We start from the raw sequence: 50,097 nt of genomic DNA, 5'->3' as shown, positions 1-50,097 counted from the left end.
TAACTTCAATAAAGGCATCGGTTCCGTCATCGCCTAATTTCTCTCTTAACGGTCTTGGTATTGTTATTACTGTCATATTTTCAGGATACCATAAAAATAAAATATTTGCAATACGTCCGGAACATCTAATATTGTGTTATTGCAGCCATTTCACCATCGCTGTATGCTACGCTTTTAATGGCGGCAGTGGTATTTCCCTGTTTTCTATCCACATCATTTTTACCAGCAACAACAAAACAAATTACAGCTGAGATTTTATATAAAACTCAAACGTCTTATACCAATATGTATAATTCAGTTTGTAAAGGTTGTCATTGCGAGCTCAGCTTGGAATCATTAAGTCCGGACTTTATATGGAGACTTTTACCAAAAAAAGACACTATTATAGCCTGGGAAAAATCCTCCATTTTTTATTCCTGTTTTTTGGGCGGCTCTAGTTTTGTATCTGTTGAGGACTCCTGCTTTGGCTCTGCCGCCTGCTCAGGTTTTACCGTTGGCTCAGGCTGTGGAGTCGGCTCAGGTTTTGCTGTTGCAGCAGGTGTTGGAGTTGGAGTTGGAGTTGGAGTTGGAGCAGGTGCCTGAGTTGGAGTCTGCTCAGATGCCGCATCTTTTGGCTGCTCAGGTTGTGAGTCAGGAGTGCATGAAATTTTTCCATCTTTTGAATAGCAAGCTCCCCACATGCCATAAACCATACACCGCCCGTAACACCCTCTAATCTCTCTGTTGCAGATATTTGCAAGCGTGGCATAATCATAACAAAACTGGCATGTGGAAAAAAGGCCTTCACACAGAGGTACAATGACAGAGCCTCTAACATCAAGCGGCTTTTGGTAACCAAAACATGAGACCCTGGTAAGTGTGCAGACATTTGAGCTTACCTCAGTTGAAAACAACTGAGACACTATGCACAATATAAACAGCCACAAAACATATCTTTTCATTTTCCCTCTCAGAGTTACCAGTGCTATACAATTTCTATCTGTTTTTAAGTATCTTACATATAGCATCGGCAACACCGGAGGTTCCTACTGATGTAGGGTCATCCGGTGAGGGCTTCATGTCATATGTCACGTCTTTGCCTTCCCTGATTAATGCTGCAATGGCATTGTCAAGTCTGCTTGCGGCGCTGCGTTGCCCAAGATGGTTTAACATCATAATTGCCGATAACATCATAGCCATAGGATTTACCTTATTTAATCCCTTGTACTTAGGGGTACTTCCATGTGTGGCTTCAAACACCGCCATCTCTGCTCCTATGTTTGCTCCCGGGGCAAGACCGAGACCTCCTATTAAACCCGCCGCCAAATCCGATACCACATCACCATACAGATTCGGCAACACCAACACATCGTACTGTTCAGGCTTCTGCACAAGCTGCATACACATGTTATCTATGATTCTGTCTTCAAACTCAATGTCAGGGTACGACTCCGCTACTTTTTTTGATACCTCAAGAAATAAACCGTCTGAAAATTTCATGATATTTGCCTTGTGCACCGATGTTATCTTCTTTCTGCCGTTAGCACGGGCATAGTCAAAAGCAAAACGCACTATCCTCTCCGTACCGAAAACTGAAATCGGTTTTATACTTATCCCGGAATCATCTCTTATTGTCTTACCGGTTTTGGACTTTATAAAATCAATAAGTGACAAAGCACCTTCACTGTCTTTTTGGAACTCTATTCCTGCATAGAGATCCTCGGTGTTTTCCCGCACAACCACAATATCCACGCCTGGAAACCTTGTTCGAGCCCCTTCATAAGTCTTACATGGCCTCAGGCAGGCATAGAGGTCAAGTTCCTGCCGCAGGGTGACATTGACACTTCTGAAACCCGTTCCCACAGGTGTCGTTACAGGCCCCTTTATTGCTACCTTGTTTTTCTTTATGCTTTCAATAACTCTTGCAGGCAGGGGATTACCCTCTGTCTCAAAAACATCAATTCCTGCATTCTGTATATCCCAGTTGATCTTAACCCCTGTGGCCTCAACGACCCTTACAACCGCCTCAGTTATCTCAGGGCCGGTACCGTCACCGGGAATCAACGTCACGTTGTGTGTCATAAGTTTACCCTCAAAATATCTCTTACCTCTTCAGGGTTGCTGGCTATAAATTTCAACTCGTCATCGGTCAGTGGTTTTTGAGTATGCAGGTTGGCATATTGAACAAGCTCAAGTATGTCACGTGCCTCATCATCGTTGCTGAAGTAAACGCCGAGGTTATCATAAACATGACGAAACCCCTTTATGCCGCCATAAGCGCCGGTGGTAATCACCCTGCCGGTTGCAAGCAAATCCGAGTGGCCGCGCCCAACATCCTCCGGGTCGTATAATTCATAGTTTCTTCTGTCTTTTAACGCTCCATCTGCATGAATCCCGGACTCATGAGCAAACACATTTGCTCCGACACCGGGCTGGTTTATAGGAAGCGGAAGACCAAACGCATAGGAACCATATTTGGCTATCTTCCATGAATGTTTCAGATTCACATTGTCCTCAAGATAGACCTTGTCCTTGAAGTGGTTTGAATACTTAAGGGCAAGCAAAATAGAAACCAGATCGGCATTTCCAGAGCGTTCACCGTAACCGTTTATCGTGGTGTTTATGTAGGTATCCAGGCCGCACTCCACGGCTGCCCTTGCCCCGGCTATTGATATTGCCTCAGCCATACCCAAATCGTTATGACAGTGCATCTCTATTGGAAAATTTGTTTTCTCGGATAGTTCCTTTATTTTTTCATATATTGAAATAGGTCCCTCCGTCCCCAGTGTGTCACAGTACCTGAAGCGGTCCGCCCCTGCCTCTTTGCCGGCTAATATGAACTCCTCCAGTTTATCCAAATCCGTGCGTGAAGCATCCTCTGCGTTTACTCCAAGAGTTTCCACCCCAAGGTCACGGGCGGCCTTAGCTGCCTTTACCATTTGATCCACTACATCCTTAAAGGTTTTTTTGCCCATGAACTTGCCCCTTATTAATATATCTGAGGTAGAGGCTGAGATGTTTAAATGTTTCATATCCGGACAGTTCTTAAACGTTAACTCAACGTCCTCAACAACAGCCCTGCACCATCCCTCCAGATGAATCTGCTTTATAACACCCTTCTTAAACAGGCTGAGATTGGCATTAATATAGCCTATTTCATGCTTAAGTGTGGGGAAGCCCACCTCGCTCTGATAAATCCCCATTTCATCCAGATAGAGATTCAACATGGTTTTGGAGAGCTTTGGCAGCAGTATCCTCGATGTCTGCACGCCGTCACGGTTTGTTACGTCTATTATGTGGACAGTACTGTTTGGTTTATTATTTTCCATTTTTTAGCCCTCTAAAGTTAAATTTTGCCCTTATCATAACATTTAATAAATACAATATCAAGCTGAATTTTTTGCTATAGTGTATCCCCAATATGGAACAATCAGTTAAAGTATAATTAGTTGAAGTCCTTGGAGGGAAACAGATGAAAAACAGACAGAAGTTTGGCAAGGAGTACAAAGCAAAAGCAGCAATAAAAACACAATAATGACTTATAGTTCAGAAAGTTGAGGGAATTCAAAAGAAAGTTGCCAAATGCAACGCCGGCCTGTCTTACCCCCTGAAAATAAGACAGACCGGTATTGCTATATGGCTATATGGTGGGATGGGAGCAGCCGGTTTATGTCACAATTGCTGAAACATGGAGGTAGTTTCAACATTGATTCCATTACAAAGGTACATAGGCGCTTTTTTAGGGTAGGTTTTTTTTTAAGAGCTGCTCCCATTTTCCTTATTTTCTCCTTTGCATTTATCGTAGTGATACTATGATTTATGATAATTGAGTTAACGGTTGTAAAACAAGATAAATCTTATTCAAAAGAAAGGATATCTTGTGAATTGTATTTCACATATAGCGTGGTGTTTCAAATGATACCAGATATTTTTCGAGGATGAGAAGACTCTGATACACTTTTAACCCTGTGTCGGTAAGGTAATATGCTTTTGTTGAATCCTGGGAAATTATATCGGCATCTTTGAGGATTCTAAGATGGAAGACCAGTTTAGTATGGTCGTCTATCGAAAGTTCTCTGTTAAGTTCCATAAAACGGATGGTTTTTTTACGGGACAGAATTTTTATAGTGTTACGTCTAATGGGGTTACACAAAGACATCAGAATTTTGTCCATTTCGAGTTCCCCCATTTCTTTTTCAAAGGTGGATTCCTCAATTACACGGCGGATAACTGTCAGGAAAAAGTCAATATTAAAAGGTTTTGTAATGTAATCAATAGCGCCTCCCTTTATGGCGTCAACCGCATTTTCTATAGTGGCAAAGCCGGTTATAACTATTACTTTCAAGAAGGGTTTGTTCCTTTTTAATTCAGAAAGAACATCTTGTCCCTTCATTTTTGGCATTACCATATCAAGAAGTACTATATCATAGTCGTTGAAATTAACTAAATTAATGGCCTCCTGCCCGTTTGAGGCAACGGAGACACCATAGCCTGCCCCTGAGAGTATCTCGGCAATCTGCTCTCTTAATTCAGAATTATCGTCAACAACGAGTACAGTGTTCACAAAATATACCTCTGCATTTAATTAAAACCTCCACCCCTCCTACAATATGTTAAAAACGCCCGCTACACATATGCTAAATGAAAAATGTGACTTTAGTCAAGTGTGCATAAACATTTTACAATAGTTACCTTCTTTTAACATTAGAACAAGTGGGAGAAAATATTTGGCACAATAATTGCATTAATATTGGTATGGTAAGCAAAGTTGACATAAGTTCAGAAGGTGGACAGATAGCGGTAACCCAAAAAACTAAAACACTTGCCAGCCCCAGACAAGACTTTAAAACTGTATTACACGGAATCGTAAACCATGGCAAAAAAAAGGCTAACAGCAGTAGTGCAGCGCAGCAGACCCTTAAGGATTCCTTTATTAAAGCCCTGGACATTTCGTTAGCGCAAGATGACGGCAAGGACAGGAATATTTTTCCGGCAATTGGGAATTTGCTTCCCGCAGCCGGTTCAGAGGGGGATACTTCAAAAACAGCATCCACATCACTATATAATGCTATGTCTGCCTATGCCTACCATGATTCAATGTCAGCGTCAAGTAATGTGACAAACCGACGGGATTTTGAACAATCGTACAAGAACCTTAATGAAACAACCTCTGTTGGGACGCCTGAACTTAACAACAACACTGATAACCTTGATGAGGCAAATACAATAGCTCCAAATCCGAGAGTTGACAGATATGACGACATAGTGCAGAGTGCAGCCAACAAGTACGGAATAGACTCTGCGCTGATTAAAGCAGTGATACGTGCTGAAAGCGGGGGCAATGCTAAGGCGGTATCCAGTGCCGGTGCAAGAGGGTTAATGCAGCTTATGCCTGCAACAGCCAGAGAGCTGGGAGTAAAGAACTCGTTTGACCCTAAGGACAATATCGAGGGCGGCACCAAATACCTCCGGCAACTATTGGACAGATATAACGGTAATGTCAATCAGGCTATAGCCGCATATAACTGGGGTATGGGAAATCTCGAAAGACGACCGTCAAAAATGCCTGCTGAGACAAAAAACTATATCACAAAAGTGCAATCTTACTATAAGAATTATTCAGGTAACTTCGATAACACTGAGATTGCTTAAAACAGTAATACCAAGTAGCAGTCAAAAGAGTAACGAGGCGTTTACTTTTGAATTAGAATTGGAACTATCACTTTTAATAAGAGTTTGAGAGATGTCCCGGGGGCCTATTTTTATCAACTCACCGGACAGTGCATCGCTTATCAGTTTGTTGTAGCGTACCACAGAGTCGTTAAGGGTGCTGTCTTCTGTGTAAACCAACAGTATCTTTGTCCTGATCTTAAGGGTTTTTAGCCGCTGTGCCGCTTTCAGGGTTCGTGATTGATACACTGTGTCGCTAATTCCGCTTTTTTGGGGATAACCATCCGTTATAATATAAAGTTCCGGATTTTCACCCTTGTTTTTCCCTGAGAAATAATGATAAACAAATTCAAGAAGCTCTGCAGTATGGGTCATCCCGCCGGCTTTAATACCCAGTATATCCAGAGGATCCGTTTCTTGAATGTTTTCGTTAAAAGCGACAAATTTTACTTTGCTTTCTCTGTAGTGCGTTGACTTATAGTAATGAAAGGACAGAGAGGCCATTGCGGCGTATTCAAGTTTACCGTACTGCTCCATAGATGTGCTGCTGTCAATGGCGATAAGTATGTTTGCTCTTTCCCCGGCTTGTCTGCGGCAGCTCATGAGGTCGTCTTTTTCTATGAGTGTTAACGCCCCTGTCACAACTCTCCTTATAACCCCTTTGACAATTGTTGAAGGCATGTGTATATCTGAGAGCAGAGACGTTTTACCGGCAAGAAAATCCTTCTTGCGTTTCTCTGCTGCGTCCTCTTTTGATGCCTTGTGGCCGCTTTTTTTGATGGTATCAAAATAGTAACTTTTCCCTGCAAAATTTATCAGGTCACGCTTTTTTACCCGTACCTTGCCGTTTGACAAAAACGTAAATCTGCCGTAAATTTCTTTAAGAAAAGCCTCAGCCTCTGTGTCATCCATACTCTTGATATTGCCAAGGTCTATGGCAGCCTGGGTATCTGTGTGGACCAGATAAAAAGGGTCCTGAAAGTCATTGTTGTCAAAAGGGAAAACCGGAGGGTTGAATGGTACCTCAAGGTTTTTTACGGCAGGATGAAGTTTCTCCATAGCTGCAAGGACAAATTTGTCTTCCATATCGTTTTCATTGTCAAGCAAAAGAGCTAATATGGATGGGGGCACGATGGAGACAGGCTTTTCATATTGGGAAGGTGTATCACACCAGTGTTTAATCTTTGTCAGCACAGGCGTCTATGAATATTTCATACGTGTTGACTTAAGATTTTAAGGACATGTCCTTATGTAGGCATCCAGGTACGATATGGCAACGCTGCGGCTTCTTTCACCCTCCGGTAACATCTCTATAAGCGGTGCAAGAACCTCATGGTCAACATTTTGCACGGCTGAATCAAAGTCATCAAACAAGTCAAAATAAGCGGCGACATTTTCAATTACCGGAAGTCTGCTTTGTAAGAAATCCCTGATTGACGGGAAATCTTTGGCAAGCATTTCCATGCAGTCGGAAAATGTTTCATCACTTGCCTGTCCAGACACCTCTGTGTAGAGGCCCTCTTTAACATCGCAGTAGCTGACAATATTTCTTCCCTCAAGTGTGGCGCTGGCTGCGGCTATCTGAGAGGCTCTTATCGATGAACGCGGCCCCAGGTAAACCGTTGCATCACTGAGCAGCCGTATTGTGTCAACAAGAAAATCGAGGAACAACTCCGGAAATTCAGTATTTAAACCCTTTCCCTCAAGCTCTTTCTTTACAACTCTGATTTCATCGTCATGGCCGACCCTGTCCACCCTTAAACCAACCAGACGATTGTTTATGGCGGTGTGGATTTGATACTCGTTTATATTGTTTGTTGTTGCTACAAAGAGAAAATCTACGGGGAAAGTCATTCTGCTGTTAGTAGGGGTGAATTGTTTTTCCTGAAGTCCCTGAATCAGTGCATACTGAGCTTCTTTGTTAAGCAGACCTAGTTCGTCCACAAACAAGATACCGCCCGAGCTCTGTGCAATCTTACCAGGCTCAAGGACACGGGGATCAAAGGGATCACCGATTTCTGCATATCTAACAAGATGATACATACCAAGAATTCGTTCCGGTTCGACATCCTCATTGCCCTGTATCCGTGCAAAACCGCTTCCCTCGGTTAAATATACCCGCTCTGCCATAACGTTATCCAAACCGCTGAATTCCTCTATGTACTTATGTCTGCAAACCGGGCAGACGTTATCATATGCGGTTACATCCCTGCCGGTCAGGTAATTATGCAGATATAAGGAATTTTCCCTTACCGGACATCCCACGTTGGTGAAAACCTGATTCTGCAGGTAGTAGTCTCTGAGGATTGTAAAAATGGCGTTACTGAGATGTGTTTTACCAACGCCGAAGTCTCCTTTAAGAAGCACACCGTTTCCGGTCATCAGAATCTCAACCAGTCTTCTTTTGACGTGGTCAAGGCCGAATATGGAGGGGAACACGTCTTTGCCGGCATCCAGATCCTTTTTCAATTGTGTCATAAAACGGACACTTAGGCTTTTGTTGCAAATATGCCCGACATCAAGACGGTTTAGAGGTATTACATCATTCTGTTTTTCTTTAATCATTATTATATAAGTGCCTTTGCTGGTTTCCGTCTCTTATCATCAACACTTATAATATCTTAATACTGTGTATTTAGTCAAGTGACCTGTACTCCCCATCTTGGTATAAGCTTTTTCAAATGATAAAGTATAGTCATAAACACTTACCGATGTTTAATTCCGGATACTTTTCCGATAAAAACGGACACAGGTGCTTATAAAGAATCTCTGATACCTGTTGAGCTCCTGTATTTGTGAAGTGCAGCCAGTCGTAGTAGTAACGTGAGTCTTTGTGTAGTTCTTTTGAAAGGTCTATGATAAATACATTTCTTTCTGAAGCGGTTTTTCTTGTGACGTCGTTATACATTTCCATAATATTCCACCAAAGCTCACCGTTATAATTGCCTGCAAATTTAAGTTTGCCTAGGTCTTTGCCGGTTGAATTGTCAATTGCATTTCCATAGAGAACCGGCTGGGTTATTAAAACCGGTACGATTGAGCTATTGACGGTTATGTCAATGAGCCTGTGAAGTCTCTGCTCATATGCACTAAGGGCTGCGGCATTCTCAGCCTTAGCCTGCCTGACCTCTTTAGCCATATCCGGCAGTGATAATGTGTTTTCAGTACGGACATCAAAAGGCTCCGTGTATAGGTGTGCCTTTGCCGCCTGCCGGAATCTGTTAATATTTTGTAAAAAGTACACCGTTTCCGTCTTTGATGCAAGATAGTTTACAAAGGTTTTAAAATTATATGTGCTGTCATGCTTTTGCATTATCGCCCGCTCGTTTGGATGTGTTTCAGACTTTTGGATTTCGTTTGCCCCGACAAGAAAGAGAACTACTTTGGGATGAATTTTTGAAATATAACTTTGAATCAATATGTAGTGTCCATAAGATGAATGCCCGGATATTCCTGCGTTATTTATCCATAGAGGATGGAAGTTTTTCTTTAATTTATTTGCTAAAAGGTCTGTCCATGTCTTGCCGTCGGATAGGAAGAGACACTCTGTTGTGCTGCCCCCGGCTGAGATGATACTCAGGTAGCCGTCCAGCCCCACAGGCGGGTCGGCACCCCTGAAACCAATGGAGTTTCTCCATACTTTTATCAGCTTGTCAATGTTTGGAATATCCTTATTTTCTATATGTATTGTCTCATTTGCTGCTAAAGTGATGTTATCCCCTCTTACAGTGAAATGGACAGGATTATAAACACGAAGAAATACCTCAAATACTATCGCTGCAACGACACAACCAACTAATACTGCAGCAACATTTTTCCAACCGGGGAATTCCATCTTTACCATCTGCTTACTCAACCGCCGGCAATAGCTCTTTTATCAGCAAATCAGCCACAAACCTGTGTCCCACCTCATTCCAGTGTAAGTCATCCTTAATGAAATATTTTTTTATTGTTTCCTCAGCCCCTGCCCCTGTGAAAAAGTACGGATACAGGTTGATTAGTTTTACATTTTTTAACTCTGAAAACTCCTTCCACTGCTGCATATAAGCAGAATTATAATCATTGTTGATTATGTCTATGGGATGAGGGTAAATTACCAGAGTAATCTTTATCTTATTGTCCAGGCATAGTTTGATAACTCTCCAGGTGTTGGCCTTTGCCAATTCCAGTCCGACAATATCCATGTTTATTGGATTTGAATTGCCGGTTTTTTGCACAGCAGTGGTAGCATTATCAGCTGTTTGTTTGCAGTATATTTTATTCTGTATCTGTCCGTATTTTTTTAACAGATAGTTAATTACCATGATGTCACTTTTCAGAAAAAAAACTATTTTTTGCAATGCTGCCGGTTTTGACGGCCTGAAGCCTAAATACCTAAGCTCATCCTTAATATCAGATATGTCGGCAAAAAGTATAACCTCATCGAATTTAAGCCCCTGAATTTCCATTAAATATTTTAGCTTATAATAATATAACACAGGGCTGTAACTCTGAACTCCGGAATTAAAAACCTCTGTATCAGACTTTGAAAAGTAATTATCCAGCAAACCTGCAAATGTTTTTTCATAGATAACTCCCACTCCCTCGGTAAAGGAATCACCGGCAAGCAATATACGATGACGGGCTTTAGTGTTTTTCAGGTCTGTATCCTTCCGTCGCCTGTCTTTAAAACCTAATGAGTTTGTTCTTAGTTGATATGTAGTCTCTCCCCAGCGGACTTTTCCATTAAAGTTTTTTCGTAAATCGTGATGGTACTCAAATGACTCAACAATATATGGCAACGGCACAAAAATTCTTAAATAAGCCTCAAAAGCTAAAAGACATGCACTTAGTAAAATTAATACAGTAAAAACTATGGTTTTATATGGATTATGTTCAAAGATATTTTTATTATAATTAGTGCTGCTTTTCACTGTATTGCCGTCTTTAATCTTATGCTACCGGCATTATGCGATTAATTCTTCAACCCTGAGTGCTATTTCTGTTGCCTGTAACAATTGCCATAACTCAATAGGCCAATTGACCTGCTTTCCAGTTAAGGCCCCTGCAAAAGCAGCCAACTCCTCCTTGTGTCCCTTTTCAGCTGTTTTTGTTTTTAGAGTCATGCCGGATGCCCCATAAATCTGTGTGGTTTTGTAGTCATTGAGTTGTGCCGTCTTACCGTCAAAAAACACCTCCATATGCTCCTTAGGGTAGTCCTTACTGCCCATTGATGTATATGTCAGAGTACAGAGTGAGCCGTCTTCAAAGGTTATTGAGGCTGTGAAATTATCGTTTCTCTTATAGTATCCGGTATCGGGCGTAATGGATGCAGCCCCGACTGTTTTGACCTTTGAGTTGGTAAGAAATGTGAAAATGTCGTATATGTGGCAGGCCTCGCCAAGGTTTCTGCCCCCTCCCTCCGGTGTTTGTATCCAATTATCCGCCGCTATGTAGCCCCCGTTTATCCGGTAGTTTATAAATAGCGGACCGGTTCGTTTCTCCGTCTCCTTGCATATCTTTTGTATGTGAGGGGAAAATCTTCTGTTAAAACCGGCAAAAAGCATGGGAGTGCTTGCAGTGTGAGAATTTTCTTGATAAAAGCCGGCAAAAAGAGCGAGCTCTTCACGCGTAAGAGCAAGGGGTTTTTCAACAAACACGTGTTTACCGGCCTTAAGGGCATCATAAGCCATCCGTGCATGAAGATTGTGTGTTGTTGAAATCAGGAGCGCCTCCACAGAGCTATCCTTCAGAAGTTCGTTGAAGTCAGTTGTCGAGTAATCAGCCTTGAACTGCTTTGCAGCATTTAGGGCTACATGGCCGGTTCGATTCATAATTGCCCTAATATGATATAAATTATTCAGCTCCCTCAGATTCGGTAAATGCACGGCACGGGCAAAATTCCCACACCCGGCCAGCGCTATGTTTATCCGGCCACCTTTTGCCGGTTTACTCTCAGGATTGAATACTTTGCGGTTAACCGCCTCCCCGCCGCTTTGTGGATATGATAGAAGGACAATAAGCGGCTTACTCTCAGACAACTCATCATATGCCTTCTTTGCATCTTCAACTGAGTATATCCCCGAGATAAGGGAATCCAGCCTTACAAGCCCATCGGCAACAAGGCGCAGAAATTCAGACATGTTTCTGTTTTCCGTCCACCTTACATACCCAATTGGATAATCAAGCCCTTTTTCCTCATAAACTCCGTCATAACGGCCCGGGCCGTAGGAGGTCGAGACGAAAAAATCCAGCTCCTTTTCGTAAAAATCCCCTCTATTGAGATTAAGCCCCACGTCTCCGACAAGCACGACACGTCCCTTTTTCCGGCACATCTTAAATGCCGCCGATACTATGCCGTCAGAGGGCGATGAGGCGGTTATTATCACACCATCAACACCGGCACCCTCAGTGAGGCGTTTAACCGTATCAACACCGCCGTCCTGCTCCGCCTCTAAAGCACTATGCATACCAAGGGCTGTGGCAAGTGCCACCCTTTCAGGGTTAACGTCCGCTCCGATGACTTTGCAGCCGTTTGCTTTTAAAATCTGAGCCGTCAACTGCCCAAGTATGCCCAGCCCTATAACACAAAACACCTCCCCTATAGCAGGCACAGCTCTGCGAACCCCCTGAAGTGCTATCGCCCCAATTGTAACCACTGAAGCCTTTGACATATCCACACACTCAGGGATTTTAACCGCCAGATTTTTAGGCACCACTACCATCTCACTGTGCAAGGCATACTTGTTTCCACCACAAGCAACCCTGTCTCCCACCCTGAACTTTTCAACCCCCTCCCCTGTCTCAAAAACATAGCCTGAGAGAGAGTACCCTGCAGGGTTTCCACTGTTGAGCTTGCCGGTTATCAGGGAGTATGTATTTTGTAGCCCCCTTTGAGCTACCATATCCACTGCTTGTTTTATTCTCTTAGGCTCTCTTAACGCTCTTTCCCACAAAGGAGTAGCCGCATGTTGAATGCCGCTGAGTTCCGTGCCTGATGAGATTGCGGAAAAGGCTGTTTTTACAACAATACATCCCGGGGCCGCCATAGGTGGGGCAACATCTTCAACTAACACATCCCCGCCCCTTATCAGTACCTGTTTCACAGCGTACTTCCACACTCAGGCACTAGAGGGCATACATTAACCGGCATTGTAAAACTTCCGTATAACGTCAATGACATATTCAGCCTGCTCATCAGTCATATCCCCGTGTATGGGCAGACTTAAAATCTCATCCTTTAGCGCAAATGAAACAGGAAAGTCCTCTGCCCTGTGATGAAGGTATTCATAAGCCTTTAGAAATGGAAGCGGTGTTGGGTAGTGTATGCCGGTTGAGATTCCATTTTTTGAAAGATGGCTTATAAGCTGTGCTCTTTCACCTTTAACCCGTATTACGTAAAGATGATAGACGTGTATGGCTTCAGGCATTACAGGCGGGGTTATTACACAGTCCTTTAGCCCGGCATCATAAATGGCGGCAATACGGCGTCTCCGTTGTGTCCATGTATCTAAATATCTGAGTTTAACATTCAATATGGCGGCCTGAAGGCCGTCAAGCCGGCTGTTTATACCCTCAAAGTCATGGCTGTACTTTTCCACTCTTCCGTGATTGGCAAACATTTTCATCTTAACGGCAAGTGCTCCGTCATTTGTGGTGATAGCACCGGCATCCCCATAGGCACCAAGGTTCTTGCCCGGGAAAAAACTAAAACATGCGGCGTGTCCAATTGTGCCGGCATTTTTACCTTTATAAACAGAACCGTGCGCCTGTGCTGCATCTTCTACTACAAAGAGGTTGTGTAATTGTGCTATCTCCATGATTTTTTCCATATCGGCGGGCTGACCGTACAAATGAACCGGTATTATGGCTTTCGTTTTCTTAGAAACGGCTTTTTTGAGTTTATCGGTATCTATGTTATAACTTTTTGGGTCACAGTCAACAAAGACAACTTTTGCGCCTGTTGCGGTTACAGCTTCAGATGTGGCGATAAAACTGTTTGCCGCCGTTATGACCTCATCACCTGAAGTGGCACCAAGGCATTTTAAGGCGATAAAGAGAGCATCTGTGCCGTTTCCGACCCCTGCAGCGTGTTTCGTACCAATATAGCCGGCAAAACTCTCCTCAAAACTCTTTACGTGTTTGCCGCCGATAAAGGCACTGTCCATTATCACACTCTCTATCACCCCATCTATCTCTCCCTTAATTGAAAGATACTGAGCCCTCAAATCCGTAAACGGTACTTTTCTCAACTGCTCACCACCTTTTATTCTGTTGTTTTCAATGTTGTCCTTTATGAAAAAAGCGTGTCATATTTTTTACTATAGATTAAACACTTTTTTAAAATCAAATGACATAATCTCCAAGTTCATTTTAACAGCGATGTGCATCACTCCTTAGGTTCAAAAGTCATTATATCCACGGTATCCGGCAAAGCCGGTATAAAATACTTATATTGGCCTGTAACCACGTAATTATCAAACACATTTTTATTTGATATAAACCACGGATCGAGATATTTCTTATTGATTCCATTACTCGTATTTATAGTCAACACAAGTAAATCAAAATATTTACTTGCAATTTTATCATTAATCTCTTCTATAAATTTTTCATTTAACTCAGTAAAGTTCTTTGGAAATAATATTTTCGCAAAAACATTTTTAGGAGTCAAATCATTCATGTAGTTATTATGGCTGGTATCATAAACAGTCTTGCCGTGATTTAGTGCCATAATGGAAAATGGCCTTGACACCAAAACGTTAATGCTTTTTGCGATGAGCTTTTCTATTTCTTCAGGACTTATGCCGACTCTGATAGTGAATTTACCGGAGGGGTCTGTTCTGAAGAAAATATCAGGAGGCACAATTTTCATAAAAAGAACATTTGAATAAGCAGTGTATATGTTAATAGCTAAAAATGCAATCAGCACGTATTTTGATTTTAAAAATCCATCTCCTGGTTTTAAGATACTTATAAGGAAAAACGGCATAAAAAGCTCAAAATGGTATGACAGTAGAGAGCCCAGTTTCAATACCAACACACAAAGCAAAATAAAAACAGAATATGAGAATATACTTACTTCTTTGTTAAAAAATGGTTTATTAATATCAGAAATATTTATGTCAGACCTTTTTAAATTATTAAAAAAACTGTTTCTCACTTTTAAATATAGATAATTACGCATCTCTATTATCAACGATAAACACAAACATATCGCCAAACCAGCATTCCAGATAAAAAATCTTAAGGTTTCTTTAAAAGTAGTGGTTACAGGATGTTTTGTAAAATTATATTGCAGAAATACCACGTCATAGAAATAGGCTTCACATAAGCTATTCATTACAATTGCAGTTAAAATAAAAACGATGCTGAATATAGAAAAATATTTAACACCTTTTGACTTGGAAATAAAGAAAAAAATGTATGATATCACTATCATTATCCCTAAAACGAAGTATATCTTGGTGTAAAAACAGACTAGTCCTATAACAATACCAATTAAGACGCTGCGAAATGAATATCTGAAATACCACGGTATAAATACACTCATCAGGTACAGAAACATCCCCATACTGTCGGGTTTTGCAATAGCAGGAGAGTAGAAAAATAATGTTGCATATTGAATTATTATTGCTCCACAGATAAGCAAACTGTCAATTTTCAGACAATACATTATGAAGGCAATCAGCGATAAGGAAAGAACGATAAAAACAGCGGATGTAATTCTGTGTGACAACATATAATTACTCCCGCCTTTATGATGGCTGTTAAGTCTGTCAAGTATCTTATAAACGGGTATTACAACCAAATTGTACCCAATGCCATAAATATTTGTAAACATAGGTTGGTTTTCAAAACGATATGGATTTATTCCCTTCATTAAAAGATCGGTTGAAACAACCATTCCTATCTCTTCCTGCTCAACTTGAAATGGGTAATAAATTAGTTCATAGTGGTATTTAATTAAATTGAAAGATATAAATAAATAAAATATCAGGACGGCGGTTACAAATATATTTTTAAGATAACTATTATTAAAAATCATATTTCTCACCTTTAATAACCATAATGTCTCACCTCATAAACGGCGGTGGTGTTTCACTCCTTTGGTATAAGAATTATAAAAGGCACGGTATCCAGCAAAGCCGGCACAAAATAGTAATATGTATTATTATAAATTCTATAATTGTCAAACAATGTGTTATCAACTAAAAACCACGGGTCAGGGAAAAATTTACCATCTCCTTTTTTTGTATTCATAGTTAATATAAGTAAGTCAAAATGCTTATTTCTTATTTTGTCATTAACATCTTTTATAAACGTTTCATTTAACTCTGTAAAGTCTTTTGGAAAAAAATATTTAACGAAAGCATTTACAGGTGTTAAGTCATGCATGTAATTATTATGGCTGGTATCATACACAGTCTTGCCGTTGTTCAGAGCCATGATGGAAAATAGTCTTGATACCAGAGCATTATTACTAAGAGCAACGAGTTTTTCAAGTTCAGCAGGGTTTACGCCGATTTTACTGTTAAATCTGCCTGATGGATCCATCCGGAAAAAATAGTCCGGTGGCACAATTTTCAGATAAAAAGCATACGAATAGACTGTGTATATGTTTATTGTCAGCAATGCAGCCAGTACATATGTCAGTTTAAAAAAACCTTGTTTTGGTTTTAAAGCAGAGATAAGTAAAAGAGGCATAAAAAGCCCGAAATAGTATGTCATCTGAATCCCAAGCCTTGCCTCTAACAAACAAACCATAAGGACTGCTCCCCAGGAAAATACACTAATCGCTTCCTCTTTAAAGAAAGGCTTATCCATATCTGAAATATTTATGCTTAATTTTTTAAGGAGTGAAGAGATACGGGGTTTATCTATGGTTTTAGAATACACATCATTGACGTAGTTATATAATGCAATAATCGCTGATAACGATAAATAAATCATCAGGCCGATGTTCCATGAAGCAAATAATAAAGTTTTTTTAAGCAACGGAGATATGATAAAACGATTGTAATTATACTGGAGAAATACCACATCGTAGAAATAGGCTTCAAATAAATAATTCATTACAATTGCGGCTAAAATAAAAACAATGCTAAAGACAAAAAAATACTTAACACCTTTTGACTTTGAAATAAAGAAAAAAATATAGGATATTATAATCAATATTCCTGAAACAAAATACACTTTCGTATAAAAAGCCACAATTGCTATGATAATACCTGTGGCGACGCTATAGAATGAGTATCTGAATCTCCACGGTATAAATAAACTCAGCAAATACAGGAATAATCCCAAACTGTCCGGTTTTGCAATAACAGGTGAGTAATAACATAACGCTGTGTATTGAAGCAGGATTGCCATGCAAATCAGAAAAATATTAATTTTCAGGGAATACATGATAAAAGCAACTAAAGCCAGAGAAAAAAAGATGGCAACAGCGGATGCAACCCTGTGTGAGAGCATGTGATTGCCCTTGTGTTGGGAGTTAACTGCACTTATTATCTTATAGATTGGTATTACAAATAAGTTATACCCAATGCCGTATTGATTTATATACATCGGCTGATTTTCAAAGCGGTATGGATTTATTCCTTTCATTAAAAGATCGGTTGATACAACCATTCCTATCTCTTCCTGTTCAATTTGGTACGGATAAGAGATTACATTGAAGTGATATTTAATTATATTAAAAAATATGAATAAGCAAAATATTGCGACGGCAGCCAGTAGTGTATCTTTAAGACGGCTGTTACTAAAGACCAAACAATCCTCTTATATGATTAAACATTGGTTGTTGATTTCTATTCGGTTTATTGTTCAATTTTTTTTCAATCTTCCCAGAATACGATATCTCCGGCCTTAATACCTGTAATCTTTACAATTGAGTTAAAGAGTTTATCACAGATAAAACTCCTGAGTGCCATGACGGGAAGTGCAACATAGAGAGCAATTTCAGACAAGAAATATTCACTTTTTATGTTTATAAAAGGCACCTGCAGAACGGTTTCAACACCGGGGACAAATTTTGCCAAATCATTCCATTTGGTTTCTTTAATAAATCTCTCAGCATGAGCTTTGTGTGCCTCATCCGGCGTATCCATTATAAAAAACAGCGAAAAATACGTAGATTCAGACTCATCCACCCTCGGTTTGGATATCTTTACAAGGCCTGACATTTGGGTTTTCAACACTGTGGTAAATGTAAAACCAAAATAGGCCAGCAGAGCTTCCTTCTTCAAAGCATCGCAGAGTTCCGTATCAATGTTTATAAAATAGCTGTCATCAATCATAGTTAATACCTCTGAAACTGTTCCACCTCTGCGGTTCTTTCATAAAAGTACTCCTCATATTTATTTCTGTTTAATTCAATTGAGATTAATTGTATTTTAGTATAAAAAAGGTTAAAAGATAAACTATTATAAAAGCACATGGCGGCACACTATGTGTGGAAAGTGAGACAGGTGTGGGTAGCTCATTTATAGCAACATTACCACTTTAAGATAATTACAATTTACCGAGGTGATGATGAATTGACAAACCTATCTGAGCTGGCTTAATATTATTTCTGTAGTGCAGAGAGAGCTAATACCAAGTTGCATTAACTCGATTAACTTTGTCGGCTGCGTCGAAAGCTCCTTGACGCCTCTTACTCTTTAGACTGCAACCTGGTATAATACCTCGGCAGACAGAGGAACTTTATATTTCTAAGCACAATTAGTTTTTGGAATAAGGAGGCAGTGCAAATGAAACCGAGCAAATTCGAAGATGAATATGTAGCAAGAATGGAATTTCAAAGAAGAAAGGAAATTGAGGAAGAAAAACACAAAAAACTTAAAGCAGAAGAAAAAAACAGGATGAAAGAACTACACTACATGAGATGCCCAAAGTGTGGTATGGAGCTTATTGAGATTGACTACAAAAATATAAAAATTGATAAATGTTCCGAGTGCGACGGAATATGGTTAGACGCAGGAGAGCTTGAAACTATTTCGACTCTTGAAAAACCCAGATTTGATAAACTCTTCAGTGTTTTTAAAAGATAATACATTAAAAAAAGATAATACATTAAACACGGCAAATCAGATTAGAGGAGTACAGTTGACCCCTTTGTCAAAACCAACTTTAAGTGGAAATAACTACAAAGGCAATTTCAGAAATTTGTTAAACGTATTGTTTAAATTAAAAATATCATGTATAATAAATAATATTCAGAGAGGGGGCATAAATAAATATATAAGGAGTTAAAATTTATCTATGGAAGACAGCAAGAATGACAAAAAGATAGTTGTCACGGTTGATCCTAAACATAAGGATAGAATCCCAAAGTTTTTAAGCAGCAGGCAAAAAGATGTTAAGGAGATGGAGGACTGTGTAAAGCAGGGTGATTATCCATCAATAAAAATGCTCGGCGGTATGATTAAAAAATCATCTGACGGCATTGGACTTGAAGACCTTAAAAACCTGGGACAGGCTATAGAGACAGCAGCAAACCTTAAGGACTCAGGAAAAATCAAGGAACTACTGATACAATATACCGACTATGTGAGCAAACTTGATATCCAGTGCTAAAAGCACAATAATAGTTAGTTAATAACAACAGGCAGGTTAACCCTGGGAGTTAAAGATCAGTTTTTTTTAAGGAGGTGGAGGAGCCGGCAAAGCGGTTTTACTTTGCTTGAAGTACTTATATCTCTCTCTATAGCGACAGGACTTCTGCTTACCGCCGTTTATTCGGTTAACTACAATCTGTCCATATCTGAAAGACATGAGACTGTAACCACGGCTACGATGCTGGCTAAGGAGAGAATTGTAAAACTCAGGGAGTTAAATGTAATTGAAGAGAAGGGCCGGTTTGCTCCCCCTTACGAATCATATAGCTATAGCCTCAGCAGCACGATGTCCTCCTTAAGCGGTGTAGCTGTCATGGAGTTAACTGTTTATAATAAAAAGGAATCAGTCACTGTGCGGTATTTGTATAAAACCTCATGAGAGGATTCACTCTCCTTGAAATCATTGTTGCCCTGCTGCTTTCAACGATTTTAATGGCTGCTCTGTATAAAACATTCTTTCTCTCAGAGAAGGCCCTAACGGAGTCAGAACGCTATATGACGGAAATTGCGGAGGCAAGGGATGTTTTTGAATCTATGAGAAAAGAGATAGAATCATCATTTCTCAGCTCCAAGGATACATCCGTGCGGTTTAAAGTCATAGACAGAGACGAGCTGGGAAGACAGGCCTCAGCAATTCATTTTACGACTTTTGGCGGGGCAGGCAGCGGTTACAAAGAAGTTGCTTACTACGTTAAGAGAGACGGAGAGAAATTTTCTTTAATGAAAACCATATCGCCCTCATCCACCACTGCAAAAGCTGTTGAGTTTGAGGCTGTCACAAATATAACGGATTTTACCGTTGTGCTTACCGGAGATAAGACGGAAGTTAAGTCCTGGGATTCTAAAATTACCGGCAAAATGCCGGATGTAGTCACTGTTAATATCGGGGTCTTATTGAAAAATAAACTTTTTACTTTAAAGACAACTATCTACCCTAAAATAAAAACCCAAGTGTAGGTTAAACAATGAACTTAAATAGAAACAAGTCAGGCTCTGTTCTCATTATAACTCTTTTGATTACCGCTCTATTTGTTGCCATACTTGTGGAGTTTGCTTACGGAGTTTTTGTAAAAACAAATGTTTTATATAATTTCAAAGACGGCCAAAATCTTTCCCTTATTGCAGATTCAGGTATAAATCTGGCCGGCGGTTACATAAAAGACTACCTTTCATCCAACAAATACACCACCTACGCATCATATGTAATACCTGTAGCAAAAATATCCGGCAGTTCCGGCGAGGCCCTCATCATTTCCATCTTCGATGAAAACTCTAAGTTTAATATAAACACAATTATAAATGAAAACGGAACTACCAACGATAAGGCACTGAGTACTTTTAAGAGACTCCTTAAGGCCGTTAACCTAAACGAAAACATTGCTCTCTATATCGCCGACTGGATAGACAAAGACGGCACAGAAAGAATTTCCACATCAGAGGGACAGCCAAATTCAAATACTCAACCCAAAAACAACTACTTCTACAGTGTTGACGAGCTTTTAAACATTCCTCAGATATCAGCGTACGATTACAAAAAACTCCTTCGGTATGTAACAGTTTACGGCGACGGATTGATAAATATAAACACAGCATCTAAGGAGGTATTGATTGCCCTTGATGAGGAAATCACCAGCTCAACGGCTAAAAAAATAATTGAATACAGGGAAAAAACAACTCCGTTTAAAGCCACATCCGATATTCAAAGTGTAGCTACCATGAGTGATAAGGGTGCTAAAATCATGGGAAAAATTACTGTAAAAAGCAGCGCTTTTTTAATTACCTCTGTAGCGGTACTCAGGGGTATCCAAAGAGAAATCCACTGCGCCACTCTTTATACCGGAACATCAGAACAGGTAAAATACTGGAAGGAGTTTTAATGGAACTTTATGATTTTCAAAAGAAGGCTTTCCACATCGCCATCAGGGTTATTAACCATGAGGCGGAGCTTTACTTTTACAGAAAAACACCTCCTGGATATGCATTAATCAACACCAAAAGAATTGATCTAAACAGTACACCAAAAATAACGGATGTCTGTGCCTCAGGTAAGACTGTGCTTTCACTTCCAATAGATTTTTTCCATTTCCGGTTGATAGAATTACCCTTTTCCGACAGAGACAAGGTGCTGCCCACCCTGCCCTACACTATGGATGCAATGGTGCTTGGCAAATCCGGCTCATACATGTATGACTATATAATTACCGGCAAGAGTGAAACCCCCGGTAAACGATTCAAAGCCCTTTGTATCTATGTGGAAAAACAACGGCTTAAAAATTTAATTGAAACCCTTAAAGCTCTTAATATTACCCCTTGCGTGATTACCTCAGCTACTGTTGATTATGTCCTGAAAGAGAGCGGCTTTCAAACTCCCGAAATGCTTACCGAACCTCTGGACATTGACGAGGGCGCTATGGCTAAGCTTTTGTTAACTCAGTTTAAATCTCCCGCTATTAACTTCTGCCGTGATGAGTTTAAGCCTGCAACCATATCAGGGTCATCTAAAAGATTGTTGAACCTTGGGGTTACGCTTCTTTTAATGTCTGTTCTTTTAGCGTTAATTTACTCAAGCGTCAAAATTCAACTTATCAATAAGCGCATAAAAATGGTTCAATCTCTGATGGACGGCACTTATAGGGAAATGTTTAAAGATGAAAAAAAGGTGGTTGATCCATATGCCCAGTTGCAGGGTAAGGTTAAACAGTTGCAGGATACAATGGAAATAACTGATTCTGTCTCACCACTTGATATGCTCCTTATAACATCACACCCCCCCTCAGGAAATGTTATCTTAACAGAGGTGGAGATGGAGGGCGGCAGGGCTGTTTTTAGGGGTGAGGCGGAGAGTCTTGCTTCATTAAATGCTTACACGGAGGCACTAAGACAGGAGGTATCGCATGTTAAACTTATTGAGTCTAAACAGGGGATTGACTCAAAGGTCAAATTCGTAATTTCCATAAACAATACAGGGGTATCTCCCAAATGACAATTAATTCTTCCATGCTAAAACTAACACACCTGCGGGATTTATTAAAAAAAAGACCCGCTCAGATGCTTCTAACTGCTCTGGCTTTAGCCATAGCTATGATTATTACCCTGCCCGCTTTAAAATCAAAAACCAGGAAACTCAGTGAATCACTGTCAAATTACAATCATTTCATCACTTTGGCAAAAGAGTACAAAAGAGGTGAGCTTAACAAGCGAGGTGACTTGTCAAAAGGTATTGACTCATACGGTGTGCTTAAGCAAATTGAGGATATGCTTAGTGAGTTAAACCTTAAAGACAGGCTTTCTTCAATCAAATCGGCAGGTAGTACAGCTCGTGGTGAGTATGTATCTGAATCGGCTGAACTTAAGCTTGCGGACTTATCACTTAATGAAACTGTAAACGTTTTATATGCGCTCAGGGGGTATGGAACCGGGATAATCATAAAATCTTTTAAGTTGAAAAAGTCTTTTAGCGGCCAGAACAAATTTGAGTTATCCATGGAAGTAATGTCTTTAAAACATGTAGCAGGGGCATTTCCCTTAAACAGATGATACTATGTTTTTAGAAATACTAAAATGGTAAAAGTAATAAGTTTTTTCATATTTACGGTTATTTTTATGTTTTTCTTATTGCTTGTTGTTTGGAATACCGCTGTTTCAGAGCAGTCACTTTCAGAGGCGATTAAAAGGTCTTTGAATAGAGCATACAGCGTAAAGTTACATGGTTTTAGAAAAGGCTTTTTGGGTGAAATAAAAATCGCTGAAGTACAAATCTATATAAATGAAAAGGTGGCGGTTGTAATAAGTGAAACTCATGGTAGTGTTAATCTGGGCGGTATCTTTCGTGGAAAAATATTAATTACCTTTGACGGCAATATTTCAGCCGGCACTATACGGTTAACCTATGAAGTACCCTTTCTAAAAACCCACGCTGAGAAGACACTGAAAGTATATGTAAACTCGGTGGAACTCTCAGGACTTGATTATCTGAAAAAGTCCGGCATCAAAGGCAGCGGGCTATTTTCCGGCAGTTTTACACTAAAGACCGGAAATAGAAGTGAGGGGACTTTTGAGGTGAAAAAATGCCGTTTCAGCGATTTTCATGGAGGCGGATTTTATCTGCCTGCCGGATATATTACTGAAATAACTGCAAGGGTAAGTACCGACGGGCAGGCTGTTAATATAGAATCGGTGTATCTGACCGGAGAGGGCATAAACTGCCGAATCTCAGGACGGATTTTAAATGATTTCCTTGATGTTTCAATTGAAGTAATGCCTGATGGTGACTTTAAAGATAAAAACTTGCTGTTTTTACTCAAACAATACGAACTCTCTCCGGGTATTTATGTGATAAAGATATCACAAAAAACTCTATCATTGAATTTGCCTTTTTAACCGCTTGACAAGCTGTATGAAAAATCATACAATACCCTGCTATCAAATACAAACAGAAAACAGTATAAGTGTCAAAGTATAAGGATGAAATAAAAGCCGGCATTATAATAATGTCGGGACTTACGTTAATAGCCCTGTTCGTTATTTTAATAGGCGGCGATACGTTTTACGATAAATATGATGTCTATTACATAAAGCTTATGGATGTTGCCGGTATAGATGAGGGGTCATCTGTAAGACTGGGGGGACTTAAAGTTGGGCGAATTCAACAGATGCGTGCACCGGATAAACCTAACGAGTCTGTTACCGTGGTTATTGGCCTCAACAGGGGTACGCAGTTATTTAAAGGTACAAAAGCGAAGATATCTCAGGTAGGGTTTGTAGGGGAAATTTATCTTGATCTTTCTCTGGAAAATACCATAGCCGGAACAATCCCTCCGGGCTCTGTGCTGCCATCAGAGGAAAGAGTCCAGTTTTCCGATTTAGTTGTAAAACTTGGGACTGCCGCCGATTCGCTTGATAAACTCATAAAAGACATGGATATGTTTTTTGGTGATAAAAACAGGCGGCATATTGAAGATCTGCTTACAAATACTAATAAAACAGTTGTTGAGGTCTCTTCAAAATTTACAGAGTTCTCTCAAAACCTTACCCAGTCTTCAAAAGAACTTCAGAGTGTGCTTAAAAATATGGATGATATATTACTGACAAATAAGGACGGAATTAACGAGGCTCTTCGTAAATTTAATGAGGATTTGACGGCCATCGGTATTATGATAAAATCCATGGATAAGGCTGCGGTGTCTATAACCCAGACGTCTGACTCCGTAAAGACCGTGGTATCCGACCAGTCGGAAAACTTAGCAGCCATGTTTGATTCCATAAAAATCACATTGGATGATCTTCAGGATGTACTTCAGGAAGTCAAAGCAAAACCATGGAGCCTTATACATGCTCCTGGAAAGGGGAAAGAAAGTGAATAAGTTTTTTGCAGCAGCTATGCTGACAATGTTTCTGTTGTTATCGTGCGGCAGTATTCCTGAAACTAAAATTTACAGTTTAAATATTACTTACGAAAACATATCACAACTACAGGGTACCGCTGATATTGTTTTGGGTATTTTGGCAACAGCGCCCAGGCACCTGTCCCAGCCGTACTTATTAATCAGAAACTCTCCATACGAGCTTACAACGGAATTTTATGCTAAATGGGAGGCCCCACCCGTAAGGATGATTTCAGAGGCTTTTCGTAATGCACTCTATGACCTTAAATTCTTTAAAGATGTACGGATTGTAACTGCTCAGCGGGTTGATTTCTACTGTCTGAAAATAAATCTCAGAAGATTTGAGCGCTTTGGTGAGAGCAACACCGGAGTCCTCGAGTTTGACTATGATCTATTAACTAACGACGGCAAAAACGTACTGCACGGGGTTTACTCAAAAGAGAATCCACTCCCTGACAATTCCTTCAACTCTCTTGCCGAGGGGCTGAGTATTGCACTAAAAGACGCTCTGACCCAAATAGTGCCACAGATCAAAGAGAAAATACTTGACAAACAGAAAAAATGAATCTTTGATGCTTACAGAGTTAGAAAATAAACTACCCATCTAAATATTTTTTATTTCTATTTCTTCCAAATGAGGTGACAATCTCATATGGGATAGTGCCACAGAGTGCGGCAATGTCGCAAGCCGTGATTTTACACCGCCCTCCTGAGCCGATAAGTATAACCTCGTCATTTTCACTAACATCCGCAATATCTGTTAAATCCACCATGGTAAGGTCCATACAAACCCTGCCGGCTATTGGAGCAAAGGTATCTTTAACTATAACCCGCCCAACGTTTGAAAGCACTCTTGGATAACCATCAGCGTATCCTGTGGAAAGCACCCCGATAAGGCTGTTCCGCTCTGTGGTAAATGTGCGGCCATAGCTTATGGATTTCCCCTTAGGAACATTTCTAATCTCTATCAGCCTGCTCTTAACTTTCATCACAGGCTGTAAAAAACTATCACAACTTATTCCTGATGTTGATGACATAGGGTTACTGCCATAGAGCATAAGACCAGGACGCACTGCATCAAGGTGTGAGGCCGGAAAGGAAAGCACTGCCGCACTGTTGGCAAAATGCCACAGCGCATCCTTATAACAAGGTGAAACAGCATTGCGTATTTCAAGAAATCTGTTTAACTGGTACTCTGCAAAAGACCTGTCATGCAGATCAGCCTCCGAGAAATGGCTCATAAATCCTTCAATTTCAAGCCCCTTAAATGTGGAAAGATTTTTCAACTTTTCAATGCAGTCATCATGTATAAACCCAAGCCTGCCCATTCCGGTATCAATGTTAACGTGAATTTTTATTCTTATATTCTTAGCTAAAGCGTATTCGTTAAGAATCCGGCAGTCTTGTTCATTTCTGACTATTGGGGTAAGGGCATATTTAACAATTTCAGCAGGTTTTGGCTTGTCAAAGAGAATAAGGATGGGTTTCTTAATGCCTGAGAGCCTTAACTCAACCGCCTCTGACAAAAAGGCTACAGCCAGAGAATACACGCCTATATGCTCCAAGACAGAGGCAACTGCAACGGCGCCGTGGCCGTAAGCATCCGCCTTAACAACAGCAATAACTGGACGCCCTGAACATCTCTCAATTAAGACACCGTAATTGTATCTCAGAGCGGTTAAATCTATCTCAACAACGGGACCTCTCACACCACCTACGCAGGCTTTTCAGCTTTATCCTTCCCTGCAGCAGCATCTTCTTTCTTGGGAGTGACGTCTATCTCATCGTGATCAGACATACTTTTTTTCAGGTTCTTAATAAAAGACCCCATCCCTCTGCCAAGCTCAGGCAGTTTTGAGGCGCCAAACAGCACCACAACTATTACTAAAATCAGCATTAACTCAGTTGTTCCCAGTCCAAACATTTTAACCTCCTTTTCATCACGGCAGGAGCGGCTCGCCCCTTTATTTATAATACTCTATCTCAGAGATAATCTTCAATTTCTTTTAAATTTTCCAACGTATTTATGTTTATAAAATATTTTTTATGTGAATTACCTGCTCTAAAAGCCGCCTCATCAATGTACTTAGTATTTATATCTTTTAAAAAAACCGTTAAGGATTTCCTTCCGGCCGTGAGTGCTTTTTCCATAACAGGTAAAACAGCCTTATCATATATGGCAAATAGCGGCTCTGGCTGTCCCTCACAAATTGGTACCACGGCGTCAAAATCAGGATTATCGACAGCAAAACAAATCATTAAATCCACCGCCACTCTCTCAACAAAGGGCATATCACAAGCAACAACAAACATTTTATCATAATGTGAGTTTAACAGACATGAAAAAATACCGGTCATCGGCCCCCTTGTGTCGTAAACATCCCCAATTAAAGCCACAGGCTTGTTTTCATAAAGCGGCGCAACTGAGAAATATATTTCAGGGGAGTTAGTGCTTAACATTACTTGCTTAAAGCACTCATTAAATATAGTGAGTGTTTTTTCCATAATGGTGGTACCGCCGATTTTTATAAGCCCCTTAGGGTATGGAAACCGGCTGTTTTGCCCGCCGCAAAGAAGCGCTCCGGACAAATCAAAACCCATCGGCGATTAACCCTCCGGTAAAATACCGTCCAACTAAGAGCATAAGGTTTTTAAGGGCATAATATCCAATCAGCCAATAACCTTGTAGCGTTTTCACAACCAACAAATATTGGTTGGTCAAAATGAGGAAACGATGAAAAACTCTCACATTGTCTTGGTCTCATTTTTTTCAGTTCTTCATTCATTCGGAGTTCATTAAATGGATTCAAGACTTTATACATCCTCGTAGCTTTCTTTGATTTTTATAATTTCATCTAAATGTTTTACAAACACTTCTACAAGAGCGGGGTCAAAGTGTGTGCCGGAGTTCTTTTTTATTTCAGCAACAGCCTCCTCAATGCTCCACGCTTTCTTGTAGGGACGCTTTGAGGTGAGAGCGTCAAAGACGTCGCAAATGGCTACAATTCTTCCCTCTATTGGTATATCATTTCCGGAGATGCCGTTAGGGTAACCGGTGCCGTCCCACTTCTCATGGTGTGTTAACGCTATGGTTCCGGCAAGAATCATTATCTCTGAATCATGATTGTCAAGGATTTCTCCCCCTTTTATGGTGTGGGTTTTCATGATTTCAAATTCCTGCGGGTCAAGCTTTGAAGGTTTAAGAAGTACATTATCAGGAATGCCAATCTTACCGACATCGTGCATGGGGCTGGCATGAAGTATCAGCTCGCAGTGTTCCTTGCTTAATCCCGCCCCCCTTGCCACTACCTCACAGTACTGGCTCATCCGAATGATATGATAACCGGTTTCATTGTCTCTGTACTCAGAGGCCCGGCCAAGGCGGCGAATTATCTCCAGTTGTGTATGCTTTAACTCCCTGGTTCTTTTCTGCACCTCCAGCTCAAGGCTCTTGTTGTAATCCATCATCTTGTTATGCAAAAGACGTATCTCCAGCATATTTTTTATTCTTGTCAGCACCTCCAGCCTGTCAAATGGTTTTGTTAAAAAATCCTTTGCCCCGTATTCCAGCGCTTTTACTCTTATTGTCCTGTCTGTGAAAGCCGTTAAAACCATGATAGACAGATAGGTATTACTCTCAATTTTTCTTAATTCAGTCATCACTTCAAAACCATCCATAAACGGCATATTAAGGTCAAGCAAAATTAAATCCGGTCTGTACTCTTTATATAAGTCAACGACCTGACGAGGATCCAATGTAGTCAGTATGTTTTTATAGCCATCCGCCTTCAACATCTTTTCCACTAAAGTGACATTTGACTGCTGATCATCCACAATTAATATTGTGGCTTCGAATATCTGCTGTTGTTCCAACCATTACTCCTTATTACTTTTTCACTAAAAGCTCATCTATTATACCCATAAACTCTTTAAAATTAAATGGTTTTATTAGAAATCTTGTAAAGATGCTTCTATCTGAAACAGTGCTGTCACCCTCATCAACATAACCACTTAGCGCTATAACAGGTGTATGCGCTGTTTCAGCATTTGCGCGGATTCTCTTTAAAACCTCCATCCCTGATATATCAGGGAGATTAATATCCGTCAGGATTATGTCCGGCTTATGTGTTACGGCAAGTTGTACTCCTGTAAGGCCGTCTGCTGCGGAAAGGAATTTTATATTTTTATAGCGTGAGATTATCCGGTTCAGTAGTGTTACACTTGCCGGATTATCCTCTATGTAGAGGAGGGTACATGGATAGCAGCCTTTTGAACCACCAGTGCCTGAGGCATTATCATGTTTTTTTGTTTTTTTAATACTATTGCTACAAAGTACCGTGTTTATTGTATCAACAAAAGCAGTTACATCAATCGGTTTAGCTAAATAATGAACAAACCCAGCCTCAAGGTATCGCTGCATATCCTCAGTCTGCACATTTGCACCTATGGCTATCACAGCAATATCCGTGGTTTCCTCATCTTTTTTCAAAAGCCTTACAATATTCAACCAGTCCATCCCCTGCATATTGATATCCAGTAAAATAATATCAGGATGATACGACTTTGCCATTTCTATGCCAAAGGGAGCATCATAGGCTGAAATCAATTCCAGGTCATGCCGTTGTGAGAGGATTGTATATACAAGCTTCTGGTTTGAGGGATTATCATCAATGCATAGTATGATAGATTTATCTTTTTCGCTAAAAATAACGTCACATGAATCGGGCTTGTCAACAGAAATCTTATTTTCAGGAAATTCACTTGACACCGGAATTGTAAAAAAATATCTGCTCCCTCTGCCCTCCTCACTTTCTATCCCCATAGTGCCGCCCATAAGGGAAATCAGCTCCCTGGCTATGACAAGCCCTGTTCCTAAAGCATTAATTGCCTTCTTGTCGGCATCTGTGCCGTTAACAAGATACTTACGGTTTTCCATGGACATTTCAATGCCATAGTCCAACACACTGACTTCAAACATATCATCGGTTCTGCGGCCTTGTATTAAAATGCTACCGCCTTCTTTGCTGTATTTTAAACTGTTGGAAAGTAAATTAAGTATCACCTGTTTAAGCCTTATTTTATCTGCTCTGACCGCAGTCTCTAAAGAGTTTTCCATATCTATGGCTATAGAGACATTATGGCTGTCCGCTATTGGTTTAATCAATGATACGCTGTCATCTGCGAGAGACTGTAAATCCACCGGTTCTATTGACAGCTTTACCCTGCCGGATTCAATTCTTGAGAGATCCAACACATTGTCAATCAACTCCAACAGATGCCGGCCTGCTTTGAGGATTTCAGATGTATTTTCCAACTGGTACGGAGTCAGAGGATCATAGGGGTCGGATTCAAGGAGTTGGGCAAAGCCAAGTATTGCATTCATAGGTATTCGAAACTCATGGCTCATCAAAGAAAGAAACTCCGACTTTGCACGTGTTGCCCGTTCAGCCTCATCCTTTGCCTTGTTAAGTTCATCTTGAATTAGTTTTATTTCGGTTATGTCTGTAAGAGCACCGTCAGCGTATAATTTATACGCCTTTTCATAAGCAAACATGGAACGGCTCATAAGCCAGAGCTGCCTTCCGTCCTTGCTTATAGCCCTCACCTCAACCGAGAAAGGTTTGTTATTTTCAAACAGTCTGCAATAGGCGGCCTTAAGTCTGGGGATATCATCGGGGTGGATACAACCTATCTCATAAATACTGCCTGCTTTTTGAAGCTCGACAGGGCTCAGCCCTAATAGATCCTCGACGTTTTTACTTATGAAAGCCACCTTACCGTCACTGTCACATGTCCAGATGACATCGGGAATGTTGTTTACAAGCGAACGGAATTTCTCCTCGGAGTGTTTTAAAGCCTCCGCCGCTACGAAGTTATAAGTGATATCTCTCCCTGTTACTATAAAATGTGTGACCTTACCATCTGAGCCTCTTACCGGAGATACCGTGATATCCATGTAGTAGATTTCCCCGTTTATATCCCTGTTTTGAGTCACACCTCTATAGACATCCCCTTCAATTACCGAAGACTGTAATGCAATGAAAAACTCCTTTGTAAAGGGCTCTTCATTTATATCTTTAATGTGCTTACCAATGACATCATGAGCCTTAATTCCCTTAAGCAAGAGGCAGGCACTGTTTACAAACTCAATGCAGCCGTCTATGTTGGCTATGATAACACTGTCGGCAGTGTGCTCCACTGCGGCTGAGAGTTTTCTAAGATTATCTTCATTTCTTTTTCTTTCAGTAATATCTCTGACTATGGCAACAGCATTCCATGCTCCTTTGATCTTAACCGCCGAGAGGGATAATTCAACTGGAAAAACTGTGCCGTCTTTTTTTACAGCTGACACCTCAACTGTTTTCCCTATTACATTACCCTGACCGGAGGCGGCAAAAACTGGAAACGCCTGTGAGTAGGACTCAAAGAAATCAGGATGGGCAATTAACTTATGTATGTCTTTATTCATTACCTCATGGGATTTATAGCCGAATATTGCTTCCGCTCCAGGGCTCCAAAACGTAGTGCTTCCGGAGCTATCTATCATTATAATTGCATCAGAGGCTGAGCTTGTTATTTTTTTTAGGGTTTCCTCACTTTCCTTTAACGTCTCCTGCGCCTCACCTCTTTCATAGATTTCACGCTCAAGTAGTGCATTTACTTTTGAAAGAAGCTCCATGTTAGCCTGCAATTCTCTGTTTGTCTCTTTTGAAGATAATTGCAGTTCTAATATTTGTTTTCTGTAATAATTATAGAGAGCCCAAAACACAGGCAGAGAAAATGATGAAAAAATTATGCCATAGAGGATAAATCTCCGGCTGCTGCCCTCGCAGGGGAACATATAGTACGAAAATGCAATGGATACTCCTACAAAAAATAATAACGCAACGCACGGAAATAAATATTTCTCCGATGTCTTTTCAATATTTTTCATAATTTAAAATGAAATAATTCCCCGTATTAATCTTAACTTTTTTTTTGATAAAAAAACAATTTTTTTCGGGCGGTGTACAGGGCAAGCTCACTATAAAAAAATTTAAGAGGAGTGTGTATGACTGTGCGCCTTGCACGAGTTTTTATTGAAACCAGCCGTACGAGAAGTTTTTTGAACATTACGATAAAGACCTTACGTTCTTTTATGTAGCCTCTCCATATTTCGGCTGCGAGGATTATTACGGTAAAGAGATATTTTTAGAGAGGATTTTGCTAAACTAAAAGATATTAAAGGTAAGTTTATGATGTCAATAAATGAGGTACTATGAAAGAGCATTTAAGAAAAGTGCCCCTGTTTTCATCTTTAAACGATGAGGAGTTAGAATGGGTTGTGCGCAAACTGATAATTAAGAAGTACAAAAAGAATGAGATAGTTCTCCTTGAGGATGACTCAAACAGTTACATGTACATCATAGTAGAGGGTGAGGCAAGGGTAACCCAGATGAGCATAGAGGGCAAGGAATTTACTATAGCAATGTTTCAAAGCGGAGAGTACTTTGGTGAGCTTTCTCTGATTGACGGCAAGACAACGTCTGCCACTGTAACAGTCACAAAGGACGCAACTCTGGCACTCATTTCAAAAGAGAATTTTTTTTCCATCCTGCACACCCAAAATAAAATCCTTGACAACTTACTGCAAACCCTTTGCATGAGAATTCGGGGCTCTCTCGAGACAATTCAGATGTTCAACCAGTCACAGGCGCACAAAAGACTCATCATGCTTTTTAATAAACTACTGAAGCAATACGGCAGCAACACCAAAAACGGCACAGTGCTAAACATCCGGCTTACCCATAATGAAATTGCAAACATGACGGGACTGGCACGGCAAACCATTACAAAAGTGTTAGATGAATGGAAAAATGACGGCATTATAAATATTCAAAACGGCAGATTTATCCGGCTTACAGAAAAATTTTTTAAATTGTCACTTGAATGACTTTTTACACCTTTTCTGTCCTGTATTCTAAAGATAAGACTGACAGAAGGAGGCTAAAAGAGATGGAACTTAAACAAACACATAAAAGCAAGTACATCGCAGGAGCATTAATTATAATATTAACACTGTTAAACGTAATACCGGCATTTACAATAGAGATCAAGTATAACCATTATAAGGGTGGTTATGAAAAATCAAACGCAATATGCTACAATAAACTCTTAAACACAGAGACGCAAACACATAAGGATGAAATATAGAAGAGATCATTCAGGGTTAGCAACCCCGGGCGGCTACAGAGTGCCTGAGTAATATGTCAAAAACCCAAAAAGAACCTCTTACCGCCGGTTACCTATACTTAAATAAAAAGGCGGTCTTGTTGTTAAAACTGCTTGATTTACTGACACACTCTTTTTTTAAAAAACGGTCAAAACCTGATAACATTAATAAAATCCTTATTGTAAAACCAGACCATGCCGGAGATGTTTTAATGATGACCTCCATACTACCGTTTATTAAAAACACGTATCCTTTCTGCCGGATTGACGTAATTTGCGGAAGCTGGTCAGTTGAGATATTAACCGGAAACCATTATATTAGGAAAATCATACAGCTGGACCACTTTATGTTAAACAGAGACAAGGTGAGTTTTCCTGCAAAATTTCTCAGGCACACATATGGTTTCTTAAAAGCACTTGCCATGTTAAGATACGAAAAATACGATGCAGCTTTTGTGCTGAGAGCTTATGGCGGCAATCTAATCACACTTCTGAGGCTGGGAGGCGTTAAGTACATCGCAGGACATCCAACCGGAGGCTTTAGTGCTTTATTAGACTCTAAGGCCGTGTGGAGAGCTGGAGTGCATGAGGTGGAACACTATCTTGAGGTGTTAAGAGCGGCCGGCATTGCCGGAGATGCAAACAGATTTCGCTATGAGCTTTACACAGAGGAGGCGGAGGAAGCACGAGTTGCCAAATTAATTGACAGCGAGATTGGAGGCCCGTTTGTTGTGATTCATCCCGGGGCAGGGGACAGAAGAAAACTCTTACCGGCTAAGTCATGGACCGGGATAATAGAAAAAATTGATATGAAATATTCGGTAGTCTTTACCGGCACAAGCTCTGAGATGCCGTACTTTTCAGAGATACAGAGAAAAAGAGATGCCGTCAACCTTATGGGAAAGTTGAACATAAAAGAATTATACCTCTTGTATAAGAGGGCTGCGTGTGTGTTTACGGTGGAATCACTCAGCGCTCATATCGGCGCCTGTGCAGGGGTAAAGACGATAGTGTTTTGTGGGGGTATTAATGACATCGCACAGTGGCGGCCTTTAGGAGACAACGTGGTGATTATAAGAAAGGACATTGAGTGTTCACCGTGCTTAAACGGTTGTAAGGATATGGATTGCATGAAAGATTTAGCTGCTGTTATGAGTCACTCATGACAGACATAAGAGCTGAAATCGATCAACTTGTTAAAGAGCTCAATCACCATTGCTACCGGTATTATGTGCTGGATGAGCCTGAGATAAGCGACGCGCAATATGACCTGATGTATGGCAGGCTAAAGGAGCTGCTGGCAAAGTACGGCTATGTGCCGTCTGATTCTCCAACTGAGAGGGTTGGCGGGAAACCGCTGGAAAGGTTTGAAAAAGTACAGCACAGGGTACCGATGCTTTCACTTGACGATACCTTTTCATTTGAAGAGGCGCTGGAGTTTGACAGGCGGGTTAAGAGATTACTGGAGACTTCCAACGATATTTGCTACAGTGTGGAGGTGAAGTACGACGGCCTTGCCGTGGAGTTAGCTTATGAAAACGGCACTCTTGTGAGAGCCTCAACCCGCGGGGATGGTTATGTTGGTGAGGATGTAACACAAAACATTAAAACCATAAAGGCAGTTCCCCTGAAAATTGCGGGCCATAGTGTACCTCAGGAGATAGAAATCAGGGGTGAAATCTTTATGAAAAAAGATGATTTCATCAAATTAAACGCTCTCAGAACGGCTCAGGGAGAGCAGCCCTTTGCTAACCCCCGCAATGCAGCAGCCGGTGCTGTCAGACAACTGGATCCTAATATCACGGCTCAGAGAAAGCTACAAATTGCCTGCTACGGGCTGGGCTTTGTTCCTGCAATGCTGTTTACTACTCAGGATGGGCTTGTTACATGGTTAAAAGAAAACCTCTTTCCAGCTCCATACATTTTTGAGGTGGCGCCAAACATAGAAAAAGCTGTTGAGGTAGTTAAGAATATCGGGAAAATTCGTGAGTCGCTGCCGTTTGATATAGACGGTGCTGTAATTAAGGTTAATGACTTTAAACTCAGAGAGGCTCTTGGGCAGCGGACAAAAGAGCCCCGCTGGGCGATAGCATTTAAATACCAGGCGCACAGGGGTATCACAAAAATAACAGATATAATTGTAAGTGTCGGCAGGACAGGGGTGCTGACTCCTGTTGCGGTGTTAAATCCTGTATCAATCGGAGGGGTCACGGTATCGCGGTCAACGTTACATAACTGGGATGAAATAAGACGAAAGGATATCCGCTGCGGGGATACGGTTGTAGTGGAAAGAGCGGGGGATGTGATACCACATGTTGTGGAGGTTCTTTACACTGAGAGCGCCGACAGAGGGGATGTACTCCCTCCACCATCTGACTGCCCGGTATGCGGCTCTAAGGTGGTACGTAGCGGAGGCTTTGATGATACGGATGATGATTTCTCTAAATCTGAGACGGAAAAAACTACCACTGCTGTGGCCTACCGGTGTATCGGGCTTAATTGCAGCGCACAGGCTGTGGGGGTCCTTAAGCACTATGTGTCAAGAGCAGCGATGAATATTGAGGGACTGGGGAAAAAAACAATAGAGATGTTTTATGAAAAAGGGCTTATCAGGTCAATTACTGATATCTATAAATTGGAAGCGCTTAAGATATATGGGCTTCAGGGGTTTGCTGAAAAGTCGGTGGAGAATCTGTTTATCTCCATAGAAAACAGTAAAAAAACAACGCTGGCTAAGTTTCTCTATGCCCTTGGAATAAGACATGCAGGGGAGTATGTTACAAGGCTGCTGTCTGGGCATTTCGAAACTATAGATAAACTGTTTTACATAAAGCAGGAGGCACTTGTTGATATAGAGGGTCTGGGGAAAATCATAGCTGGGAGCATTTCAGATTTTTTTAATGATGAAAAGAATATTCAAACCATAGATGAAATATTAAGTATGGGGCTTGAATTAACAAATCCTGATTATAAGAGTAAAGTCAACGGCACAGCCGGCGCTCAGCAGCCTGGGCTATCCGGCAACACTGCCGGAGCGCTTGATGGTTTAAAGTTTGTACTAACCGGCACACTGCCGGTAGAGCGCAAAGCATTGGAGTCATTGATAGCAGAGAGCGGGGGGAGAGCAGCATCGTCGGTATCCAAAGAGACCTCATATGTAATAGCAGGCAACGGCCCGGGGAGTAAATATGACAAGGCTAAAAAACTTGGTGTTAAAATAATAACATATGAGGAATTTCTTAAACTGTTGAATACAGAATAAAAATTTTTGAGCTAAAACACCATGATATTAAACAATCTCCGTTTTATGCACATTTAGATTTATCAGAAACTCAGCACCACCATCGATATTACTAACAGTCAAACTACCACCCATGCGTGTCTCTATTATGGTTTTTGAAATGAAGAGACCTATGCCGGTGCCTTCAGATTCCTTTGTTGTAAAATAATGGTCAAATATCCTGTCTATTATTTCCACCGGAATACCTCCACCATTATCATTGATATAAATTATTATGTGCTCTCTTTCATCGTCATTAGTGATATTTATATCTATTTGTCCCTTAATTTTATTGCCGGAGCTTCTTTTTGCCAATATAGCATCTTTAGAATTATTTAAAATATTAAGTAAAACCTGTTTGAATTCATTTGGATAGCCATACGCAGAAGTTATTGCACCCTCTTTCGCTTCAATTCGAATATCGATATATTCTGAGCTAAACATCTGAATAAACATTGAAAGTAGTTCTTCTATTGCACTTTTCACATCAAAAATTATTTTTGTTTTTAAGGGTTTAAAAAAATCTCTGAAACCATCTATGGTTTTTGCCATAAATTTTATTTGCTTAATTGATGTCGAAAGTTGATTATCCATATATTCTTTGGTTAGTTCTCCAAATTTATAAACATCTCCTATGTCTTGTATTATCAGAGACAACGCATTCAATGGCTGCTTCCACTGATGAGATACCATCCCAATCATTTCTCCCATAGTTGCCATTTTTGATTTTTGTACTAACATCTGCTCTTTTTCTCTATTTTTTTGTAATTCCTCAAGCACCCTTTTTTCAAGGGTTCTATTTAGTTCCTTTATTGTTTCTTCTGCTATAACACGTTCCGTTATATCTTTGCTGATATGGACATATTTTTTAATATGTCCATTGCTTATAGGATATAGTGATATTTCAACATAATGTTTTGTTCCGTCTTTATCGATATGCTCATGAATCACATTTTTATGGTCGTCTTTTAAGGGACATGGATGTTGTGGAGAATTACATTCAGAATCTCTGTGATGAATAGCATTGTAGCAACACATACCGATTAAGTCATCTATCTTATAACTATGGTTTAACAACATCGATTTATTAGCCCATAAAATTCTATAGTTATTATCTATAAGCATTATTTCATCTGTAATGCCTTGAGCTATTGTCTCCAATAGCTCCTTTGTCAAATAATCGGTAATGTCCACCACTATTTCCAGAATGCGTGTTATTTCGCCGTTTTTATCATACTCCGGTATTAGTGTTTTTCTTACATACATATTTTTATATTTCGATTCGTAGGTTATACTTTTTTTATCGTTTAAGCATTCTGTTACTTTACAGTAACTACAAATTTTGTCTTTACCTTGTTTTAAGGTGTCATGGGCATATTCTCCATACAAATCATAGCACTTTTTGTTGATAAAGCCTTCTTCCGGCAGTTCCAGCACTTTGCATGAATATTTATTAAGTTCCAAAATATTAAAGTCCCTGTCAATATATGCGACACCTATAGGCAGATTATTTATTAACAGCTTCATTTCTTCTAAAAATGATTTCTCTTTTTCCTCCTTTTGTTTTAATAGTGTGATATCATGGGAAACTCCAATAATACCTTTAATATTGTCATCTTTATCTTTATACAAAGTCTTATTTGTTAAAAATGTATATGTTCTATCGTTATGTTTGATATCAATCACAAAAGAATGTGGGATACCGTTTTGGAAAACATCAGAATCCACTTCTTCCATAATCTGTGCATCCTCAAAAGGAAATATATCTTTAACGGTTCTGCCTATTATGTCATCTCTCTGCTTTCCAAGAAACTTACATAGCGCATCATTGACTAATATGTATCTGCCATCTATATCTTTAGCATATATTAGCGAATGAACCCCGTCTATTACGGTTTTGATAAAATTATAGTTTTCACGCAGCTTATCCTCTGCTTGCTTTCTCTCAGTAATGTCTGTAATGATACCGTGGTTTATGATTTTTTTGTCCTTAGCGCAATCAGATATAAGAGTATTTCTTATCCACCGAATTGAACCATTTTTATGTATTATTCGGTGTTCAAACGGCTCTATGTAGTGTCCTTTATCAATATCATCTATGTTTTTTAATACAATATCTTTATCATCATCATGTATCATTTGCACCCACAGGAATGGATTGTCTTCATAATTTTGTGAGGTGTATCCTGTTATTGTTTCGCATCCCGGCCCATGAGTAGTGTGGATATTACCGATATCGTCTATTTCTATAGTATAAACATAACCAGTGACGGATTTAACTAATTTGTCGTACCTTTCTTTTAGAAAATTATATGCAAATTGTAAATCATCATTATTATGTTTATGCTTCACCTGCGTCCCCTCCTTTCAAAAAAAACAAGAAATGAAGTGTTTATTTATTCTTTGATAATCTTGTTGATTAATAATATGATTATTGAATAATAAATCTCTGTACTCACACTTACAAATTCTCAAAAAAAGGCGGATTTAATTTATAGATTTTACTCTTCACGCTGCTTATTTCACCGTTGTTCTTCATATCAATCAGTGCTGCTGAGACAGTCTCTCGTGTAAGCCCCGTCATATCGGCAATATCCTGATGGGTTAGTGGTATCTTCAATAATATAGGAGTGCCATTATCGTTGCTCTTATTTTGACTTAATGCATATTTCATAAATAACAGCTTAACCCTCTGATGTGCTTTGTTATAAGTCAATCTCTCTACCAATTCAGTACTTTCACGAATTCTTGAACACATCTCTTTAACCAAACTTGTCAAAAAGCTCTTATCCGAATACAACAGTTCCCAAAATATATCTTTACTGATCATCACAACCGTTGAATTTTCCATTGCGCAAACTGTAGCGCAAGTGGTTAAACCGTCTATATTGATATTTCTCCGAAATAATCCCCTTCTTGCCTAATAGCAAGTGTAATGGCTTTTCCTTCAGAGTTTATTCTATAAATTTTCACTTTCCCTTGGAGGATTATGTACATGAAAAAATTCTCTGTATCACAATGGAGAAATTCCTCGCTTTTATGCATATGCCTTATTTGTATTTTTTTTGCCAACATCTTCATTCCAACGTCAGAAAAGGAAGAAAAGAAACTTACCTCTCTTAGTAGTTCCGATATTTCTTTTACCTCATCAAGTTTGTTAATGTTCACAATCATTACCTCATTCAACTAAACAATTTTAAATTTGTAATGCTCCCCAAAAGTCAAGACAACCTCTACCTCTTCTACATGTCCACTACCATATGGGGTCAATATACTCCCCAATACTATCATTTAAAATAACATTATATTAAAAAATCTACAAGCTATTTAAAAAATAGATTTATGAATAGTATTTAGCCGCTACTCAATATCGCTTAAAAGCTCAATAACCAAGCATAAAGCAGGCAATCGCTCTACCACAAGGAGCTTTCGACGATGCCAACAAAGTTAATCGAATGAATGCAGCCTGGTATTAGATACTATACACTAACCATATTTTACAGAAACATCCGTTTCAATACAAAAAGAACAGTATTTGGAAACAGCAGATAAAACACAGATTATTGTTAAAACCGCTCAAACATCAGGGTTTATTTAATTTATTGCAGACAGTGCTAATCAGGTAGCAACAGGGAGTGGGAGGAAGGTGGGTTTCCTTAACAAAATCCTCTATTTCGCAGGCAAAATTAAAGACATCATCAACGCCGTCATCAACAAAGTCATCCAGTTTAAAATAAGTAACGGCAAGCAGTGCGCTATTGCGCGCATCATCCATTAACGCTCCGACTGCAACGTCTGATATACAGTATCCGGCATAGCTCATAATATCCTCAACGCCGCCCTCTACCTTTTTATCTATAATATCTCTGTGAGTACCTGTGAGAATTTCCCCTGCAAATCCGGTTATATCACCAACTTTATCGGCGGTAAAAGTTACCAGAGATTTAACCTTCCGTAAAGCCGACAGTGTATCAGCGCTTAAAAAATCCTTTATATATGAATTTGGAACACCTGTTTTATCATCCTTCTTCATAGGCTTTGTAAGCTATTATAACAAATACAGATGGAATTTTAGCGTAATGGCTGATACCAAGTAGCATTCATTCGATTAACTTTGTTGGCTTGTTCGAAAGCTCCTTGACACCTTCCCTTAAAGGGGATTCCCCTGTAAGGGAAGGTGTCACTTGTTCCCAGCCGCCTCGTTACTCTTTTGACTGCTACTTGGTATGAAATCTCATCAAATCTCCGTTTATGTGCACACTCTGCTTTGCATTTGCTCAGGATAAAAGCTCTTCATATACTTTTACGTAGCTCTCAGCAACCCCTGACCATGTGTATTTCTCATATGCTTTTTTGTGGCCAGCCAGTGAAAGCTCTGCTCTGAGCACTTTATCATCCATAAGTTTTTGTATCGTGCCGGCCAGATTGACGGCATCACCTTCTCTAAAGACAAGCCCTGCATTTCCTATAACAGCAGGTATCTCTCCTGAGGATGAACCGATAACCGGCGTCTTTGAGGCCATGGATTCAATGATGACACGTCCAAACTGCTCCTTCCACCGTGTGGATGTCAATGATGGCAGTACAAAAACATCAAGTGAATTGTAAAACGCAGGCATTTCTCTCTGACCTAGTGCATCAATAAAAAAAACTAAATCATTAATACCAAGCTCTGCTGCTTTTTTTTGCAAAACACTCTTATGGCCACCACCTCCGGCTACAAAGAGCACACAGTTATTGCCTCTGTGTTTTAAGATGGAAACAGCCTTTAAAAGGCTCTCAATACCCTTTTCAGGGGTAAGCCTTCCGGCATAGCCGATTTTAAAGGCATCCTTAGCGCTATGAATCAAATCCGGCATATTTATCCCAATGTTTTTTTCGTACAACGTTGTATCAAACCCTAGTGGAATCACATAGATTTTACGTTTAAAACCACGGTTTTCCCATATAGCGACACTCTCTGCCGGAACAACTGTTATGGCATCGGCATTTTTTAAATTATTGGACTGAAAATATGAATAAGGGAATTTCTGTTTAAAATCTATGTTTTCAAATGAATATAAAATGGTTTTTACCTGTGGCTTTAAGAGTTTTGAAATCATAAGAAACTCAAAGGCGGCTAAAGAGAAGGGCTCTTCCATAATGTGGACGATGTCAGGTTTAAAGTCTGCAATTTCTCTGTAAATTCTCAAAACATCAGGATAAAAAAAAGCCCTTATATGGTTTGTAAACATTGTGGGAACTGACATTATTTCATAATTGTCATGCTGCGTTTTTTCAAAGACAGTTTTTTTGCCGCCCTCATCCCACCATGCAGGGATTATGGCTTTTACGGTAACTCCTTTTAAGACAAGCTCAGCTATCAGCTTTCTGTATAAGCTCTCTGTGGCAGCATGCCAGGTAATCAAAACTCTTATATTGTTTTTTAACATAAGTGGTTGTTCTCGTATTTTAACATTTCTGCGAAATATAAGCATTTAACTAATATAATCATTTATACTATCTCATGTGATATAGCCTGAAAAATCAAAATAAAGGCAGATAACAAATGAAAACAATTATACTTTTGACAATATCCAACATTTTTATGACTTTTGCATGGTATGGCCATCTTAGGTATAAACAAATCCCGCTTTTTAAAGTTATATTAATAAGCTGGTTTATTGCTTTTGCGGAATATTGTTTTCAAGTGCCTGCTAACCGGACAGGCCACGGGCAGTTCACCGCCGCAGAGCTTAAAACCATGCAGGAGGTAATAACTCTGGTGGTTTTTTGTGTGTTCTCTGTTTTTTATTTGAGAGAAGACCTGAAATGGAACTATATAGTGGGGTTTGTCTTTATTGTAGCCGCAGTTTTTTTTGTTTTTAAGAAGTGGTAAGCATACAGCTGTCCATATAAAAATAATTATTAAAACTATAAAACTTGAAAAAAAGCACAATTTATAATATAATAAGAATACTGTATTTATATGGATAAGTTTTTATTGTTCTGAGCCGGTATGTCAGTGAGGATGTTGTGGTAACAGGGATAGACGAAAAAATCAGAAAGAAAATCGTGCGGATTCTTCAGCAGCGTGATATAAAACAGAAGGAACTGGCGGGTATGATAGGTGTAATGCCGCAGAATCTAAACGCTTATATGACGGGCAAGCGTGGTTTTGGAAAAAAAAATGTGTTGCGTATAGCACAGGCCCTTGATATTCCGGCGGAGAAGTTCTACACTGGAAATGTAATCTCTAAAGCAAAGATAAAGAGAGCAAAGGATATTCCCCTTCTTTCATGGCAGAAGCTAGTTGATTGTGAACATGTGGTAGATGTTTTCAGGACCGATTACGCAGACGGGAGAATATCTTACGACTCTGAGAACGAAACTGTTTTTGCTGTCAAGGTAGAAGGTAACAGTATGTCACCTGAGTTTAAAGACGGTAACATTGTTATTGTGTCACCATTAGAAAAACCTTCAACAGGTGATTTTGTTATTGTCCGCTACGCAGGCAATACATTATTCAGAAAAATTAAATTTTATGATGATACAATAGTACTTAAAGCTGTGAATGTGGAATATGATGACATTGCAATAAGCAGTGATGACAAACATGCCCTCTCCGTTTTAGGAAAAATAGAAGCAAAACTGGTATTGTACCAATAAAATTTTTAGGCTTTTAGTAAAAACATTTATGCCTTTTGCATTGAGCTTAAATATATAAAACAACTTAAACTAAAATATAGAGGTAAAAACATATGTTCAGAGGAGATACAATGAGAAAACAGCAAAATTTTCCGAAAACTTATAAGTTGAAAGGATTTCTTTGGTTAGTGGTTATCTTGTTTGCATTTTCTTACCTTTCAACATATGTGTTTGCTGAGGACAGTACCATCGCACCTGATATATTACAACCAAGCGAATCCGCCACAAAAGATTTGAAGGACACTGAAGGCCCTAAGCGCTCAAAAGAATACACAAGTGCTTATATAACGGAAAGATGCGATAATATGACATACTTTGACGGCAAAATTAAAGACAGAGTGTATATTGAGGACTGTAACATAATACTTCTGGCAGAGGAGGGAAAATTTGGTGAGAAAGATTCGTCAAGGATAAAGACGATTATACCATTAAAGGATATGGACCCCACGGGTGTCAGAAATGGTTTACACATAGGCCGTGCTCTGTATTCCGGACAGGATAACTCCGGAGTTCAGGTTGGCTCAAAAAACGATGAGCGTAAGATTAAGGTAATCAGGGAGGGGTATGGTTACGATAGTAAATACAGAAAACATGAATCTATGGAAATTAACGTAACCTTCAACTGTAAGAATGAAACTGTGGCAAGAAATGTGGCAACGGCAGTGTCACACCTGATAACGCTTTGTGGAGGCAAAAAAGAGCTATTTTAGTGTCTAATTGCAAAAATAATAGATATTTCAAATAATTCTGATTAATTTTTTAAAAGAGGAGATTACCACGTCGCTGTGCTCCTCGTAATGACGGATAGAAACGTCAACGCACAGCCCAGCGCCGTCATTGCGAACCCCAAAGGGGTGTGGCAATCTCAGCCCTTAAAGGTAAAACTCATTGACAACGAAATTTTGCAAGCCATTATAAAAAGGATATAACTCTGAAAAACTATCGCAAACTTCTGCAATTAGACACTAGTGTCGCATTATGCAATGCCGCTATTGCATGGTTTGAAAACTATACATCAACCACCCTAAGAGCCGATCTTATTTCCGGAGTAACTGCTGTGCTGGTTTTAATATAGCCTATGCGCAGCTTGCCGGACTTCCGGCGTATTATAGGCTTTATGCATCTTTTTTACCTCCTGTTACAGTAGCTCTTTTTGGTTGCAGCCGGCTTGAATCTATCCCTGTAGCGAAAAAGCCTGCATACAGAGTGCAGAGCTGTGGACTGTCATGAAGCGCTCTCCATAGTCCGTAAAACTGCTCTTTGCACTTGGTCAAACTGCCGGCAGGAGCGGGATTATAAGCAAAGCTGCCATGGTTGCGCTCCTGCATCTGTGAAATATATGCTTTTCTCTGAGCTGGTAAGATTATAAACTTCCTTTGCGGGGTTTGGGGTCTCTTCCCCACGGCCCTCCCCGTCGCCTGATTCTCACATAGCCGAAAGGTAAAAAATGTCACCTGACTTGTCAGGTATATGAAACTATTAATCGTAGCTGCTTATTTTAGGCAAATTGCTAATTTCGCCTTTATTTTCAACTCGTTAGACTATTTATGCCTTGGAACTTCCTTTGAAGAGGAACCAAATTTTTATCAGAATACTAATTACAATAGAAGCATTTTTTTATTTTTTTGCATATTTTTTTAGGGGAAATTTGTTAATATAAGTGCCGACACCGGTTTTTTTATCATACCGGTAAAAAATGAACTGAAGGCGGTCAGATGTTTGAGGCAACAACAATTATATGTGTAAGGAAGGACGGAAAGGTGGCAATATCAGGGGACGGACAGGTTACATTTGGCTCAACCGTGCTAAAGCATAACGCAAAGAAATTACGCCGGATGTATAACGATAAGGTACTGGCCGGATTTGCCGGAGCTACCGCGGATGCTTTTACGTTGTTTGAAAAATTTGAGGGTAAACTTGAGACTTATCGCGGCAATCTGACTCGTGCCGCCGTGGAGCTTGCCAAAGACTGGCGTATGGATAAAATATTGAGGCGTCTTGAGGCACTTTTACTTATTACCGATAAGGATACTACTTTAATTATATCCGGTACAGGTGATGTCATAGAACCTGAACATGGCATAGCGGCTATCGGCTCAGGCGGCTCTTATGCCCTTGCCGCAGCCAGGGCACTGTGTGAAAACACATCATTAAGCGCCGTGGAGATTGCCCAAAAATCTATGGAAATAGCTGCTGAAATCTGCATTTATACGAATAAAAATATCACTACAGAGGAGCTAAATGGATAATCTTACTCCCAGAAAAATTGTAGAAGAACTCGACAAGTACATAATAGGGCAGAAAGACGCAAAGCGTGCAGTGGCAATAGCTCTGAGAAACCGCTGGAGACGGCAGCAACTTACTTATGAGCTGCGAGATGAGGTGCTCCCTAAAAATATCATAATGATAGGCCCCACAGGAGTCGGGAAAACTGAAATTGCCAGGCGGCTTGCCAAACTTGCCGCCGCCCCTTTTATAAAGGTTGAGGCGTCTAAATTTACCGAGGTCGGTTATGTCGGCAGGGATGTTGAGTCTATGATAAGGGATTTAACTGAAATCGGCGTTAATATGGTCAAAGATGAGCATTTTACAAAAATTCAGGAGCGTGCCCGCACTTTGGCGGAGGAGCGTATGCTGGATATCCTTTTGCCGACTTATAAGGGTATGAAGGGACTGAGCCCATCCTTAGAGGAAAAACAAAAACAATCCGAGACAAGGGAAAAATTCAGGGATAAACTCAGAGATGGAAAACTTGACTCAAAGTACGTGGAGATTGACGTTAAGGAAAGGGTCATGCCATTTGGCGTTATTTCAAATATCGGACTTGAGGACCTTGAGATAAACATAAAGGAAATGCTTGGCAGTTTTCTGCCTGAGAAGGCTAAAAAGAAGAAAATGAAGGTGCCCGACGCCATTGCACTGCTTGTTAAAGACGAGGCAAATAAGTTGATTGACATGGAGGCCGTAACCAAAGAGGCCATAACCAGAACCGAACAGACAGGAATGGTCTTTATTGACGAGATAGACAAGATAGCCTCAAAGGGCTCCTCTCACGGCCCTGACGTCTCCCGAGAGGGTGTGCAGCGAGACCTATTGCCTATAGTAGAAGGCACAACTGTAACAACCAAGCACGGGCCGGTCAAAACCGATCACGTGCTTTTTATAGCGGCAGGAGCGTTTCATGTATCCAAGCCATCCGATTTGATTCCTGAGCTCCAGGGACGCTTTCCTATCAGAGTGGAGCTTGAGGCTCTCGGCAAAGGCGATTTTATCAGAATTCTGACCGAGCCCAGCAACGCTCTTATAAAACAGTACGTAGCGCTTCTTGCCACTGAAAAGTACAAACTTGAATTCCTTGAGGAGTCCATTGATGAAATAGCGGAGATAGCCACACAGGTTAATGAAAAAACAGAAAACATAGGAGCAAGACGGTTGCAAACTGTGCTTGAAAAACTCCTTGAGGATGTCTCCTTCGATGCCCCTGATACTACAGACGGCAGTCTTGTGGTTGACAGAAAATATGTGGCTGACAAGTTGTCTGATATTGTTAAAAACGAGGATTTAAGCAGATACATTTTATGATACATTGGAGCGGGCCGAAAACTCTTTTTTTTCTGATGACTTTTACAATAGTTGCGGCCTTTTTTGCCAGTTGTTCGACAGCTCCTAAGTCGGTATCTACAACAAAAAACTATCAAAAAAACGTTTATATACCGGATAAGTCCACATCGCCTCAGGAATCTCCGGTCAGAGAGGGTTCAATTATGGTGGCCTCGTGGTACGGTCCTGATTTTCACGGTAAACCCACGGCCTCCGGTGAAATATATGATATGAATGCAATGACGGCAGCTCACAAAACACTCCCCTTTGGCACTATCCTGAGGGTTACAAACCCTAACACGGGAGCCTCTGCTGAGGTTATTGTCAATGACAGGGGCCCTTTTATCGCCGGCAGGGACCTCGACCTCTCATATTCAGCCGCAAAAAATGTGGGAGTTTACGGCCCAGGCACCATGACCGTACAAATTGATTATCTGGGCAGGGACATGAAGTATGTAAAATACATAAAGGTATCCGATGGTGTTGCCTCCGCCGCCTCATCCTCTTCCGGTTATACGATTCAGATAGGGGCTTTCCAGGAGCAGCAGAACGCTCTGCGGCTAAAGAGTTCCCTTGAATTTGAGTATCAGGGAGTTTACATAAAGCAGATATCAGTTGACGGCAAGACCATCTACAGGGTACGCATCGGCAAGTACAAGGAAAAGACCAAAGCCATAGACTATGCAAAGGGACTTGCCGAGGAGGGTTACGATACCCTTGTGATAGCTAATGACTAAAGCGGCAGACCGGAGATTAATGGAAGATTTAATAAAAAAAGCCGAGGTACTGATTGAGGCCTTACCCTATATTCGGAATTTTTACAAGAAGACTTTTGTAATCAAATATGGGGGAGCGGCACAGGTTAAGGACGAGCTGAAAGAAGCCTTTGCACGAGATATAGTTTTATTTAATTACATCGGTATAAACACGGTGATAGTGCACGGTGGAGGACCTAAGATTTCAAGCACGATGGAAAAACTCGGCAAGTCACCCGTTTTTGTGGAGGGACTCAGAGTAACCGACAGGGATACCATGGACATTGTTGAGATGGTACTGGGCGGAATTGTAAACAAGGAAATCGTAACTTTTATCAACCTTCATGGAGGTAATGCCGTGGGCCTTACAGGGAAAGACGGCAATCTCCTCAGAGCCACAAAGAAGATTATTACAAAGAAGTGCTCAGAGACAGGGGTTGATGAGGTGGTGGATATAGGGTTGGTTGGGGAGGTTGAGTCGGTAAATCCGGCAATACTGACAGCTCTGGAGGAAAATGGATTTGTGCCTGTTATAGCGCCCATTGGGTTAAGCGCCACAGGTGAGACGTTAAATATAAATGCCGACTATGTGGCCTCGGCAGTTGCAGGGGCCTTGAAAGCTGAAAAACTGATTATTCTAACCGATGTCCCAGGCATAATAGATCAGGATAAGAATGTTATATCAACGATTAGAAAATCTGACATAGAACAGTTATCTTCAAAAGGGGTAATCACAGGTGGTATGCTTCCAAAGGTCAGAGCAGGCGTCTCGGCACTGGAAAGCGGCGTTGTTAAAACGCATATAATTGACGGACGAATCCCTAATTGTCTTCTCCTTGAAATCTTTACTCAGGAGGGCATAGGGACAGAGATTGTGTTGTGACATATAAACAGTATTTTGTGTTATAATGCATAAAGGCGTATTTTTTTGTACTATGCAATTAGTGAGGGAGATGATTTGATTGGAACCCGTGTGATGGTTGTGGAGGATGAGTGGATAATAGCAACCAATATCCAAAACATACTTGAGGAAATGGGGTTAAGCGTCTTACCGATTATACTTTCGGGTGAAGAGGCGCTAAAACAAGCCGAGGTGGACAAACCTGACGTGGTTCTCATGGACATCGTGCTACGCGGTAAGATTGACGGCATAGAGACGGCGGAAAAACTGAGGGAACTATACGACATACCGGTAGTGTATTTAACCTCCCATACGGATGAGCATACGTTTCAGAGGGCAAAGGGGTCGGAGCCTTTTGGATATTTGGTAAAACCCTTTGAAAGAACTGAGTTGAGATATGCCATAGAGATGGCTGTTTATAAGCACAGAACAGACAGAGAGCTGAGGGAGAAGTCACGCCAGTTGGAGGAGTTAAACAGAAATCTGGAGATTAAAGTTAAGGAAGAGGTGGAAAAGGGCAGACGCAGGGAGCATATGTTAATTCAGCAGTCGAAGCTGGCGGCTATGGGTGAGATGATGTTTAATATTTCCCATCAGTGGAGACAGCCGTTAAATGTTATCGGGTTATTGATTCAGGACCTTGATGAGGCCTCCTCATTTGGTGAAATAAATGACTTGTATATAAAACAGATGTCCAGAGACACCATGGAACAGCTTAACTTTATGTCCAAAACAATAACGGATTTCAGCAATTTCTGCAGGCCATCGGATGCTTTGGTAGTGTTTGACATTAAAGAGGCGTTGGACAATGTGATTGCTCTTGTGAAAACACAGCTTGAAAGTAATCAGATATATATAACAACCCGTGATTCCAAAGGAGGCATTCCTGAACCAGGCTCCTACATGGCAGACGGCTATCCCGGAGAGTTTAAGCAAGTGATTTTAAGCATATTAAATAACGCTAAAGATGCAGTTCTTCTGAAGAGAAAAATATCCAGCTCAGTGCACATAGAAAACTCTGAAATCGTAATAGAATTCAGCAAGGCGGCTGATTCAATAAGTGTAAGCATAACAGACACCGGAGGTGGTATTTCCAAAGCGGTAATTGACAGGATTTTTGAGCCCTACTTTACGACAAAGGACAATGGTATCGGGATAGGCCTTTATATGTCTAAACTGATAATAGAAAACTATATGAATGGCAAATTATTTGCTAAAAATACAGATACAGGCGCTCAGTTTACAGTACAACTTCAAAGAAAAACTAATTAATATGGAGGTATACACATGAAAGCCTTAGTGGTAGAAGATGAGTTTAGAAGCAGAACACTATTGCAGAGAATACTGTCAAGATATGGGGACTGTGATGTTGCAATAAACGGCCAGGAGGCGATAGAGGCATTTGTCCACGCATGGAAAGAAGAGCATCCTTATGATCTTATCTGTATGGACATTATGATGCCGGAGATGGACGGTCAGCAGGCCCTTAAGGATATCAGAGAGATTGAGAAAAAGGCCGGCATAGAGGAAAGCAACAGTGTTAAAATCATTATGACCACTGCATATGACCTTCAGGAGGAAAAGGACGAGGCCTTTGAATGGGGATGTACGGATTATCTCGTAAAACCCATAGACAAAAACAAATTACTTGACTTACTCAAAAAATATGAATTCACAAAATAAATTGTGCCTTGTACCCCTCAGTAATATAGAGGGGCGTCAAAGCACACGACTGTGTGTGTATCTCCACTGTGTCCGACTCGCCCTCGAAAATACCGTCATCGGTGACAAAGCACACGAGCGTGGGTTTATAGTACTACTTTACTTCTAATACCCAAGCAAAATCTTATTACTCCCCGGGCCCTCCGTGCTGTTATCCTCACAAATGTAGCCGGCTAAATTGCGTTTGGGACTGGTAGTTCCCTGAAAACAACTAAGAAGCAGACTCTTTTAACGGAAGTTCCGAGTGTCAAAACGTCTAAGGGTTTGAAAACAGAGGAGAAAAGGCATATTCGGTAAAAATATGTAG

At 40.3% G+C, this 50,097-nt stretch carries 48 protein-coding genes and 2 pseudogenes; 26 read left to right on the top strand and 24 right to left on the bottom strand.

Going from position 1 to position 50,097, the window contains the following annotated elements:
* Positions 1–251, top strand: a 251-nt coding sequence (locus H7844_12440; GenBank protein MEO5358089.1) for a hypothetical protein, incomplete at its 5' end; no start/stop codon positions are given.
* A 159-nt stretch (positions 252–410) separates the two neighbouring features.
* On the opposite strand, the gene H7844_12435 is transcribed toward H7844_12440, so the two are convergent.
* The 4 genes from H7844_12435 to H7844_12420 all read right to left on the bottom strand — a co-directional run bounded on the left by H7844_12435 (position 411) and on the right by H7844_12420 (position 4,543).
* Positions 411–941 carry a hypothetical protein gene (locus H7844_12435; GenBank protein ID MEO5358088.1) on the bottom strand — a complete coding sequence of 177 codons (531 nt, stop codon included), beginning with the start codon at positions 939–941 and terminating at the stop codon, positions 411–413.
* A 34-nt stretch (positions 942–975) separates the two neighbouring features.
* The gene (locus H7844_12430) at positions 976–2,061 is read right to left on the bottom strand and encodes an isocitrate/isopropylmalate dehydrogenase family protein (GenBank protein MEO5358087.1); all 1,086 of its coding nucleotides are present in this window, start codon (positions 2,059–2,061) and stop codon (positions 976–978) included.
* Positions 2,058–3,308 carry a homocitrate synthase gene (locus H7844_12425; GenBank protein MEO5358086.1) on the bottom strand — a complete coding sequence of 417 codons (1,251 nt, stop codon included), beginning with the start codon at positions 3,306–3,308 and terminating at the stop codon, positions 2,058–2,060. The genes H7844_12430 and H7844_12425 overlap by 4 nt, the downstream gene beginning before the upstream one ends.
* 563 nt (positions 3,309–3,871) lie before the next feature.
* Positions 3,872–4,543 carry a response regulator gene (locus H7844_12420; protein MEO5358085.1) on the bottom strand — a complete coding sequence of 224 codons (672 nt, stop codon included), beginning with the start codon at positions 4,541–4,543 and terminating at the stop codon, positions 3,872–3,874.
* A gap of 701 nt (positions 4,544–5,244) precedes the next feature.
* Between H7844_12420 and H7844_12415 the strand changes: the two are divergent.
* A pseudogene (locus tag H7844_12415) lies at positions 5,245–5,631 on the top strand (lytic transglycosylase domain-containing protein).
* A 21-nt stretch (positions 5,632–5,652) separates the two neighbouring features.
* Here the strand turns inward: H7844_12415 and H7844_12410 are convergent.
* The 9 genes from H7844_12410 to H7844_12370 form a co-directional block, all read right to left on the bottom strand.
* A complete protein-coding gene (locus H7844_12410; protein MEO5358084.1) occupies positions 5,653–6,843 on the bottom strand; it encodes a VWA domain-containing protein in 1,191 nt (396 codons plus the stop codon).
* Between the two features lie 39 nt (positions 6,844–6,882).
* Positions 6,883–8,214, bottom strand: a complete 1,332-nt coding sequence (locus H7844_12405) for a sigma 54-interacting transcriptional regulator (protein ID MEO5358083.1) — start codon at positions 8,212–8,214, stop codon at positions 6,883–6,885.
* Between the two features lie 130 nt (positions 8,215–8,344).
* Positions 8,345–9,484 carry an SGNH/GDSL hydrolase family protein gene (locus H7844_12400; protein MEO5358082.1) on the bottom strand — a complete coding sequence of 380 codons (1,140 nt, stop codon included), beginning with the start codon at positions 9,482–9,484 and terminating at the stop codon, positions 8,345–8,347.
* Positions 9,485–9,497: 13 nt separating this feature from the next.
* On the bottom strand, positions 9,498–10,562 hold the full coding sequence (locus H7844_12395; GenBank protein MEO5358081.1) for an SGNH/GDSL hydrolase family protein: 1,065 nt from the start codon (positions 10,560–10,562) through the stop codon (positions 9,498–9,500).
* Between the two features lie 33 nt (positions 10,563–10,595).
* Positions 10,596–12,734 carry a bi-domain-containing oxidoreductase gene (locus H7844_12390; protein MEO5358080.1) on the bottom strand — a complete coding sequence of 713 codons (2,139 nt, stop codon included), beginning with the start codon at positions 12,732–12,734 and terminating at the stop codon, positions 10,596–10,598.
* A 36-nt stretch (positions 12,735–12,770) separates the two neighbouring features.
* The gene (locus H7844_12385) at positions 12,771–13,880 is read right to left on the bottom strand and encodes a DegT/DnrJ/EryC1/StrS family aminotransferase (protein ID MEO5358079.1); all 1,110 of its coding nucleotides are present in this window, start codon (positions 13,878–13,880) and stop codon (positions 12,771–12,773) included.
* 137 nt (positions 13,881–14,017) lie between these two features.
* Entirely contained in the window at positions 14,018–15,676 is a 1,659-nt protein-coding gene (locus H7844_12380; protein ID MEO5358078.1) for a hypothetical protein, read from the bottom strand.
* Between the two features lie 53 nt (positions 15,677–15,729).
* Positions 15,730–17,403: a hypothetical protein gene (locus H7844_12375; protein MEO5358077.1), complete on the bottom strand. Its 1,674-nt coding sequence runs from the start codon at positions 17,401–17,403 to the stop codon at positions 15,730–15,732.
* A gap of 65 nt (positions 17,404–17,468) precedes the next feature.
* On the bottom strand, positions 17,469–17,930 hold the full coding sequence (locus tag H7844_12370; protein MEO5358076.1) for a hypothetical protein: 462 nt from the start codon (positions 17,928–17,930) through the stop codon (positions 17,469–17,471).
* Between the two features lie 453 nt (positions 17,931–18,383).
* Here H7844_12370 and H7844_12365 point away from each other — a divergent pair, with 453 nt between their 5' ends.
* The 10 genes from H7844_12365 (at position 18,384) to H7844_12320 (ending at position 25,199) form a co-directional block, all read left to right on the top strand.
* Complete coding sequence (locus H7844_12365) at positions 18,384–18,683, top strand: zf-TFIIB domain-containing protein (GenBank protein ID MEO5358075.1); 300 nt, start codon at positions 18,384–18,386, stop codon at positions 18,681–18,683.
* A gap of 211 nt (positions 18,684–18,894) precedes the next feature.
* Entirely contained in the window at positions 18,895–19,209 is a 315-nt protein-coding gene (locus H7844_12360) for a hypothetical protein (GenBank protein ID MEO5358074.1), read from the top strand.
* A gap of 102 nt (positions 19,210–19,311) precedes the next feature.
* Complete coding sequence (locus H7844_12355; GenBank protein MEO5358073.1) at positions 19,312–19,629, top strand: type II secretion system protein GspI; 318 nt, start codon at positions 19,312–19,314, stop codon at positions 19,627–19,629.
* Positions 19,626–20,207 (top strand): prepilin-type N-terminal cleavage/methylation domain-containing protein, encoded by a 582-nt coding sequence (locus tag H7844_12350; protein MEO5358072.1) that lies wholly within the window; start codon positions 19,626–19,628, stop codon positions 20,205–20,207. Before H7844_12355 ends, H7844_12350 begins: the two co-directional genes overlap by 4 nt.
* 8 nt (positions 20,208–20,215) lie before the next feature.
* Positions 20,216–21,127: a type II secretion system minor pseudopilin GspK gene (gspK, locus tag H7844_12345; GenBank protein ID MEO5358071.1), complete on the top strand. Its 912-nt coding sequence runs from the start codon at positions 20,216–20,218 to the stop codon at positions 21,125–21,127.
* The gene (locus H7844_12340; GenBank protein MEO5358070.1) at positions 21,127–22,233 is read left to right on the top strand and encodes a hypothetical protein; all 1,107 of its coding nucleotides are present in this window, start codon (positions 21,127–21,129) and stop codon (positions 22,231–22,233) included. Before gspK ends, H7844_12340 begins: the two co-directional genes overlap by 1 nt.
* Complete coding sequence (locus tag H7844_12335; protein MEO5358069.1) at positions 22,230–22,787, top strand: hypothetical protein; 558 nt, start codon at positions 22,230–22,232, stop codon at positions 22,785–22,787. Before H7844_12340 ends, H7844_12335 begins: the two co-directional genes overlap by 4 nt.
* A 24-nt stretch (positions 22,788–22,811) precedes the next feature.
* Positions 22,812–23,630: a type II secretion system protein GspN gene (gene gspN / locus H7844_12330; protein MEO5358068.1), complete on the top strand. Its 819-nt coding sequence runs from the start codon at positions 22,812–22,814 to the stop codon at positions 23,628–23,630.
* Positions 23,631–23,698: 68 nt separating this feature from the next.
* A complete protein-coding gene (locus H7844_12325) occupies positions 23,699–24,613 on the top strand; it encodes an MlaD family protein (GenBank protein ID MEO5358067.1) in 915 nt (304 codons plus the stop codon).
* On the top strand, positions 24,606–25,199 hold the full coding sequence (locus H7844_12320) for a PqiC family protein (GenBank protein ID MEO5358066.1): 594 nt from the start codon (positions 24,606–24,608) through the stop codon (positions 25,197–25,199). The genes H7844_12325 and H7844_12320 overlap by 8 nt, the downstream gene beginning before the upstream one ends.
* Positions 25,200–25,230: 31 nt before the next feature.
* Here H7844_12320 and alr read toward each other — a convergent pair whose 3' ends face one another.
* From alr to H7844_12295, 5 genes are all read right to left on the bottom strand, one after another.
* On the bottom strand, positions 25,231–26,343 hold the full coding sequence (alr, locus tag H7844_12315) for an alanine racemase (GenBank protein ID MEO5358065.1): 1,113 nt from the start codon (positions 26,341–26,343) through the stop codon (positions 25,231–25,233).
* Between the two features lie 5 nt (positions 26,344–26,348).
* Positions 26,349–26,558, bottom strand: a complete 210-nt coding sequence (locus tag H7844_12310) for a twin-arginine translocase TatA/TatE family subunit (protein MEO5358064.1) — start codon at positions 26,556–26,558, stop codon at positions 26,349–26,351.
* A 59-nt stretch (positions 26,559–26,617) separates the two neighbouring features.
* The gene (locus tag H7844_12305; protein ID MEO5358063.1) at positions 26,618–27,235 is read right to left on the bottom strand and encodes a molybdenum cofactor guanylyltransferase; all 618 of its coding nucleotides are present in this window, start codon (positions 27,233–27,235) and stop codon (positions 26,618–26,620) included.
* Positions 27,236–27,448: 213 nt separating this feature from the next.
* Positions 27,449–28,507, bottom strand: coding sequence for a response regulator (locus H7844_12300; protein ID MEO5358062.1), 1,059 nt, complete (start codon positions 28,505–28,507; stop codon positions 27,449–27,451).
* Positions 28,508–28,520: 13 nt separating this feature from the next.
* Positions 28,521–31,568, bottom strand: a complete 3,048-nt coding sequence (locus H7844_12295; GenBank protein ID MEO5358061.1) for a PAS domain S-box protein — start codon at positions 31,566–31,568, stop codon at positions 28,521–28,523.
* Positions 31,569–31,892: 324 nt separating this feature from the next.
* On the opposite strand from H7844_12295, the gene H7844_12290 reads away from it, so the two are divergent.
* The 4 genes from H7844_12290 to ligA all read left to right on the top strand — a co-directional run bounded on the left by H7844_12290 (position 31,893) and on the right by ligA (position 36,107).
* On the top strand, positions 31,893–32,567 hold the full coding sequence (locus tag H7844_12290) for a Crp/Fnr family transcriptional regulator (GenBank protein ID MEO5358060.1): 675 nt from the start codon (positions 31,893–31,895) through the stop codon (positions 32,565–32,567).
* 62 nt (positions 32,568–32,629) lie between these two features.
* The gene (locus H7844_12285; protein MEO5358059.1) at positions 32,630–32,827 is read left to right on the top strand and encodes a hypothetical protein; all 198 of its coding nucleotides are present in this window, start codon (positions 32,630–32,632) and stop codon (positions 32,825–32,827) included.
* Positions 32,828–32,880: 53 nt separating this feature from the next.
* On the top strand, positions 32,881–34,011 hold the full coding sequence (locus tag H7844_12280; protein ID MEO5358058.1) for a glycosyltransferase family 9 protein: 1,131 nt from the start codon (positions 32,881–32,883) through the stop codon (positions 34,009–34,011).
* The gene (gene ligA / locus H7844_12275) at positions 34,008–36,107 is read left to right on the top strand and encodes an NAD-dependent DNA ligase LigA (protein ID MEO5358057.1); all 2,100 of its coding nucleotides are present in this window, start codon (positions 34,008–34,010) and stop codon (positions 36,105–36,107) included. Before H7844_12280 ends, ligA begins: the two co-directional genes overlap by 4 nt.
* A gap of 27 nt (positions 36,108–36,134) precedes the next feature.
* On the opposite strand, the gene H7844_12270 is transcribed toward ligA, so the two are convergent.
* The 5 genes from H7844_12270 to H7844_12250 all read right to left on the bottom strand — a co-directional run bounded on the left by H7844_12270 (position 36,135) and on the right by H7844_12250 (position 41,533).
* On the bottom strand, positions 36,135–38,477 hold the full coding sequence (locus tag H7844_12270; protein ID MEO5358056.1) for a PAS domain S-box protein: 2,343 nt from the start codon (positions 38,475–38,477) through the stop codon (positions 36,135–36,137).
* A 109-nt stretch (positions 38,478–38,586) separates the two neighbouring features.
* Positions 38,587–38,955: a Crp/Fnr family transcriptional regulator gene (locus tag H7844_12265; GenBank protein ID MEO5358055.1), complete on the bottom strand. Its 369-nt coding sequence runs from the start codon at positions 38,953–38,955 to the stop codon at positions 38,587–38,589.
* Between the two features lie 53 nt (positions 38,956–39,008).
* A complete protein-coding gene (locus H7844_12260) occupies positions 39,009–39,293 on the bottom strand; it encodes a cyclic nucleotide-binding domain-containing protein (GenBank protein MEO5358054.1) in 285 nt (94 codons plus the stop codon).
* Positions 39,294–39,708: 415 nt separating this feature from the next.
* Positions 39,709–40,158 carry a hypothetical protein gene (locus tag H7844_12255; GenBank protein ID MEO5358053.1) on the bottom strand — a complete coding sequence of 150 codons (450 nt, stop codon included), beginning with the start codon at positions 40,156–40,158 and terminating at the stop codon, positions 39,709–39,711.
* A 244-nt stretch (positions 40,159–40,402) separates the two neighbouring features.
* On the bottom strand, positions 40,403–41,533 hold the full coding sequence (locus H7844_12250) for a glycosyltransferase family 4 protein (protein MEO5358052.1): 1,131 nt from the start codon (positions 41,531–41,533) through the stop codon (positions 40,403–40,405).
* A gap of 140 nt (positions 41,534–41,673) precedes the next feature.
* On the opposite strand from H7844_12250, the gene H7844_12245 reads away from it, so the two are divergent.
* From H7844_12245 to H7844_12230, 4 genes and pseudogenes are all read left to right on the top strand, one after another.
* Positions 41,674–42,003, top strand: coding sequence for a DMT family protein (locus H7844_12245; GenBank protein MEO5358051.1), 330 nt, complete (start codon positions 41,674–41,676; stop codon positions 42,001–42,003).
* 137 nt (positions 42,004–42,140) lie between these two features.
* Positions 42,141–42,773, top strand: coding sequence for an XRE family transcriptional regulator (locus H7844_12240; protein ID MEO5358050.1), 633 nt, complete (start codon positions 42,141–42,143; stop codon positions 42,771–42,773).
* A 110-nt stretch (positions 42,774–42,883) separates the two neighbouring features.
* The gene (locus tag H7844_12235) at positions 42,884–43,522 is read left to right on the top strand and encodes a hypothetical protein (GenBank protein ID MEO5358049.1); all 639 of its coding nucleotides are present in this window, start codon (positions 42,884–42,886) and stop codon (positions 43,520–43,522) included.
* Between the two features lie 281 nt (positions 43,523–43,803).
* A pseudogene (locus tag H7844_12230) lies at positions 43,804–44,000 on the top strand (SulP family inorganic anion transporter).
* Here H7844_12230 and H7844_12225 read toward each other — a convergent pair.
* The gene (locus tag H7844_12225; GenBank protein MEO5358048.1) at positions 43,928–44,215 is read right to left on the bottom strand and encodes a hypothetical protein; all 288 of its coding nucleotides are present in this window, start codon (positions 44,213–44,215) and stop codon (positions 43,928–43,930) included. The pseudogene H7844_12230 and the gene H7844_12225 sit on opposite strands and share 73 nt — an antisense overlap.
* A 312-nt stretch (positions 44,216–44,527) precedes the next feature.
* Here H7844_12225 and hslV point away from each other — a divergent pair, with 312 nt between their 5' ends.
* Genes hslV through H7844_12195 form a run of 6 tightly spaced genes read left to right on the top strand, consistent with a single transcriptional unit; the run spans position 44,528 to position 49,751 of the window.
* On the top strand, positions 44,528–45,061 hold the full coding sequence (gene hslV, locus H7844_12220; GenBank protein MEO5358047.1) for an ATP-dependent protease subunit HslV: 534 nt from the start codon (positions 44,528–44,530) through the stop codon (positions 45,059–45,061).
* Complete coding sequence (gene hslU, locus H7844_12215) at positions 45,054–46,394, top strand: ATP-dependent protease ATPase subunit HslU (GenBank protein ID MEO5358046.1); 1,341 nt, start codon at positions 45,054–45,056, stop codon at positions 46,392–46,394. Before hslV ends, hslU begins: the two co-directional genes overlap by 8 nt.
* Complete coding sequence (locus H7844_12210; GenBank protein MEO5358045.1) at positions 46,391–47,149, top strand: septal ring lytic transglycosylase RlpA family protein; 759 nt, start codon at positions 46,391–46,393, stop codon at positions 47,147–47,149. The genes hslU and H7844_12210 overlap by 4 nt, the downstream gene beginning before the upstream one ends.
* 19 nt (positions 47,150–47,168) lie before the next feature.
* Positions 47,169–48,050 (top strand): acetylglutamate kinase, encoded by an 882-nt coding sequence (gene argB, locus H7844_12205; protein MEO5358044.1) that lies wholly within the window; start codon positions 47,169–47,171, stop codon positions 48,048–48,050.
* Between the two features lie 45 nt (positions 48,051–48,095).
* Positions 48,096–49,340 carry a response regulator gene (locus tag H7844_12200; protein MEO5358043.1) on the top strand — a complete coding sequence of 415 codons (1,245 nt, stop codon included), beginning with the start codon at positions 48,096–48,098 and terminating at the stop codon, positions 49,338–49,340.
* A 15-nt stretch (positions 49,341–49,355) separates the two neighbouring features.
* Positions 49,356–49,751 carry a response regulator gene (locus H7844_12195; protein MEO5358042.1) on the top strand — a complete coding sequence of 132 codons (396 nt, stop codon included), beginning with the start codon at positions 49,356–49,358 and terminating at the stop codon, positions 49,749–49,751.
* Positions 49,752–50,097: the final 346 nt, after the last annotated feature.

The organism is Nitrospirae bacterium YQR-1, from assembly GCA_039908095.1.
Lineage (GTDB): Bacteria > Nitrospirota > Thermodesulfovibrionia > Thermodesulfovibrionales > Magnetobacteriaceae > Magnetomonas.
The sequence above is the reverse complement of the archived record's forward strand: the minus strand, read 5'-3'. Positions and strand labels throughout refer to the sequence as shown.

Bases quoted from the DNA above. Each gene is read 5' to 3' on its own strand.
- H7844_12290 (MEO5358060.1), top strand. From the start codon at position 31,893: ATGAAAGAGCATTTAAGAAAAGTGCCCCTGTTTTCATCTTTAAACGAT.
- H7844_12350 (MEO5358072.1), top strand. From the start codon at position 19,626: ATGAGAGGATTCACTCTCCTTGAAATCATTGTTGCCCTGCTGCTTTCA.
- H7844_12285 (MEO5358059.1), top strand. From the start codon at position 32,630: ATGGAACTTAAACAAACACATAAAAGCAAGTACATCGCAGGAGCATTA.
- H7844_12280 (MEO5358058.1), top strand. From the start codon at position 32,881: ATGTCAAAAACCCAAAAAGAACCTCTTACCGCCGGTTACCTATACTTA.
- H7844_12235 (MEO5358049.1), top strand. From the start codon at position 42,884: ATGAGAAAACAGCAAAATTTTCCGAAAACTTATAAGTTGAAAGGATTT.
- H7844_12305 (MEO5358063.1), bottom strand. From the start codon at position 27,235: ATGGGTTTTGATTTGTCCGGAGCGCTTCTTTGCGGCGGGCAAAACAGC.
- H7844_12360 (MEO5358074.1), top strand. From the start codon at position 18,895: ATGGAAGACAGCAAGAATGACAAAAAGATAGTTGTCACGGTTGATCCT.
- H7844_12310 (MEO5358064.1), bottom strand. From the start codon at position 26,558: ATGTTTGGACTGGGAACAACTGAGTTAATGCTGATTTTAGTAATAGTT.
- H7844_12435 (MEO5358088.1), bottom strand. From the start codon at position 941: ATGAAAAGATATGTTTTGTGGCTGTTTATATTGTGCATAGTGTCTCAG.
- hslV (MEO5358047.1), top strand. From the start codon at position 44,528: ATGTTTGAGGCAACAACAATTATATGTGTAAGGAAGGACGGAAAGGTG.
- H7844_12255 (MEO5358053.1), bottom strand. From the start codon at position 40,158: ATGAAGAAGGATGATAAAACAGGTGTTCCAAATTCATATATAAAGGAT.
- H7844_12380 (MEO5358078.1), bottom strand. From the start codon at position 15,676: ATGATTTTTAATAATAGTTATCTTAAAAATATATTTGTAACCGCCGTC.
- H7844_12400 (MEO5358082.1), bottom strand. From the start codon at position 9,484: ATGGAATTCCCCGGTTGGAAAAATGTTGCTGCAGTATTAGTTGGTTGT.
- H7844_12210 (MEO5358045.1), top strand. From the start codon at position 46,391: ATGATACATTGGAGCGGGCCGAAAACTCTTTTTTTTCTGATGACTTTT.
- argB (MEO5358044.1), top strand. From the start codon at position 47,169: ATGGAAGATTTAATAAAAAAAGCCGAGGTACTGATTGAGGCCTTACCC.
- H7844_12295 (MEO5358061.1), bottom strand. From the start codon at position 31,568: ATGAAAAATATTGAAAAGACATCGGAGAAATATTTATTTCCGTGCGTT.
- H7844_12425 (MEO5358086.1), bottom strand. From the start codon at position 3,308: ATGGAAAATAATAAACCAAACAGTACTGTCCACATAATAGACGTAACA.
- H7844_12340 (MEO5358070.1), top strand. From the start codon at position 21,127: ATGGAACTTTATGATTTTCAAAAGAAGGCTTTCCACATCGCCATCAGG.
- H7844_12405 (MEO5358083.1), bottom strand. From the start codon at position 8,214: ATGATTAAAGAAAAACAGAATGATGTAATACCTCTAAACCGTCTTGAT.
- gspN (MEO5358068.1), top strand. From the start codon at position 22,812: ATGGTAAAAGTAATAAGTTTTTTCATATTTACGGTTATTTTTATGTTT.
- H7844_12430 (MEO5358087.1), bottom strand. From the start codon at position 2,061: ATGACACACAACGTGACGTTGATTCCCGGTGACGGTACCGGCCCTGAG.
- hslU (MEO5358046.1), top strand. From the start codon at position 45,054: ATGGATAATCTTACTCCCAGAAAAATTGTAGAAGAACTCGACAAGTAC.
- H7844_12265 (MEO5358055.1), bottom strand. From the start codon at position 38,955: ATGATCAGTAAAGATATATTTTGGGAACTGTTGTATTCGGATAAGAGC.
- H7844_12365 (MEO5358075.1), top strand. From the start codon at position 18,384: ATGAAACCGAGCAAATTCGAAGATGAATATGTAGCAAGAATGGAATTT.
- H7844_12195 (MEO5358042.1), top strand. From the start codon at position 49,356: ATGAAAGCCTTAGTGGTAGAAGATGAGTTTAGAAGCAGAACACTATTG.
- gspK (MEO5358071.1), top strand. From the start codon at position 20,216: ATGAACTTAAATAGAAACAAGTCAGGCTCTGTTCTCATTATAACTCTT.
- H7844_12370 (MEO5358076.1), bottom strand. From the start codon at position 17,930: ATGATTGATGACAGCTATTTTATAAACATTGATACGGAACTCTGCGAT.
- H7844_12245 (MEO5358051.1), top strand. From the start codon at position 41,674: ATGAAAACAATTATACTTTTGACAATATCCAACATTTTTATGACTTTT.
- H7844_12335 (MEO5358069.1), top strand. From the start codon at position 22,230: ATGACAATTAATTCTTCCATGCTAAAACTAACACACCTGCGGGATTTA.
- ligA (MEO5358057.1), top strand. From the start codon at position 34,008: ATGACAGACATAAGAGCTGAAATCGATCAACTTGTTAAAGAGCTCAAT.